Origin of the sequence: Micromonospora sp. NPDC047812 (assembly GCF_040704175.1) — a bacterium.
Taxonomy (GTDB): domain Bacteria; phylum Actinomycetota; class Actinomycetes; order Mycobacteriales; family Micromonosporaceae; genus Micromonospora.
The window spans coordinates 330396-385020 of record NZ_JBEYRY010000004.1 but is presented as its reverse complement, the minus strand read 5'-3'; the positions used below and the strand labels follow the sequence as shown (position 1 = coordinate 385020).

62 protein-coding genes (2 of these 62 only partly in view) are annotated in these 54625 nt (G+C 75.1%); 37 read left to right on the top strand and 25 right to left on the bottom strand.

Annotated elements, in window-relative coordinates; all coding sequences use genetic code 11:
- Both arsB and AB0883_RS19615 read right to left on the bottom strand, forming a co-directional pair.
- Window positions 1-468: the 5' portion of an ACR3 family arsenite efflux transporter gene (gene arsB / locus AB0883_RS19620; protein ID WP_366642590.1), read on the bottom strand. Its footprint begins 642 nt before the window's first position; only the first 468 of its 1110 coding nucleotides appear in the window; it begins with the start codon at window positions 466-468; its stop codon lies beyond the left edge, outside the window.
- A 67-nt stretch (window positions 469-535) separates the two neighbouring features.
- A complete protein-coding gene (locus tag AB0883_RS19615) occupies window positions 536-1219 on the bottom strand; it encodes a helix-turn-helix domain-containing protein (protein WP_366642589.1) in 684 nt (227 codons plus the stop codon).
- 130 nt (window positions 1220-1349) lie between these two features.
- On the opposite strand from AB0883_RS19615, the gene AB0883_RS19610 reads away from it, so the two are divergent.
- The 3 genes from AB0883_RS19610 (at window position 1350) to AB0883_RS19600 (ending at window position 3788) form a co-directional block, all read left to right on the top strand.
- Window positions 1350-1739, top strand: a complete 390-nt coding sequence (locus tag AB0883_RS19610) for a DUF2267 domain-containing protein (protein ID WP_366642588.1) — start codon at window positions 1350-1352, stop codon at window positions 1737-1739.
- A 267-nt stretch (window positions 1740-2006) separates the two neighbouring features.
- Window positions 2007-2765 (top strand): alpha/beta fold hydrolase, encoded by a 759-nt coding sequence (locus tag AB0883_RS19605; protein WP_366642587.1) that lies wholly within the window; start codon window positions 2007-2009, stop codon window positions 2763-2765.
- Between the two features lie 87 nt (window positions 2766-2852).
- Entirely contained in the window at window positions 2853-3788 is a 936-nt protein-coding gene (locus AB0883_RS19600) for a TauD/TfdA family dioxygenase (RefSeq protein ID WP_366642586.1), read from the top strand.
- 23 nt (window positions 3789-3811) lie between these two features.
- Here AB0883_RS19600 and AB0883_RS19595 read toward each other — a convergent pair whose 3' ends face one another.
- Window positions 3812-5080 (bottom strand): hypothetical protein, encoded by a 1269-nt coding sequence (locus AB0883_RS19595; protein ID WP_366642585.1) that lies wholly within the window; start codon window positions 5078-5080, stop codon window positions 3812-3814.
- Between the two features lie 393 nt (window positions 5081-5473).
- Here AB0883_RS19595 and AB0883_RS19590 point away from each other — a divergent pair, with 393 nt between their 5' ends.
- The gene (locus AB0883_RS19590) at window positions 5474-6052 is read left to right on the top strand and encodes an AAA family ATPase (protein ID WP_366642584.1); all 579 of its coding nucleotides are present in this window, start codon (window positions 5474-5476) and stop codon (window positions 6050-6052) included.
- A 214-nt stretch (window positions 6053-6266) separates the two neighbouring features.
- Here the strand turns inward: AB0883_RS19590 and AB0883_RS19585 are convergent, their stop codons facing one another.
- Entirely contained in the window at window positions 6267-7868 is a 1602-nt protein-coding gene (locus AB0883_RS19585; RefSeq protein ID WP_366642583.1) for an ADP-ribosyltransferase domain-containing protein, read from the bottom strand.
- 225 nt (window positions 7869-8093) lie between these two features.
- Here AB0883_RS19585 and AB0883_RS19580 point away from each other — a divergent pair, with 225 nt between their 5' ends.
- The gene (locus tag AB0883_RS19580) at window positions 8094-8780 is read left to right on the top strand and encodes a macro domain-containing protein (protein WP_366642582.1); all 687 of its coding nucleotides are present in this window, start codon (window positions 8094-8096) and stop codon (window positions 8778-8780) included.
- Here the strand turns inward: AB0883_RS19580 and prfH are convergent.
- The 5 genes from prfH to AB0883_RS19555 form a co-directional block, all read right to left on the bottom strand.
- Window positions 8769-9464, bottom strand: a complete 696-nt coding sequence (gene prfH, locus AB0883_RS19575) for a peptide chain release factor H (protein ID WP_366642581.1) — start codon at window positions 9462-9464, stop codon at window positions 8769-8771. The two genes, AB0883_RS19580 and prfH, sit on opposite strands and share 12 nt — an antisense overlap.
- Complete coding sequence (locus tag AB0883_RS19570) at window positions 9461-10636, bottom strand: RNA ligase RtcB family protein (RefSeq protein WP_366642580.1); 1176 nt, start codon at window positions 10634-10636, stop codon at window positions 9461-9463. Before AB0883_RS19570 ends, prfH begins: the two co-directional genes overlap by 4 nt.
- 213 nt (window positions 10637-10849) lie before the next feature.
- Window positions 10850-11803: a class D beta-lactamase gene (gene blaOXA, locus AB0883_RS19565; protein ID WP_366642579.1), complete on the bottom strand. Its 954-nt coding sequence runs from the start codon at window positions 11801-11803 to the stop codon at window positions 10850-10852.
- Between the two features lie 91 nt (window positions 11804-11894).
- Window positions 11895-12578 (bottom strand): hypothetical protein, encoded by a 684-nt coding sequence (locus AB0883_RS19560; protein WP_366642577.1) that lies wholly within the window; start codon window positions 12576-12578, stop codon window positions 11895-11897.
- Window positions 12575-13177: a DUF4291 domain-containing protein gene (locus tag AB0883_RS19555; protein ID WP_366642576.1), complete on the bottom strand. Its 603-nt coding sequence runs from the start codon at window positions 13175-13177 to the stop codon at window positions 12575-12577. The genes AB0883_RS19560 and AB0883_RS19555 overlap by 4 nt, the downstream gene beginning before the upstream one ends.
- An 88-nt stretch (window positions 13178-13265) precedes the next feature.
- Between AB0883_RS19555 and AB0883_RS19550 the strand changes: the two genes are divergently transcribed.
- Window positions 13266-13748, top strand: a complete 483-nt coding sequence (locus AB0883_RS19550; protein ID WP_366642575.1) for a type II toxin-antitoxin system PemK/MazF family toxin — start codon at window positions 13266-13268, stop codon at window positions 13746-13748.
- Between the two features lie 3 nt (window positions 13749-13751).
- Here AB0883_RS19550 and AB0883_RS19545 read toward each other — a convergent pair whose 3' ends face one another.
- Together AB0883_RS19545 and AB0883_RS19540 are read right to left on the bottom strand one after the other, a co-directional pair.
- Window positions 13752-14402: an NAD(P)H-dependent oxidoreductase gene (locus tag AB0883_RS19545; protein ID WP_366642574.1), complete on the bottom strand. Its 651-nt coding sequence runs from the start codon at window positions 14400-14402 to the stop codon at window positions 13752-13754.
- A gap of 118 nt (window positions 14403-14520) precedes the next feature.
- Window positions 14521-15171: a GGDEF domain-containing protein gene (locus AB0883_RS19540; protein WP_366642664.1), complete on the bottom strand. Its 651-nt coding sequence runs from the start codon at window positions 15169-15171 to the stop codon at window positions 14521-14523.
- 261 nt (window positions 15172-15432) lie between these two features.
- Here AB0883_RS19540 and AB0883_RS19535 point away from each other — a divergent pair, with 261 nt between their 5' ends.
- From AB0883_RS19535 to AB0883_RS19510, 6 genes are all read left to right on the top strand, one after another.
- On the top strand, window positions 15433-15672 hold the full coding sequence (locus AB0883_RS19535; RefSeq protein WP_132240226.1) for a DUF397 domain-containing protein: 240 nt from the start codon (window positions 15433-15435) through the stop codon (window positions 15670-15672).
- A gap of 161 nt (window positions 15673-15833) precedes the next feature.
- On the top strand, window positions 15834-16721 hold the full coding sequence (locus tag AB0883_RS19530) for a helix-turn-helix transcriptional regulator (RefSeq protein ID WP_366642573.1): 888 nt from the start codon (window positions 15834-15836) through the stop codon (window positions 16719-16721).
- A 107-nt stretch (window positions 16722-16828) separates the two neighbouring features.
- Window positions 16829-17677: an SAM-dependent methyltransferase gene (locus AB0883_RS19525; protein WP_366642572.1), complete on the top strand. Its 849-nt coding sequence runs from the start codon at window positions 16829-16831 to the stop codon at window positions 17675-17677.
- Between the two features lie 137 nt (window positions 17678-17814).
- Window positions 17815-18870: a LacI family DNA-binding transcriptional regulator gene (locus AB0883_RS19520; protein ID WP_366642570.1), complete on the top strand. Its 1056-nt coding sequence runs from the start codon at window positions 17815-17817 to the stop codon at window positions 18868-18870.
- Window positions 18871-18872: 2 nt separating this feature from the next.
- Window positions 18873-19076, top strand: a complete 204-nt coding sequence (locus AB0883_RS19515; RefSeq protein ID WP_121397865.1) for a hypothetical protein — start codon at window positions 18873-18875, stop codon at window positions 19074-19076.
- Window positions 19077-19178: 102 nt separating this feature from the next.
- Complete coding sequence (locus AB0883_RS19510; protein ID WP_366642569.1) at window positions 19179-20699, top strand: protein kinase; 1521 nt, start codon at window positions 19179-19181, stop codon at window positions 20697-20699.
- Between the two features lie 6 nt (window positions 20700-20705).
- Here AB0883_RS19510 and AB0883_RS19505 read toward each other — a convergent pair whose 3' ends face one another.
- A complete protein-coding gene (locus tag AB0883_RS19505; protein WP_366642567.1) occupies window positions 20706-21533 on the bottom strand; it encodes an MOSC N-terminal beta barrel domain-containing protein in 828 nt (275 codons plus the stop codon).
- Window positions 21534-21707: 174 nt separating this feature from the next.
- Here AB0883_RS19505 and AB0883_RS19500 point away from each other — a divergent pair, with 174 nt between their 5' ends.
- The 4 genes from AB0883_RS19500 to AB0883_RS19485 all read left to right on the top strand — a co-directional run bounded on the left by AB0883_RS19500 (window position 21708) and on the right by AB0883_RS19485 (window position 25790).
- On the top strand, window positions 21708-22535 hold the full coding sequence (locus AB0883_RS19500; RefSeq protein WP_366642566.1) for a DedA family protein: 828 nt from the start codon (window positions 21708-21710) through the stop codon (window positions 22533-22535).
- Between the two features lie 776 nt (window positions 22536-23311).
- Window positions 23312-23905, top strand: coding sequence for a hypothetical protein (locus tag AB0883_RS19495; protein WP_366642565.1), 594 nt, complete (start codon window positions 23312-23314; stop codon window positions 23903-23905).
- A gap of 205 nt (window positions 23906-24110) precedes the next feature.
- Window positions 24111-25082: a pirin family protein gene (locus AB0883_RS19490; RefSeq protein WP_366642563.1), complete on the top strand. Its 972-nt coding sequence runs from the start codon at window positions 24111-24113 to the stop codon at window positions 25080-25082.
- A 42-nt stretch (window positions 25083-25124) separates the two neighbouring features.
- Complete coding sequence (locus AB0883_RS19485) at window positions 25125-25790, top strand: hypothetical protein (RefSeq protein WP_366642561.1); 666 nt, start codon at window positions 25125-25127, stop codon at window positions 25788-25790.
- A gap of 258 nt (window positions 25791-26048) precedes the next feature.
- On the opposite strand, the gene AB0883_RS19480 is transcribed toward AB0883_RS19485, so the two are convergent.
- Window positions 26049-26702, bottom strand: a complete 654-nt coding sequence (locus tag AB0883_RS19480) for a DUF1345 domain-containing protein (protein ID WP_366642559.1) — start codon at window positions 26700-26702, stop codon at window positions 26049-26051.
- Window positions 26703-26794: 92 nt separating this feature from the next.
- Window positions 26795-27067 (bottom strand): DUF2795 domain-containing protein, encoded by a 273-nt coding sequence (locus AB0883_RS19475; protein WP_334609441.1) that lies wholly within the window; start codon window positions 27065-27067, stop codon window positions 26795-26797.
- 154 nt (window positions 27068-27221) lie between these two features.
- Here AB0883_RS19475 and AB0883_RS19470 point away from each other — a divergent pair, with 154 nt between their 5' ends.
- Complete coding sequence (locus AB0883_RS19470; protein WP_366642557.1) at window positions 27222-27632, top strand: DUF2267 domain-containing protein; 411 nt, start codon at window positions 27222-27224, stop codon at window positions 27630-27632.
- Between the two features lie 104 nt (window positions 27633-27736).
- Here the strand turns inward: AB0883_RS19470 and AB0883_RS19465 are convergent, their stop codons facing one another.
- The gene (locus AB0883_RS19465; RefSeq protein WP_366642556.1) at window positions 27737-28903 is read right to left on the bottom strand and encodes a CaiB/BaiF CoA-transferase family protein; all 1167 of its coding nucleotides are present in this window, start codon (window positions 28901-28903) and stop codon (window positions 27737-27739) included.
- A 74-nt stretch (window positions 28904-28977) separates the two neighbouring features.
- Here AB0883_RS19465 and AB0883_RS19460 point away from each other — a divergent pair, with 74 nt between their 5' ends.
- From AB0883_RS19460 to AB0883_RS19425, 8 genes are all read left to right on the top strand, one after another.
- A complete protein-coding gene (locus AB0883_RS19460) occupies window positions 28978-30156 on the top strand; it encodes a glycosyltransferase family 4 protein (RefSeq protein ID WP_366642554.1) in 1179 nt (392 codons plus the stop codon).
- On the top strand, window positions 30149-31138 hold the full coding sequence (locus tag AB0883_RS19455; RefSeq protein ID WP_366642553.1) for a glycosyltransferase family 9 protein: 990 nt from the start codon (window positions 30149-30151) through the stop codon (window positions 31136-31138). The genes AB0883_RS19460 and AB0883_RS19455 overlap by 8 nt, the downstream gene beginning before the upstream one ends.
- Before the next feature lie 226 nt (window positions 31139-31364).
- Window positions 31365-32384, top strand: a complete 1020-nt coding sequence (locus tag AB0883_RS19450) for a TerC/Alx family metal homeostasis membrane protein (protein ID WP_366642551.1) — start codon at window positions 31365-31367, stop codon at window positions 32382-32384.
- Window positions 32385-32464: 80 nt separating this feature from the next.
- Window positions 32465-33055 carry a sulfite oxidase-like oxidoreductase gene (locus AB0883_RS19445; protein WP_366642663.1) on the top strand — a complete coding sequence of 197 codons (591 nt, stop codon included), beginning with the start codon at window positions 32465-32467 and terminating at the stop codon, window positions 33053-33055.
- The gene (locus AB0883_RS19440) at window positions 33052-33786 is read left to right on the top strand and encodes a ferredoxin reductase (RefSeq protein ID WP_366642550.1); all 735 of its coding nucleotides are present in this window, start codon (window positions 33052-33054) and stop codon (window positions 33784-33786) included. Before AB0883_RS19445 ends, AB0883_RS19440 begins: the two co-directional genes overlap by 4 nt.
- Before the next feature lie 20 nt (window positions 33787-33806).
- Entirely contained in the window at window positions 33807-34100 is a 294-nt protein-coding gene (locus AB0883_RS19435) for a DUF6510 family protein (protein WP_366642549.1), read from the top strand.
- Entirely contained in the window at window positions 34097-34546 is a 450-nt protein-coding gene (locus AB0883_RS19430; RefSeq protein ID WP_366642547.1) for a hypothetical protein, read from the top strand. The genes AB0883_RS19435 and AB0883_RS19430 overlap by 4 nt, the downstream gene beginning before the upstream one ends.
- 62 nt (window positions 34547-34608) lie before the next feature.
- Window positions 34609-35136, top strand: coding sequence for a GNAT family protein (locus tag AB0883_RS19425; protein WP_366642546.1), 528 nt, complete (start codon window positions 34609-34611; stop codon window positions 35134-35136).
- Window positions 35137-35175: 39 nt separating this feature from the next.
- Here AB0883_RS19425 and AB0883_RS19420 read toward each other — a convergent pair whose 3' ends face one another.
- Window positions 35176-35337, bottom strand: coding sequence for a hypothetical protein (locus AB0883_RS19420; protein ID WP_158619026.1), 162 nt, complete (start codon window positions 35335-35337; stop codon window positions 35176-35178).
- A gap of 200 nt (window positions 35338-35537) precedes the next feature.
- Between AB0883_RS19420 and AB0883_RS19415 the strand changes: the two genes are divergently transcribed.
- Both AB0883_RS19415 and AB0883_RS19410 read left to right on the top strand, forming a co-directional pair.
- A complete protein-coding gene (locus AB0883_RS19415) occupies window positions 35538-37691 on the top strand; it encodes a glycogen debranching N-terminal domain-containing protein (protein WP_366642544.1) in 2154 nt (717 codons plus the stop codon).
- A gap of 51 nt (window positions 37692-37742) precedes the next feature.
- Entirely contained in the window at window positions 37743-39044 is a 1302-nt protein-coding gene (locus AB0883_RS19410; protein ID WP_366642542.1) for an NAD(P)/FAD-dependent oxidoreductase, read from the top strand.
- Between the two features lie 241 nt (window positions 39045-39285).
- Here AB0883_RS19410 and AB0883_RS19405 read toward each other — a convergent pair whose 3' ends face one another.
- Window positions 39286-40080 carry a fused MFS/spermidine synthase gene (locus AB0883_RS19405; RefSeq protein WP_366642541.1) on the bottom strand — a complete coding sequence of 265 codons (795 nt, stop codon included), beginning with the start codon at window positions 40078-40080 and terminating at the stop codon, window positions 39286-39288.
- 61 nt (window positions 40081-40141) lie between these two features.
- Window positions 40142-41122: a DUF2267 domain-containing protein gene (locus AB0883_RS19400; RefSeq protein WP_366642539.1), complete on the bottom strand. Its 981-nt coding sequence runs from the start codon at window positions 41120-41122 to the stop codon at window positions 40142-40144.
- A 213-nt stretch (window positions 41123-41335) separates the two neighbouring features.
- Between AB0883_RS19400 and AB0883_RS19395 the strand changes: the two genes are divergently transcribed.
- On the top strand, window positions 41336-41650 hold the full coding sequence (locus tag AB0883_RS19395; RefSeq protein WP_121397887.1) for a hypothetical protein: 315 nt from the start codon (window positions 41336-41338) through the stop codon (window positions 41648-41650).
- Between the two features lie 71 nt (window positions 41651-41721).
- Here AB0883_RS19395 and AB0883_RS19390 read toward each other — a convergent pair whose 3' ends face one another.
- On the bottom strand, window positions 41722-42066 hold the full coding sequence (locus AB0883_RS19390) for an STAS domain-containing protein (protein WP_366642538.1): 345 nt from the start codon (window positions 42064-42066) through the stop codon (window positions 41722-41724).
- Window positions 42067-42123: 57 nt separating this feature from the next.
- Window positions 42124-42468 (bottom strand): STAS domain-containing protein, encoded by a 345-nt coding sequence (locus AB0883_RS19385; protein ID WP_366642537.1) that lies wholly within the window; start codon window positions 42466-42468, stop codon window positions 42124-42126.
- Window positions 42469-42716: 248 nt separating this feature from the next.
- Between AB0883_RS19385 and AB0883_RS19380 the strand changes: the two genes are divergently transcribed.
- From AB0883_RS19380 to AB0883_RS19360, 5 genes are all read left to right on the top strand, one after another.
- Window positions 42717-44477, top strand: a complete 1761-nt coding sequence (locus AB0883_RS19380; RefSeq protein ID WP_366642536.1) for a PP2C family protein-serine/threonine phosphatase — start codon at window positions 42717-42719, stop codon at window positions 44475-44477.
- The gene (locus AB0883_RS19375; RefSeq protein WP_366642535.1) at window positions 44474-45526 is read left to right on the top strand and encodes a cobalamin-dependent protein; all 1053 of its coding nucleotides are present in this window, start codon (window positions 44474-44476) and stop codon (window positions 45524-45526) included. Before AB0883_RS19380 ends, AB0883_RS19375 begins: the two co-directional genes overlap by 4 nt.
- Window positions 45527-45611: 85 nt before the next feature.
- On the top strand, window positions 45612-45959 hold the full coding sequence (locus AB0883_RS19370) for an STAS domain-containing protein (RefSeq protein WP_121397892.1): 348 nt from the start codon (window positions 45612-45614) through the stop codon (window positions 45957-45959).
- A 69-nt stretch (window positions 45960-46028) separates the two neighbouring features.
- On the top strand, window positions 46029-46475 hold the full coding sequence (locus tag AB0883_RS19365; protein WP_121397893.1) for a response regulator: 447 nt from the start codon (window positions 46029-46031) through the stop codon (window positions 46473-46475).
- Between the two features lie 171 nt (window positions 46476-46646).
- Window positions 46647-47195 carry an ATPase gene (locus AB0883_RS19360; RefSeq protein ID WP_366642533.1) on the top strand — a complete coding sequence of 183 codons (549 nt, stop codon included), beginning with the start codon at window positions 46647-46649 and terminating at the stop codon, window positions 47193-47195.
- A gap of 36 nt (window positions 47196-47231) precedes the next feature.
- Here AB0883_RS19360 and AB0883_RS19355 read toward each other — a convergent pair whose 3' ends face one another.
- From AB0883_RS19355 to AB0883_RS19345, 3 genes are all read right to left on the bottom strand, one after another.
- On the bottom strand, window positions 47232-48080 hold the full coding sequence (locus AB0883_RS19355; RefSeq protein ID WP_366642532.1) for a hypothetical protein: 849 nt from the start codon (window positions 48078-48080) through the stop codon (window positions 47232-47234).
- 504 nt (window positions 48081-48584) lie between these two features.
- The gene (locus AB0883_RS19350; RefSeq protein ID WP_366642531.1) at window positions 48585-49013 is read right to left on the bottom strand and encodes an OsmC family protein; all 429 of its coding nucleotides are present in this window, start codon (window positions 49011-49013) and stop codon (window positions 48585-48587) included.
- A 135-nt stretch (window positions 49014-49148) separates the two neighbouring features.
- Window positions 49149-50096, bottom strand: coding sequence for a serine/threonine-protein kinase (locus AB0883_RS19345; protein WP_366642530.1), 948 nt, complete (start codon window positions 50094-50096; stop codon window positions 49149-49151).
- Between the two features lie 171 nt (window positions 50097-50267).
- On the opposite strand from AB0883_RS19345, the gene AB0883_RS19340 reads away from it, so the two are divergent.
- The 3 genes from AB0883_RS19340 (at window position 50268) to AB0883_RS19330 (ending at window position 52835) form a co-directional block, all read left to right on the top strand.
- Window positions 50268-50501 (top strand): hypothetical protein, encoded by a 234-nt coding sequence (locus AB0883_RS19340; RefSeq protein WP_366642529.1) that lies wholly within the window; start codon window positions 50268-50270, stop codon window positions 50499-50501.
- Between the two features lie 122 nt (window positions 50502-50623).
- Window positions 50624-51370 (top strand): response regulator transcription factor, encoded by a 747-nt coding sequence (locus AB0883_RS19335; protein ID WP_366642528.1) that lies wholly within the window; start codon window positions 50624-50626, stop codon window positions 51368-51370.
- Window positions 51371-51398: 28 nt separating this feature from the next.
- A complete protein-coding gene (locus tag AB0883_RS19330) occupies window positions 51399-52835 on the top strand; it encodes a HAMP domain-containing sensor histidine kinase (protein WP_366642662.1) in 1437 nt (478 codons plus the stop codon).
- A 14-nt stretch (window positions 52836-52849) separates the two neighbouring features.
- Here the strand turns inward: AB0883_RS19330 and AB0883_RS19325 are convergent, their stop codons facing one another.
- Window positions 52850-53704 carry an arginase family protein gene (locus AB0883_RS19325; protein ID WP_366642527.1) on the bottom strand — a complete coding sequence of 285 codons (855 nt, stop codon included), beginning with the start codon at window positions 53702-53704 and terminating at the stop codon, window positions 52850-52852.
- A 37-nt stretch (window positions 53705-53741) separates the two neighbouring features.
- Between AB0883_RS19325 and AB0883_RS19320 the strand changes: the two genes are divergently transcribed.
- A complete protein-coding gene (locus tag AB0883_RS19320; RefSeq protein WP_366642526.1) occupies window positions 53742-54428 on the top strand; it encodes a helix-turn-helix transcriptional regulator in 687 nt (228 codons plus the stop codon).
- A gap of 41 nt (window positions 54429-54469) precedes the next feature.
- On the opposite strand, the gene AB0883_RS19315 is transcribed toward AB0883_RS19320, so the two are convergent.
- A protein-coding gene (locus tag AB0883_RS19315) for a VOC family protein (RefSeq protein ID WP_366642525.1) crosses the window boundary here: on the bottom strand, window positions 54470-54625 show its end. It continues 240 nt past the right edge of the window; only the last 156 of its 396 coding nucleotides appear in the window; the start codon falls outside the window, past its right edge — the gene reads right to left on this strand; the stop codon is at window positions 54470-54472.

The window sequence follows — 54625 nt, the reverse complement described above, 5'->3', positions numbered from 1 at the left end:
CGCGACCAGCACGGCGGCGGCCTCCCGGTCGCCGCAGGCCAGGTCGTTCCAGATGACCACCATGGCGATGCAGCGGGCCAGCCCGACGATGATCAGGCCGGTGCGGTACTCCGGCTGGTCGGCCAGGAAGAACCAGGCCAGCGCGAACATCAGCGCGGGCCCGACGATCCAGTTCAGCGCCAGCGAGGAGAGCAGCAGCCGCCGGTCACCGGTGACGGTGCCGAGCCGGTCGTAGCGGACCTTGGCCAGCACCGGGTACATCATGATCAGCAGCCCGAGGGCGATGGGCAGCGAGACGCCGCCGATCCGCACCGCGTCCAGCGCGGCGTCCAGGCCCGGGACCAGCCGGCCGAGGAGGAGGCCGGCAGCCATCGCGAGGCCGATCCAGAGCGGCAGGAACCGGTCGAGGCGGGACAGGCGTCCCACCACGGCCACGTCGGCCGGATCGTCGTGGGTGGTGGTGCTCACGGGGCTCCCGTTCGGGTCGTCGGTGCGGGTGCGGGTGCGGCGGTCGGGTGGTGCGGGCGGACGGCGGTCAGCTCGGCGCCGCGGCGGTCACGGCGGGTGCGAGCCGGTCGACCCGGGCCTCGAGTTCGGCGTACGCCGCCTCGAACGCCTCGTCGGTGCCGACGCGGACGGGGTCGGGCACCGACCAGTGCAGGCGGGGCCGGGCCGCGCCGGTGAGATCCTCGTGCGCGTTGTCGCAGACGGCGACGACGAGGTCCGCGGCGCGGACGACGTCGTCGACGTGGGCGGTGCCGACCGGGTCGAGACGCAGCCCGTGGCGGCGGGCCACCGCCTCGGCGCGGGGGTGCACGCGGGGGGCGGGGCTGGTGCCCGCCGACGCGGCCGGGGCGTGCGTGCGCCGCGTCCAGAGGGCCGCGGCGAGCTGCGAGCGGGCGGAGTTGTGGGTGCAGACGAAGACGACGCGACCCACCCCGTCCAGCGGCGGCGGGGCCAGCGCCGACAGCGCCGCCGGTCGCAGCCGCAGGTAGGCGCGGCGCCGGTCGCCCTCGGAGCGCGTGCGGGTGACCAGGCCGGCTCCGGTGAGCACCTTGACGTGGTGGGCCACCAGGTTGGTGGGCAGGTCGAGGGCGTGGGCGATCTCGCCGGGGGAGGCGTCGCCGAGCAGCAGCGCGTCCACGATCGCCAGGCGCGCCGGGTCGCCGAGGGCGGCGTGGATCCGGGCACGCGCGGTCAGAGAAGCATCAGCATCCATTGACTCAATCCTCACTGAGCGACCGGGCTGATGTCAAGCGGGGTGGCGGGCCGCCTCCCCGCCCTCGGGGCGGTCGTTTGCGGGTGCCGGGGGCGGGTATCCGCGCATCCGCTGACGACAGGAGGCTGCCGTGCGGTTTCCCCTATTCGTCGATGCGGTGTCCCGCCGCGCCGGACTGCCCACCGCCCAGGCCGCCACGATCGCCCGCGCCGTGTTGCAGACCATGGTGGAGCGGATGAGCGGCGGTGCGGCCGGTCGCCTCCCCGACGAACTCGACGGCTATCTCGCGGGGACCGGTCCCGGCGACGGCCCGGGCAGCGCGCCCGGTCCGGCGGACTTCGTGCGTCGGGTGGGGGAGCGGGCCGGGACGGACGAGGCCACCGCCCGGGCGGGAACCGGTGCCGTCTTCGCCACCCTGCGGGAGGCGGTCACCGTCGACGAGTTCCGCGAGATGGTGGCCCGGCTGCCCCGGGACTTCGACGGCATGACCCAACCGATCCCCCGGCCGGACGAGGCCTGACCGGCCACCCCGTCACCGTACGCTCACCCGTCGCCGCGGGATGCCACGCGGATCCTCGCGGGGCGCGCGCATCGAGCCCTATGCTGCTTGCGACGTGACGGTATAGGCGGACCATGAGGCCCTCCTGGAACATGGCGGTCGGCCCGATCGCGGTCGGCCCGCCGATGCCTCGGAGGGCGCCGCACCTCGGTCCGGCGCGCCGGGCCGACCGTCACCCCGTTCCGGCGGCAGCGGCACCGGAGCGATCCCCTCGATGGAAGGCGCGCGGTGACCTGGTTCCTCTCCGCCGGCGGCTGGCACCCGGCGCCGGTCCAACTGTTCTGCCTGCCCTACGCGGGCGGAGGCGCGACCGTCTTCCGGCGCTGGCAGGACGGGCTCGGCCCCGACGTCGAGGTGCTGCCGGTGCAACTGCCCGGCCGCGAGAACCGGATCGGCGAGAACCCGGTGTTCGAGGTCGTCGACGTCGCGTACGCCATCGCCGAACGGATCCGTGGCCCGTACGCGATCTACGGTCACTCGATGGGCGGCCGGGTCGGCTTCGAGGTCGTCCGCGAACTGCGCCGCGCCGGACGTCCACTGCCGCTGCGGCTCTACGTCGGCGGCGCCCGCGCCCCGCACCTCCACGCGCCCAGCCACTTCGACGGGCTGTCCCGGGTGGACGACGACGAGCTGCTGCGCCGCCTGGAGGCCGGCGGCGGGATGCCGGCCGGGCTGCGGGAGTACCCGGAGCTGGTCGAGCTGCTGCTACCCCTGCTGCGCGCCGACTTCGCCCAGGTGGACGACTACCGCTACACCCCCGAGGAGCCGCTGCCGATGCCGATCGTGGCGTTCAGCGGCCGCGACGACAACACCGTCAGCCGGGAGCACAGCGACGGCTGGCGGGAGCACAGCGCCGCCGGCTTCACCCTGCACGAGATCGACGGCGGGCACTTCTTCCTCAACGAGCGGCTGCCCGATCTGCTCGCCGTGATCCGGGCGGACCTCACCGCCGCCCGCACCGACGCGGCCACCCGCCACCACGGGTGAGCCGCCCGCCCCGGCCGCCGTCGGGGCCGCCATCCCGCTGTCCCGCGACCGCCCGCGGCGACGGCGAGCGACGACAGGAGTGAGAGCATGAGTGACCGGACCGCCACGCTGCCGGTCGTCGTCGAGAACGACGGCCGCGAGCTGACCGAGCTGATCGCCGCCCGCCGCGCGGAGTTGCGGGCGAGCCTGGTGGAGCACGGCGGACTGTTGTTCCGCGGGTTCGACGTCGGCGGCGTCGAGGGCTTCGACCGGGCGGTGCGGGCGCTGTCCGGTGAGCCGCTGGTCTACACCGAGCGTTCGTCGCCCCGGCACGCCATCGCCGGCCGGGTCTACACCTCGACCGACTACCCGCCGAACGAGGAGATCTTCCTGCACAACGAGAACTCGTACCAGGCCCGCTGGCCGCTGACGTTGTTCTTCTACTGCCTCACCCCACCGCAGACGCAGGGCGCCACCCCGCTGGCCGACGTCCGCCGGGTGTACGCCGAGATCGATCCGGCGGTACGCGAGGAGTTCGTCCGCCGCCGCTGGATGCTGGTGCGCAACTTCCACGGTGACTTCGGCACCCCGTGGCAGCACGTCTTCGGCACCGACGACCGTGCCGAGGTCGAGGCGTACGCGGCGGCGAACCGGATCGAGCTGGAGTGGCGGGGCGCCGACGGGCTGCGTACCCGCGCGGTGCGCGACGTCGTGCACCACCGGCCCGGCTCGGACACCCCGCGCTGGTTCAACCACGCCACGTTCTTCCACGTGAGCACCCTCGCCAAGGACCTCCAGGAGGGGCTGCTGGCCATGTTCGGCACCGAGGGGCTGCCGGCCAACACGTACTACGGCGACGGCGGCGAGATCCCCGCCGACGTCGTGGACCACCTGCGGGCCGCGTACCGGGCGGCGAGCGTCCGCTTCGACTACCGGCGCGACGACGTGCTGGTCGTGGACAACATGACCGCCGCGCACGGGCGGGAGCCGTTCACCGGCCCCCGCAAGATCGCCGTCGCCATGGCCGAACCGCACACCCCCTGATCCGGGTCGCCTTCCGGGCCGGGCTACGCCTCGTAGCGGTCCGCGACGTCGGCCTCCGGCAGCTCCTCCGGGTCGGCGACCCAGGCGGAGAAGACCGGCACCCCGTGCCACGGGCCACCCACGCCGTCGCCGGCCCGCTCGTCGGTGGCGACCGCCACCACGGCGTACGGGTGGCCGAAGCGCAACTCCGCGATCCGGGCCACCCCCTCCGGCGGCAGGCTGAGCGTCGCGCCGAAAGCGGTGACGGCCGCCGCCTCGAAGCCGTACCGGCCGTAGCGGGCCATGGCCGCCTGGGCCGCCTCGAACTCGAGCCCCGGCGAGTCCAGCAGTTCGCCGAACGCCCGCGCGACGGCGGGGAAGCCCAGCCCGGGCGCGGCCAGCTCGTGCCGGCTGCGGGCCGACCAGCAGGGCAGCACCGCCGTCGCCCGCTCCTCCCGGCCGTTTGGCGCGTACGTCCGGGTCGGCTCCTCGCGCAGCGTCCACAGCGGGCCCTCGCCCAGCGGCACGTCGAACAGGGAACGCCGCCGTGCGGGCAGCTCACGCTCGGGCGTGTCGGCGACGGCCGTCGCCAGCTCGTGGGCCGCCGCGAGGACGTCCCCGGCCGGCACGTCGGGTGCCGCGACGACGGAGACCACCAGCAGCCCGGCCGCCCCGTCGGCGGTCCGCGCCGGCTGGGCGGGGGCGGCGTGCGCGGCGACGGTGCCGGCCCGCGCGGTGTCGGCGATCCAGCAGCGGTGGCCGTGCTCCGGGCTGCGCAGCGCCCGGCGCAGTCCACCGGCCCAGGCGCTGTCGGGCCCGAGCGCGTCGGCCGGCGCCACCTCGAACGGGGTCGCCCACGAGACCCGGGTGGCCAGGGCGCTGGCCAGCACCAGCAGCACCCGCGGCGTGACCGTCAGCGGGAAGGCCTCGATCAGGCCGAGCGTGTGCTCGCGGGCCCACGCGTCGAGCCCGGCCTGGTCCGGCAGCGGCCCGGTCCCGGTCGACGCGGGCAGTGCGGCCCGCCACCCGTCGAGCCCGGGCGTCCCGACGCCGGGCCGGTGCCAGAACGCGGTCGCCGAGGGCACCAGCGGGTGCGGCGCCGCCAGCAGGCCGTGAGCCGCCTCGGCGGCGGCCGCCACGTCGGTGCCGAGCACCTCCTCCAGCGCCGCGCGGGTCGGGCCGGTGGCGGCCGGCGCGGCGAGCGCCAGCAGCAGCCACGCGCCGAGCGGGGAGGCGACGTGGTGCCCGTCGCCGATCACGGCGTGCAGGCGGTCGGCGTAGCGGGACAGGGGGGTACGGATGTCGATCGTCACCGCTTCACTGTGCCCGCTCGGGGGCCGCCTCACCACCTGCCGGTCGGCGGCCCGCACCAGCCGCGACGCGGGCCCCGGTGGTGGTGAGCAGGATCAGGCCGGGCGTGGGCCACGGTCGAGGCGTCGAGGCACCCGGGTGGGGCAGCCGCCCGGGACGACGACCGGGTCGGTACTCGAAGTGCCACCACTCGTTGTCGACGCCGAGAGTGATCGCCGGTCGTCGCCGCCGTCACGGAGCCCGGATCCTCCTGAGCCGGCGCGTGCGGCGCGGGCCGTCCCCGGACCCGGGGCGGCCCGCGCCGCACGCGGGCTCCGGGCCGGCGGACGTACCATCGTGGGCGTCCGTACGGGCAGCGTCTCCCGGCGGCGCCGGGCCGACCGAGGAGGCGTGTCGTGACACAGGCCCAGCCGGCTGCCGCGTCGGCGCCGCGCCTGATCGTGCTCAACGGGCCACCCGGGTGCGGCAAGTCGACGCTGGCCCGCAGGTACGTCGAGGACCACCCTCTCGCGCTCGACCTCGACATCGACCGGATCCGTGACCTCATCGGGCAGTGGCGTGACCATGCCGGTCCCGCCGGCCTGCTCGCCCGCGCCGTCGCGCTGGCGGCGGCCCGGGCGCACCTGGCCGGCCGCCACGACGTGATCGTCCCGCAGTTCCTCGGCCGTCCCGAGTTCATCGAACAGGCCGAGCGCGTGGCGCACGACACCGGCGCCCGGTTCCACGAGATCGTCCTGCTCGACGGCAGGGAGAACGCGCTGCGGCGATTCGTCGAGCGCAGCCGTACCTCCACGGATCCGGCGCATCTCGACGCCCAGCGCATGCTCGACCGGCACGGCGGGACCACCGAGCTGGCGGCGATGTACGACCGCCTGCTCGCGGTCGTCGCCGCCCGGCCCGGGACCAGGGTCGTGCGCAGCGAGCACGGCAGGGTCGACGAGGCATACCGGGAACTCCTCGCCTGCCTCGGCTAGGGCGCGGATCCGGCCACGGTCCCGGCCCCCCGCGCGGGACGGTGACGCGCGGGACGCGGTCACGGGCGGACACACGGGCGGACACACGGGCGGACACACGGGCGGACACACGGGCGGACACACGGGCGGACACACGGGCGGGCGCGCGGAGCGGGCGTGGAGCCGGCGCCCCGGCGCCACGCCCGCCGGGGCGGTCCCGCCTGCCGCCGGCCGCTCACGCCACCATGCGCTCCTCGGCCAGCTCCGTCAGCCGGACGGTGCACAGGCCGTTGCGTTCCACCTTCACGTCGGTCACCGTGAGCTGCGTGCCGGGGGCCAGGATGACCTCCTCCTCGCCGGTGAAGGCGGAGAACCGCCGGATGCCCACGGCCCGTACGGGCAGCACCTCGAAGAGCGTCCGCTTGCCGCGACCGCCGAGGAACGCCTGGGCCACGCCGAGCTTCGACGTGCACGACGAGACGCCCCACCACGTCACGGTCTGCCCGAGCGGATACTGCGCGCGCAGGTCCAGCGACACCCCGCGCCACAGCGGCTCCGTACGGGCCGGGAGCCGTGACACGGCCGAGAACAACAGCCGCAGGTACGGCAGGTACGGGACGATCCGACTGCGGTCCGGGTTGCGCAGCGTGGCGTTGATCTGCCGGTAGAACGCCGACTCGCAGGTGTAGAGGTGGAGGGCCGCGACCTCGTCGGCGGAGAGGCCGTCGACCGCGCCGTCCACCTGCTTCTCGCCGAACCGGTGTGACTGCTCGACGTGCCAGTCGAGCCCGGGCAGCAGCGCGGCCACCGGGGCGACGGCCGCACGGAAGTCCATCAGCGGGGTGTCGGACACGCCGGTGATCGCGGGAAGGGCCAGTCCCTCGTCCTTGACGCTGGCGAGCCGTTCGAGGTAGAGCTTGTGCAACTCCATCGTGGAGGCGATGAACGCCCCCATGCGATCGGCCGTGTCCGTGTCGGTGCCGCCCGCGTTCCATCCTTTGCGGGGCAGCCAGTCGATCTCGTCGGCGCCCAACGTCCTGAGCGCCTCGTTGACGTCGGCGAAGTGGTTCCCGTCGCAGAAGATGTCGCCCTGCGCCGCCGGGTTGGGGTGGTCGATGTGGCGGACCTCCACGTCCGGGTACTTCTTCTCGAGCCGCTGCACCACCCGCTTGAGGCTGCGCGCGTGCGCACCCCACCACGCGAACACCACGCCCCGGTCCTCCTCGTCGGCGTGCTGCTTGGCCTTCAGGATCTCCTCGACCAGCGCCTCGACGACCGGCCGCCAGAACGCGGTGTGCCGGTCGGTGGCCAGTGTCCCGTCGCCGCTGGCGGTGAGCGCCGCGTTCAACAGCAGCACGCCCTGGGTGAGCATCGCCTGGAACCACTCCGGCGGCTGCACCGTGTCGTGCTCCCGCAACAGGGCACGGATGTCGGCGATCGGCGTCTTCTTGGCGATGCCGTGCTTCCACATCGCCGCCGCCTTGATGATGCAGCGGATGGTGACGACCCTGCCGAACTGGCTGTCGTCCCAGTTGTGGAAGGTGTTGTCGAACATGGCGATGCCGGTGGCGCTCTCGCTGCGCGGGTACGGGTTCTGCCCGAAGACGACGACCTTCCACTTGTGCGGCGGGTTGGGCTTGAGCGCCTGGAAGGTCAGTTCCCGCACGGGCACGACCATCGGGCTGCGACCCGGGCCGATGAACGTGGCGGCGTCCGGCTGCGCCTCGATGACCGGCTTGACCAGCGGCAGCCAAGGCTCGCCGCCGCCGGTGAACAGGTCGGCGAGGGCCAGCGGGTCGTTCGGGTCGGGCGGGGTGGGGGCGGTGGTGTCGCTCATCGCGGGCTCCCGGAGTGGCGGGCCGTGCCGGTCGGACGGCGCGGGTGGTCGAGGTGGGAGGCATTCTGTCGCCCGCGGGCGACAGTTACGGCGCCGGCGACGACACGCTCGGGCGCCCGCGGTCCCGGGGCCGCGCACCGTGCGTGGCGCGACGCGAAAGGTTGTCGGTGGGCGGCGATAGCGTGCTCCAAGTCGGAGAGAACCCTTCCCCCACCGGAGTGAGCCATGACCGTCGACCGCGAGAAGCCGCTGCTCAGGGTGGTGCTGACAGACGTCAACGCGAAGGTGGTGCAGGCGTGGCGCGCGGCGTTCGCCGACACCCCCGAGGTCGAGATCCACCGGGGGTCGATCCTCACCCGGCAGGCCGACGCCTGGGTCAGCCCGACCAACTCCCGGGGGCGGATGGACGGCGGCGTCGACGCGGTCGTCAAGCGGCACCTGGGGGCGGGGATCCAGCTGCGCGTCCAGCGGGCGATCCGCGACCGGTTCGGCGCAGCGATGCCGGTGGGCAGCGCCGTCTGCGTGCCGTCGGGGGCCACCAACCCCAGGTTCCTGATCTCCACGCCGACCATGGAGCAGTCGGCGCAGGACGTGAGCGAGACGCTGAACGTGGCGCTGGCGTGCGCCGCCGCGTTCCAGGCCGTCCACGCGCAGAACGAGCAGGAGCCGGGCAGCATCGCGTCGGTGGCGCTGGTCGGCATGGGCGCGGCGACCGGCCGGGTGCCGGCGCGGGTCTGCGCCAACCTGATGTGGACCGGCTACACGCTGTTCAACGACTACCACTTCCGCGACTACGACGAGCTGCGCAGGACCATCTGCGAGCAGCTCGACGACATCGGCAGCCGCCCGGAGGAGGAGCGGGTGCGGGTGACGGTGCCGGCGGCGTCCGGCTCCCGCCGGTCACGAGGCTGACGCGTCCCGGCGGCGGGGGGAGCGCCCCCGGTCTCGGCGCGTCCGCCGCGGCGGGCCCGCCTCCTGCCTCGGCGGTTCCGGGCGTTCGACGCGGGTGGGGTCGCCGCGGACGAGTTCGTCGTGGATGCGCCAGCGGGCGGTGACGACGGCGCGTTCAGCGGCCTCGTCGTCGTGTGCGATCCGCTGCCGCAGCAACTGGATGGCGAGGCGGCGGTTGAGGCTGAACTGCCGTTCGGTGTCGACCACGACGACGATGCCCGACGGGCGGTGGGTCGCCCGCACCGCCGTGCTGGCCTTGTCCCGGTGCTGGCCGCCGGGGCCGCCGGTGCGGCAGGCCACGATGTCGACGTCCGCCTCCGCGAACGCCGTCGTCGGGCTGTCGAGCTGGCATGGTCGGGCGACGACGTACCAGTTCTTCCGGCCGGTGCTCGCCCGGTAGGGGCTGGGGGCCTGCCAACACAGGGTGCCGGTCCACGCGGCGGCGAACGCCTCGGCGCCGCCGCCGCAGATCCGGATCAGGGCCGACCGATGGGTGTCGGGCCGCTCGCCGGGCACGGTCCGGACCCGGTGGGTCGTCAGGCCCTGCCGGGCGGCCTCGGCTTCCAGGCGGTGCAGCAGCCGGGCCAGCGCCCAGGCGCACTCCTGCGGGCCACGCCCGGCGGACATGAGCAGGTGCGGGCTCATGCCCGACCCCGCCTGGAGCGGTCGCTGCGGCGGTCGGATCGGGTGGTGGACCCGGCGTCGGGCGTCTTGTAGGTGACCAGGGGGACCGTGGTGGCCACGGGCGTGGCCAGGCCGTGGTCGACGAGATCCGCGATCACACGTTCGATGCGCTTGTAGGCCGTGGGCGCCTCCTCGAAGAGCAGTTGGCGGTCGCCGCACACCACCAGCGACCCCACCGGGGTGCGCCGCAGTTCCTCGACGGTGTGCTTGGCCCGGCTGCGCCGCAGGGCGTCGGCGCGGGACATCTTGCGGCCCGCGCCGTGCGCCACCGAGTGGTTGGCGGCCGGACCGGCGTGGGCGGCCACGAGGTAGGAGGCGGTACCCCGGGTGCCGGCGACGAGCACGTCGCGGCCGTCGCCCGGCGCCGCGCCCTTGCGGTGCAGGTAGGCCCCGTCGCGGACCTCCACCAGGTTGTGGCACTGGTCGACGACGGGCGCGGTGGGCTCGGCCCCCAGGGCGTGGGCGACCCGGGCGGCCAGCAGCCGCCGGTTGAGCGAGCCCCACCGTACGGCGTCGTCGTGCGCCGTCAGGTAGGCGGCGGGATCCGGGGCGGGACCCGCGCCGTGGGCCTCGGTGTGCGCCCGCAGGATGCGCTCGCCCAAACCTCGGGAACCCGTGTGGACGACGAGCACGAGATCGCCGGCGTCGAGCCCGAGACGACTCGCGTGACCCGGCTCGAAGACCGTGTCGACGCGCGCCAGCTCGACGAAGTGGTTGCCCCGACCGACCGTCCCGAGTCCGTCGACGTGACCGGCGGGAATGTCGCCCGCCACGACGGCCCAGGCGGGGTCGTCGGCGTCCCGCTCGGGGTCGAGCGGGCGGTCGAGGTCGGGGAACCGGGCAGCGAGCCGCTCCGGCACGGCACGCTTGAGCCTGATGGGGAACACGGCGATGCCGCAGCCGATGTCGGAGCCGACCAGGAACGGGTACAGCACGGTCGACGCCATGGCGGCGCCGATGGGGGCGCCCTTGCCCGGGTGCAGGTCCGGCATGGCGGCGACGTGGATCATGCCGGGCAGGGCGGCCACCTGCCGGCACTGCGTCAGGGCCTCGGACTCGATCCAGCTCGTGGGGGAGGCGAAGACGGTGACGGTGGCCGGGGTGGACCGCGAAAGGGACTGGTGCTCAGACAAGGACGCTCGCTTCTCGCGCAAACGGGAATGGACGGACGGCACCACGACACCGGTCGGTGCCGCGCGCCTCGGCGATGGGGATGCTGCCCGTCAGAACGTCATGGACGACACCATTCCGGAGCCGGCCGCCCGCGGCAACCGACTTTCCGCCGCGCCGGCGACCTGTGCGACGCCCGGCTGGGCGCCCCTGGTGGGCGCGGCGGTGCGCGGGGGTCAGGGGGCGGGCAGGGCGCCGAGGCGGTGCAGCAGCTGTCGGCCCAGGGGCAGGCGCTTGTCGGCGTCGCCGTCCGCGCGGACGTCCACGTTCAGCGCGAAGCAGTACAGCCGGTCGCCGCGCTCGACCCAGCCGACCCACCATCCCGTGCCCGGGTCGGTGGCGTCCGTCCAGCCGGTCTTGCCGTACAGGGCGTACCCGGCGGCACGCTCCAGGCGCAGGATGTCCCGGACGGTGGCCTGGTGCCCCCGGTCGGCCGGCAGCTCGCCCCGGGCCAGCCGGGCCAGCCACCGCGCCTGCTCGTCGGCCGAGATCTCCAGCGGCCCGCTCAACCAGAACCGGTCCACGGCCGGCCCGACCTCGCCGTTGCCGTAGCCGAGCCGGTGCAGCCACTCCCGCTCCCGGTCCGGCCCGATGCGGCGGGCCAGCTCCTGGAACACCGGCACGTTGGAGACCCGGACCGCGTCGCGCAGCCCCATGTCCCGCTCCCAGGCGGCGACGCGCTGCGGCCCGCCGCCGTAGGGGACCTTCTCCCGCTCGTCACGCACCACGCCGGTCTCCAGCGCGATCAGGCTGTGCGCGATCTTGAAGGTCGAGGCGGGGACGAAGCGCCGCTCGGCCCGCTCCCGGTCGACCATGACGACGCGACCGGCCGGCACGTCGTACATCACGAAGGTGCCCCGCAGGCCGGCCTGCCGGAACAGGCCCGCCAGGTCGTCGCGGACCTCGACCGTCGGCGCGCTCGGCGTGGGGGACGGGCCCGTGGCGGCGGTGGCGGACGCGGTGGCGGTCGGCGGCGGCTGCGGACGCCCGCTGCCGGTGCAACCGGTCGGCCCGGCCAGCAGGAGCAGGGCCACGGCCGTGGCGCCCGCGATCCGCCGCCGGGGGTGGGCGCCCGGGCCGACCGCCGTCGGCGGCGCGGCCAGGCTCCGCGTCCGTGTCCCGGAATCCATCCGTCACCCGCCCCCGTCCGTGCCGGCACCCCCAGTGAAACACGTGCCAGGGGGCGCGTCGTCGCCCGACCACCCCGCGCCGCCGGGCGGCTCACGGCCCCGACGGGGCGTTTGGTTCCGACACCCGCAGGTGCCGGTCCAGGTTCGCGACCAGCTCCTCCGCGCCGGCGGGAACGACGTCGTCGGCCCAGCTCCGCAGCGCCCGCAGGAAGCCGGCCAGGTCCGCTCGGACGTCGTCGACGAGTCCCGTCAGCTCGTCGACGTGGGCGTCCACCCAGGAACTGCGCTCCTCGTCCGCCCAGACCCGGACCGTGCCGTCGGGGCGCCGCTCCACCCAGGGGTCGGGGTCGTGGCCCAGGTCCGGTGTGCGGCCCGCCGGGATCTCGTACCACTCGCGCCAGTCGTTGAGGTCACTGCAACAGCCCGGGTCGACCCGTGCTCCCGTCGTCGGATCGGTGAGGCGCAGGCCGCCGGGCACCAGCAGGGCGCCGGGCTCCGGGCCGGCCGCCACCAGCGGCAGCACGGCGGTCAGCGGGTCGTCGCCCCCGGGCCACACCGTGCGGTCGTCGAGGTGGTTGTACGCAGCGATCCGGGCCACGGCGGCACCTACCTCGGCGGCGGTCAGGGCGTCGGAGAGCGCCAGCCACGGCCCGACGTCGGCCACCGGCCAGAGCGGGAAGTCGTCGAGGCGATCCACCTCGAGCACCGGCTGGAGCCGTGGCGCGTGGCGGGTCGAGGCGGGCCGGCGCCCGCCGGAGGCGCGGGGTCCGGTCACGGCGCGGACGCGCCGATCACGGCGGCCACGTCGGGCGGCAGTGGGTACGGGCGCTCCGGGGGCAGCAGCGCCCCGGCGGCGGCGTCGTCGCCGGCGTCGAGCGCCGCGCGCACCGCGTGGGCGGTCGGGGTCACGTCGCGGAGACCGACCAGCCACTCGTCGACGTACCGGCGCACCGCCTCGCCGGAGAGCCCCACCTGGAGGGACCGGTGCGGCAGCGGGGCCAGGCGCAGCGACCGTTCCGGGTCCCACTGCACCCGCACCGGGCTGGCCCGCAGCCGTCGCGACCAGTCCTCCCGGTCCGGGTGGTGGTCGCGGTCGAAGCCGCTCAGGCACGAGTTGGCCAGCGCCCACTCGAAGCCGGCGCGGGTGATCTCGACGGCCAGGACCCGCTCCTGCCCGGGCTTCGCGCCCCAGCCGCAGCGGTACATCATCCAGCGGAACGACGGCTTGATCCACGTCATCCGTTCCCGCCTGAACGGCGGGACGAAGCGGCCGGCGGCCAGCGCCGGGCGGGCGATCTCCGGCGGGTACGCCTGGTACACGGTCACGGTGTCGGCGGTGAAGCGGGCGCGAACCTGGTGGGCGGGGACCGGCATGGCGCCGATCCTGACCGATCGTCCGGGCCCGGTCCACCGGATTGTCCCGCCCGGGCCGGCGCCCCCGGCGGGGGATAGGCTGCCGGTCGTGGCAGGTCTTCTCAGGAGTGTGGCGGCCCGTATCGGCGGGGTGATCCCGTCGCCGCGCCGGCCCCGGCCGGGCCCGGCGCAGGTCGCCCGCCCCCGCCAGGTCGCCGCGTTGCAGCGCCGGCAACTGGCGTACGCCCCGGAGCCCGACGGGCACGCCGATCCGGGCGAGATCGTCTGGACCTGGGTGCCGTACGAGGACGATCCGCGTCAGGGCAAGGACCGCCCCGTGCTGGTGGTGGGCCGGCACAGCCGGACGCTGTTCGGGCTGATGCTGTCCAGCCAGGCCGACCGCGACGGGCAGCGGCACTGGCTCGCGCTCGGTCCGGGCGAGTGGGACCGGGACAACCGGCCGAGTTGGGTGCGGCTGGACCGGGTGCTGACCATGCGCGAGGACGGCATCCGCCGGGAGGGCGCGGTGTTGGACCGGGCCCGTTTCGACCGGGTCGGGCGGGCCCTGCGCGCCGGCTACGGCTGGCGCTGACCGTCAGGCCGGCTCGCGGCTCGGGCCGATCCCGGCGGCGTGGGCGTCCGGCGGCGGGTACGGCTGCTCGGCCAACAGCCGGGCCAGGTGCGCGCTGTTGAGCGCCAGCGCCTTCGTGGTGCGTCCCGTCGTGTCGGGCTTGGGCCGGGCGTCGATGTAGTCGACCTTGTGCAGCGCCTCGCCGACCCAGTAGGTGGCGCCTGCCGCGGGACAGGTGAAACCGACCTCGTTGAGGGCCTGCTGGACCTCGCCGATGGTGTGGTGCGCGCCGTCCTCGTTGCCGACGACCGCGACCCCGGCCACCTTGCCGTAGGTGAGCAACCGGCCCTCGGCGTCGGTCTCGGAGAGCTCGGCGTCGAGCCGTTCGAGGACCATCTTGCACACGGCGGACGGCTGACCGAGCCAGATCGGCGTGGCGATGACGAGGATCTGCGCGGCCATCAGCCGGGACCGGATGACCGGCCAGCCGTCGCCGTCGCCCTCGTCGGTCGAGACGCCGAAGCGCACGTCGTGGTCGACGACCCGGATCAGGTCGCCCGTCACGCCCTGTTCGGCGAGGGCGTCGAGCACCTCGCGCCCGAGCACCTCGGCGCTCGACGGGGCGGGGGAGCGCTTGAGGGTGCAGTTCAGGACCAGGGCCCGGATGCTCGCCACGGTGATTTCTCCCTCGGCCGGTGCGGCGCTGACCCTGCCGGCATACCCGGCAACCGGCGCGAGACACGTCCAAACGCCTCGTGCCCCGACCGATGGTCCGGCGGCGCGGATTGCGCGCTCAGCACTCCGCCAGGTGGGCGGTGTCGACGAGTTGCCGGGGCGGGCGGGCCACTGTGAGGCTCTTGGCCCGGTACATCGCGGCGTCGGCGCGGTCGAGCGCCTCGGTGAGCTGCCCCGGCCCGGTGACGGGGGCGAGCCCGACGGAGGCGGTCACCCGGACGCTGAGCCCGCCCAGCGGGATCGGCGCGGCGAGGCTCTCGCAGAGCCGCCGGGTGGCGTGCTCGATCCACCGCCGGTCGATCGTCGGGCTGGCCAGCAGCCCGGCGAACTCGTCGCCGCCGAGCCGGGCGACCAGGTTGTCCCCGGCGAAGGCGGCGAGCCGTTGGGCGACGCTGACCAGCACCTGGTCGCCGGCGGCGTGGCCGTAGCGGTCGTTGATCTGCTTGAAGTCGTCGAGATCGAGCACCACGGCGATCAGCGGCTGCCCGGCCGCGTCGGTGAGCAGCGTGGCGGCCAGGCGGTAGAACGCGCGGCGGTTGGGCAGGCCGGTCAGGGGATCGTGGCTGGCGGCGTGCCGCTCGGCGGCGAGCTCGGCCTGGAGGTGCCTGATCTCGACCTCGGCCTGGATCGCGCGGCGGCGCAGCTGCCAGGAGGTGACGAGGGCCCCGGCGGCACAGATGCCGGACGCGATGGTCAACGGATCCGGCACGAGACCTCCCATCAGCACGATGCCGCCGGCCCGCGCGCGCGGCGGTCCGCGCCCGCGCATCGGGCCCCGTCCTTCCTGGTGGCAGCCCAGGTCAGGTGACTCAGAGTGAACAGATGGGCACTGTTCACGTGCGTTATCATGCTCGCTGTCCGATGCAGATGCAATAGCAGATGCACGTGCAGGAAGCCCTTCGTCGATATCGTGCCCCCTCACCAGGCACCGCTGCCCGGCGTCGCGGGGGCGCGCGAGAGAAAGACGTCCATGCAACAGCCTCCGAACGGCGTTCCCACCACCCAGCTGCCCCCGCTCGCCTGGCAGAAGAGCCGCCGGAGCAATCCCAGCGGCAACTGCGTCGAGCTGGCCGAACTGCCCGGCGGCGCCGGCATCGCCCTGCGCAACTCCCGGCACCCGGAGGGGCCGGCGTTGATCTACACGGTGGACGAGATCGCCGCCTTCGTGCTCGGCGCCCGCGACGGGGACTTCGACAACCTGATCGCCTGACACCCGCCTGCCGGCGGCGAGCGCGTCGCCGAGCGCGTCCCGATGACCGGGACGGATTGTCCGCACCGAGGAAGTTCACCTCACTCACGGTTCATGGCATGCTTACACGTCGGCCGTGGGAGGGCACCTGGTCGGCACGAACCGGCATGTGGAGGTCGGCTGTGACGATGGGTCCCGCCGAGGGCGGTCCGGGGACCGGCCCGACCGTGCTGCGCATGTTGCTCGGCGCCCAGTTGCGCCGGCTGCGCGAGTCCAGTGGCGTGACCCGGGAGGGCGCCGGCTGGGAGATCCGCGCCTCCGAGTCGAAGATCAGCCGGATGGAGCTGGGCCGGGTCGGCTTCAAGGAGCGCGACGTCGCGGACCTGCTCACCCTCTACGGCGTCACCGCGCCCGAGGAGCGGGAGGCGCTGCTCAAGCTCGCCCGCGACGCCAACAGCCCGGGGTGGTGGCACCGCTACGGTGACGTGCTGCCGAACTGGTTCCAGTCGTACCTCGGGCTGGAGGCGGCCGCCGCGCTCATCCGCAGCTACGAGGTCCAGTTCGTCCCCGGCCTGCTCCAGACCCGGGAGTACGCCCGGGCGGTGGTGCTGCTCGGGCACGGCCGGGCCGCCCCGGCGGAGATCGAGCGTCGGGTCGCGTTGCGCATGCAGCGCCAGCGGTTGCTGCACCGCGAGAAGCCGCCACAGCTCTGGGCGGTGGTGGACGAGGCCGCGCTGCGCCGGCCGATCGGCGGCCCACGGGTGATGCGTGAGCAGGTGGCGGCGTTGATCGAGGCCACCAAGTCGCCGAACATCCGGCTCCAGGTCATCCCGTTCGCCGCCGGTGGGCACGCCGCCGCGGGCGGGGCCTTCACCATCCTGCGCTTCGGTGACCGGGAGCTGCCCGACATCGTCTACATCGAACAGCTCACCAGCGCGCTCTACCTCGACAAACGCGACGACCTCGACTACTACGCGGTGGCGATGGAACGCCTCTGTGTGGAGGCCGAGCCGCCGGAGCGTACGCCGGAGATCCTCGGCGCGATCCTGGACGACCTCTACCCGGGGTGACCACGGCGGGGCCTCGCCCGGGTGGCGGTGCGGCTACCATGGTCGCCGACCGGCGACAGTGGACGGACGCCCCCGGTCGCGGGTGGCGCAGAGTCGTGGAGGCTGCCTTGACCACCGATGCCCCGGGTACGACGACCGGCCACGCCCACCCGAGCGACCGCATCGACACCTCGGTGGCCCACCCCGCGCGCCGGTACAACTACTGGCTCGGCGGCAAGGACAACTTCCAGGCCGACCGCGACTCCGGCGACATCGTGGCGGCGTCCTTCCCGACCATCCGCACCGCCGCCCTGGAGAACCGCCGTTTCCTCCAGCGGGCCGTGCGTCACCTCGCCCGGGAGGCGGGCATCCGCCAGTTCCTCGACATCGGCACCGGCATCCCGACCGCCGACAACACCCACGAGGTCGCGCAGGCGATCGCCCCCGAGTCGCGGGTGGTCTACGTCGACAACGACCCGATCGTGCTCGCGCACGCCCGGGCGCTGCTGACCAGCTCGCCCGAGGGCGCCACCGCCTACATCGACGCCGACCTGCGCGACCCGGAGCGGATCCTGCGCCACCCCGACCTGCTGCGCACCATCGACCTGTCCCGGCCGGTCGGCCTGATGCTGGTCGCGATCCTGCACTTCGTCGGCGACGAGGACGACCCGTACGCCGTGGTCACGCGGCTGCTCGACGCGCTGCCGCCAGGCAGCTACCTGGCGGCCTCGCACGCCACCCACGACTACCTGCCCCCGCACGTGGCGCAGGAGGCGAAGGCGGCGGCCCGGGGCGGCAGCCCGCACGGCCTGATCAACCTGCGCACCCGGGCCGAGTTCACCCGGTTCTTCGACGGGCTGGAGCTGGTGGAGCCCGGCGTCACGTCGGTCGCCGAGTGGCGTGCCGAGGACGCGCCGCAGCCCCGCCCGGCGGCGGCCGAGGTCAGCATGTACGGCGGGGTGGCCCGCAAGGGCTGACCGTCCACCCCCGACCACCCCGTCCGGCTGACCGGGCGGGGTGGATTCGTTGCGCCCACCGTACGGCGTTGACGGGGGCGGCCCGCTCCGCCTAGTCTCTGTATCGATCCAGTCTGAATCGATACAGAGGGAGCGCGGTGAAGCCGACCCTGCAAGCCGTCGCCGACGCCGTCGGCGTGTCCCGCAGCACCGTCTCCAACGCCTACAGTCGACCCGACCAGCTCTCCGCCGCCCTGCGCCAGCGGATCCTGGACGCCGCACGGCAGCTCGGCTACCCCGGCCCCAACCCCACCGCCCGGTCGCTGCGGCGCGGGTACGTGGGCGCCATCGGAGTGCTCTTCGAGTCGCGGCTGTCGTACGCCTTCACCGACCCCTTCGCGGTCCGCTTCCTGGCCGGCGTCGCCGAGGCGGCCGAGCGGCACGGCACCAGCCTGCTGCTCGTGCCGCTGCCGGCCGACGAGCCCGCCGCGCGGCGGGCGGTGGAGAACGCCGCCGTCGACGGCTTCTGCGTCTACTGCGTCGGCGACGAGGGCTGGGTCGTCGACGTGCTCCGCGAGCGCGGTCTGCCCGTCGTCACGACCGCCCCCCGCGACGACGCCGGCCCCGACGACCGCTACGTCGGCATCGACGAGCGGGCCGCCGCCCGGGCCGTCGCCGCCCACGTGGCGGGGCTCGGGCACCGGCGGGTCGCCCTGCTCGGCGACGCCGTGCGCCCCGGCGCGGCCCCGGGCGAACTGCGCCTCGCCGACGTGGCCGATGTCGCCCACCCGACGACCCGGGCGCGGCTGGCCGGGTTCGCCGACGCCTTCGCCGAGGTCGGCGTCGCCTGGTCCGGGCTGACCGTGCTCGCCGCCACCGACAACAGCCGGTCGGCGGGCGCCACGGCCGTCGCCGCCGCCCTCGCCGCCCCCGAACCGCCCACGGCGGTACTGGCCTGCGCGGACGTGCTCGCCCTCGGCGTCCTCGACGCGCTCGTCGAGGCCGGCCGGCCGCCAGTGTCGGTCACCGGCTTCGACGACATCGCCGAGGCCGCCACCGCCGGCCTCACCACCGTGCGGCAACCAGCCGAGGAGAAGGGGCGCATCGCCGCCCGACTCCTGCTCGACCCGCCCGCCGACCCGGCGGCCGGCCACGTCCTGCTGCCCACCGCACTCGTCGTCCGGTCCTCCACCGGACCCGTCCCAGGGAGCTGACCATGGAACAGCCCACCGGCTTCGTCCTCGCCGTCGACGCGGTGACCCGACACGTCAACTCCGCCCGACCGGACGCCCCCGTCCGCCCGGAGCGGCCCCGCGTCGCGCGACTCGCCCCCACCCGGCTGGCCGCCGCCGGCGTCCTGCGCCGGCTCGCCGACCGCATCCAGCCGCCGCCGGTCGCCGCCGCGCCACGCTGCTCCTGACCGTCGGTGCGGGCCGGTCGTCGCCGCCCGAACCGCGACGACCGGCCCGCGACCGGGCACCGCGCTGGCCGCCGCCCCGCCGGCAGGGCAGACTGAACGGCTATGTCGCCGTTCACGCCCACCCTGCGGTTGCACGACCGTTACGTCCTGCGCGAGCGCATCGGCCTCGGCGGGATGTCCGAGGTGTGGCGCGCCGACGACGAGGTGCTGCACCGGCCCGTCGCCGTCAAGGCCCTCACCCGGGAGTTCGCCACCGACCCGCAGCTGCGGGCCACCATCCAGCGCGAGGCCCGCGCCGCCGCGCGGCTGACCCACCCGCACGTCACCCAGGTGTACGACTACGGCGAGGCGGCCCTGGACGGCGGCATCGTCGTCCCGTACCTGGTGATGGAGCTGGTGCAGGGGCGCAACCTCGCCGACCGGCTCGCCGCCGGGCCGCTGCCCTGGCCGGAGGCGGTCCGGATGGCCGGCCAGATCGCCGCGGCGCTCGCCGCCGCCCACCGCATCGGCGTGGTGCACCGCGACGTCAAGCCCGGCAACGTCATGCTCACCGAGACCGGTGCCAAGGTGCTCGACTTCGGCATCGCCGCGCTCGCCGGGCCGCACCACCCGCGGGCTGGGCAGACCGGCGAACTGCTGATGGGCACGCCCGCGTACTTCGCCCCGGAGCGGATGCGGCCCGGGCCGCCGAACCCGGCCAGCGACGTCTACGCCCTCGGCGCGCTGCTCTACCGCACCCTCACCGGCCGGGCCCCACTGCCCGTGCAGACCTGGGAGGACGCGCTGGAGGTGCACGCCGGGCACCCGCCGGTGCCGCCCCCGCGGGTCCCCGGGTTGCCGCCCGACATCGCCGAGCTGACCCTGGCCTGCCTCGCCACCGATCCGGCGCGGCGGCCGAGCGCGGCCCAGCTCGCCGCCCGCTTCGGCCCGCAGGCGCCGGCCCACCCGACCACGGCCGTCCTGCCGACCGTGCCCGCCGACGCCGCGCACCCGCCGACCCTGATCGACCGCGCACCGCCGTCCCCGAAGCCCGCCGGCACCGGCCGCGCGGGGGTGGCGTACCCGAACCCGCCGGGTGGGCGCGTGGTCGCCCGCACCGGCCGTCCCGCCCCGGCCGGCGGCGCGGGGGCGGCGCGCAACAGGCCCGTCACCGCGCTCGTCGCCGTCGGCGTCGCGCTGCTCGTCGGGCTCGTCGGGGCGCTCGTCCTCGGCGACGGCGGAAGCCCGCCACCGGCGGCGGCCCCCGCCACCGGCACGCCGGCCGCCAAACCGACCTCGGCCAGGCCGACGCCGCCGCCGACCAGGACCTCCGCCCCGCCGCCGGTGACCGCGCGGCCCGACCCGGTCGGCCTGCCGCAGTTCGTCGCCGAGTTCGCCGCGGTGCTCGCCTGGGCGCAGGCCCGCGGCGAGATCGACCGCAAGACGGTCGAGGGGCTACGGGACAAGCTCGCGGACCTGAGCCGGGGCAAGCAGAAGGACCGGGCCAAGCGCGTCGAGCAGCTGCGGGAGCGCCTCGCCGAGGCGGCCGAGGAGGGGCAGATCCCGCCCGACACGGCGGCCCGACTCGACGCCCTGCTCGACCGGGTCGCCACGCCGTCGCAGGACGACGACGAGGACGACTGAACCGGCTCAGCCGACCTCGACCACGGACCCCTGTTCCACCCGACCCTCTCGCACCACCTGCGCGTACGCGCCCACGCACGGCTGCGGTCCGAGCTGCGGCAGCGGCGCGACCCGGTTGAGGCGGGCCGGGACGCGCAACGCCTCGGTCTGCCGGGGGAGCGACCCGTGCGCCAGGGTCGGCACCGCGCACCGCGGGGTCGGGGCGATCACCCGCAGCACCAGCTCGGGGCCGATCCGCAGCTCGCGGCCGACCCAGTCGTTCTCGGCGAAGCCGTCCACGTCGACGTCGAGCACGAGGTTGGGCCGGTAGCGCACCGCCTCGACGGCGCCGCCCGGAAGCTCGGCGGCCACCCGGGCCAGGGTGGCCGCCGTGACCAGGTGCACCGGGGCGAAGTCGAAGAAGGTGCCCGGTGCCGCCGCCCCGAGCGGGTTGGCGTCGACCGGCACCTCGGCGGCGAGACCGGCCGCCAGCACCGCGTCCGGATCGGCCCGGTCCAGCACCGCCCCGGCGGGCGGCCGGTCGATCAGCGTCACCGGGACGTCGAGCACCCGGGACAGCACGCCGTCGACGTCGGCGTCCACGCTGGACAGCGACCGCCCGTCGGGCAGCGTGATCCGTACCGGGTCGGGTGCGGCGCCGGCCGCGCGGAGCGTGAGCAGGTCGCGCCAGAGCCGGGGATGCTTCGCGCTGGCCACCCGGCCGGTGTCCCGGTGCCGCAGGGCCAGCCGCCGGTCACCGGCCACGCCCGCCGGGCCGACGTCGGCGGCGGGCAGCCGCTCACCCAGCATCGACTTCACCGGGTACCGCCACAACTGCGCCAGTCGGCCGGTCATCGTGCCGCGGTCCCGGTGCGGGGCGCCGCGACCCGGATCGGGGCCGCGTCGGCGGTCGTGGTGCGCGTCGTCACGGGGCCACCCTAGTGTGAACCCCGCCGCTGTGGACCGTCCGCCGGATGCAAGGGCCGGCCCGTTGGCGGGCTCCCAGGATCGGTTCGTAGCGTGTGGGCCATGATTCGTACCGCCGCGCACGCCCTGCTCGCCTCCGGCTCCACCACCGGGGAGGCCGCGCCGCCCGAGGACGGACTGGTCGGCTTCGTCATCGGCCTGGTCGAGCGGCTCGGCGGCCCCGGCGCGGGTCTGGCCGTGGCCCTGGAGAACCTCTTCCCGCCGATCCCCAGCGAGGTGATCCTGCCGCTGGCCGGCTTCGTCGCCGGCCAGGGCCGGATGAGCGTGGTCAGCGCGATCTTCTGGACCACCCTCGGCTCGCTGATCGGCGCCCTCGCCCTGTACTGGATCGGTGCCGCGCTGGGCCGGGAACGGATCCGCGCGATCGCGCAGCGGCTGCCGCTGGTCAAGCTCAGCGACGTGGACCGCACCGAGGAGTGGTTCCTGCGGCACGGGGTGAAGGCCGTCTTCTTCGGCCGGATGATCCCCATCTTCCGTAGCCTGATCTCCATCCCGGCCGGGGTGGAGCGGATGCCGGTGCTGACCTTCGCGGTCTACACGACGCTCGGCAGCCTGATCTGGAACACCACCTTCGTGATGGCCGGTTACCTGCTCGGCGACAACTGGCACCTGGTCGAGGGGTACGCCGGCGTGCTCCAGAAGGTGGTCATCGTCGCCTGCGTGGCGGCCGCCGGCTGGTTCGTGGTCTCCCGGATCATCCGGGCGCGGCGCGGCACTGCGGCGGCCGTCGACCCCGCCCGGCCTGTCGACCCCGCCCCGCCCGTCGACCCCGCCCCGCTGCCGTACGCGCCGGACCCGAGGGGGCGGGGCACGATCTACCGCAGCGCGTACTCGGACGGGCAGGCGCCCGACCGCGACCTGTCCCACTGAGCCGGTGGCACGCCATTCGTCGAGCACGGCACCACCAACGTCGACGTCAACAACCCGCCTGCGCACCACCCTCGTCCTCGCCCGCCGCCCCCACCGACCCTGATGCCACCGACCGTCCGGGTCGATCATGCAGTTGCGGTGGGGCGTCCTGCCCTGGATTGCGCCTTATGTGAGGCGCCACAACTGCATGATCGACGCCCACCTGCCTGGGTAGGCGGGAGATCTTGGTAGGTAATGGCCCTCTGAGGGGCCGTTACCTACCAAGATCTCGGAGGTGTAGTCGGTGCCGGTGCGCCGATTGTCCGGTTTCGGGACTGTCGTCCGGGGGGTGTCGGTGGTTGATCACCCTTGTGCGCGTGTGATGAGGCGTGTGTCCGGTTCGGGGGTGTGATCGGGGGCATCGGGGGGGCGGAATCGTGGCCGGGCCGGGGTCGTTACACCCTGCGTACGACCGAGCAAGGCAAGGCCGCGCCGCCCGACAGGATGGCGTGCCGGGGCCTCGGAATGATGGCGGGCCGGTGGTCGTTACACATGGTCCGGCCGACGTGAGGGCATCCCCCCGCCCCCGCGAAACAGCCCGGCCCTTTCCGGCCAGCACAGGTCGGACATCCGGCCGGTACGGCCGATCTGATCTTTCCTCCGGGTGATTCGCCGGAGATCCCCTCCAGTTCCTGCTGGAGTTCCCCCTTGAGTTCCTTGGGCGCCGGACGGTGCTTGCACCTGCGTGAGCCGATCCCCCTCGGCGTGGGTGCCAACCCCCGAATGGAGCATCTGCGATGAACACGATTCTGCGTAAGAGCGTTCTTGGTGTTGCTGGTCTGGCGTTTGCCGGTGGTGTGTTCGCCGGTCCCGTGACTGCTCAGGCGGCCCCGTCGGTGCCGTCGGCGGCTCCGGTCACCGCTGTGGCGGTGCAGGCGGACAAGCCGGACATGGGTGTGCTGGTGCCGCATGGTGTGCAGGGTGCGCAGTCGCGTATCGACCTGTCCGACGAGCAGGTCGCCAACGTCAAGGCGATCATCGCCGCGACGAAGAAGGCCGGTATGGACGAGCGGGCCGCCGTGGTCTCCATCGCGACGGCGTTGCAGGAGTCGAAGCTGGAGAACCTGGGTCATCTGGGTGACCGCAACGACCACGACTCGCAGGGCCTGTTCCAGCAGCGCCCGTCCAGTGGGTGGGGCACGGTGGAGCAGATCACCGACCCGGAGTACTCGACGACGGCGTTCCTCAAGGGCCTCAAGCAGGTCGACGGGTGGCAGGACATGCCCCTGACGAAGGCCGCGCAGACGGTGCAGGTGTCGGCGTACCCGGACCACTACGCTCAGTGGGAGCAGCAGGCCGCCGACCTCGTCGCCGAGCACTGGAACAGCTGACAACAAGACTGGAACAGCTGACAACACTGAATGAACGCCGCTGGCCGGCACCCCCACCCGGGGTGTCGGCCAGCCGCATGTCCGGATTCGTCAGACGCGGGAAGCCGGCGGCCCGCGCCGCCTGACGGTCGGAGCCGGCGCCGCAGTCGGCTGAGCGGTGGGACGACCGACGGGTTCGGATCCTGGCCGGGCGTACAGTCGGGCGGTGGAGCGTACCGAGAAGATGCCCGCGGAGACCCGACCACCCGGCGTGGCCACCGCCGATCCCGGCAGCGTCCTGCTGCCGGGCCACGACGTGCCGCTGGGTCGCTACACGACCGTTCGTCGGCTGCTCCCGCAGCGGCAGCGGCGGATGGTCGGCGCGTGGTGCTTCGTGGACCACTTCGGTCCGGACGACGTGGCCGAGCGGCCCGGCATGGAGGTGCCACCGCATCCGCACACCGGCCTGCAGACCGTGACCTGGCTGCTCGACGGGGAGATCCTGCACCGGGACAGCCTGGGCAACGTCCAGCCGATCCGCCCGGGCCAGCTCAACGTGATGACCTCGGGGCACGGGATCGCGCACTCCGAGCGGTCGCCCGAGCGGCATCCGCCGCTGATGCACGGCGTGCAGCTCTGGGTCGCGCTGCCGGACCCGGCCCGCGCCGGGGCCGCCGACTTCGCCCACCACGCCGACCTGCCGCGCTGGCGCGACGGCGAACTGGACGTCACCCTGCTGGTCGGCGAGCTCGCGGGCGAGCGGTCCCCGGCCCTGACGTACACCCCGCTGCTCGGCGCGCAGGTGGAGCTGCGCGGGTCCGGGCCGGCCACGCTGCCGCTGCGGCCCGACTTCGAGTACGGGCTGCTGGCCATGTCCGGCGCCGCCGAGGTCGACGGGGTGCGCTTCGCCCCCGGGGCGCTGCTCTACCTCGGCACAGGCCGGGAGCGGCTCACCCTGACGGGCACGCCGGGGAGCCGGCTGCTGCTGCTCGGCGGGGCCCCGTTCGAGGAGCCGCTGGTGATGTGGTGGAACTTCGTCGGCCGCTCGCACGAGGAGGTGGCCGCCGCCCGGGAGGACTGGATGGCCGGGCGGCGTTTCGGCGTCGTCGCCGACGATCCCGCCCCGCCGTTGCCCGCCCCGGCACTGCCGACCACCCGACTCAAGGCGCGCGACCGCAGCGGCGGGCTGCACGGCTGAGGCAGGCAGGCGTGGCCTGGCCCGGCGCGGGTAGTCGCCGGCATGCCGACCACAGCCACATCCCGCGTCGAGGACAGGAAACGCCTGGTACGCCGGCTCGCCGGCAGTGGGCGCGGCTTCGCCGAGCAGTACGGCTTCCGGGTCGTCAACAACCCGTCGAGCCTGTTCCAGGTGCTCTGCCTCGCCGTGCTGCTGGCCCGCCGGGGTGACTTCCGGCGGGCCGTGGACAGCGCGCACGCCCTGCCCGCCGCGGGCTGGGACAGCGCGGCCCGGCTGGCCCGGTCGCTGCACGGCGACCGGGTACGCGTGCTGCGCGACAGCGGCCAACGCGGCGATGTCGACGCGCTCGCCGACACGCTCGGCGACCTTGCCCGTGCCGTGGTGGAGCGCTACCGGGGCGACCTGCGCCGGCTGCGCGCGGTGGCCCACCACGACCCGGCCCGGGAGCGGGAACTGCTCACCGAGCTGCCCGGGGTCGACGCCACGGTGGTCGACCTGTTCCTGCGCGAGGCCCAGGCGCTGTGGCGGGAGGTGGCGCCGGTGGCCGACCGGAGGGCGCTCGTCGCGGCCCGCCGGCTGGGGCTGGGCCGCTCCGCCGACGATCTGGCGGGCCTGGCCGGCAGCGGGGAGTCCGAGCGCCTGGCCTGGCTGGTCGGGGCGCTGGCCCGGGTCGACCTGGAGAAGCGGTACGCGGAGTTGACCGCCTGACGCCGTGACGTGGTGGGCTGGCCCACACTTGCTTCGTAATCGTCCGAACGGGTGATGTTCCATCGTATGATGGTCGCGGCACTGATGCCCGCCCGGTTCGGGCGTACATCGACAGCCTGGTGGTCGCGGCCCGGTTCGGGCCCGACCGGCCACCGGACAGGTTCTGCGTGGCGCCCCGGTCGCGGTTCGCGACGGGGGCGCCCGCCTGTCCGGCACTCCGCCGGGCGCCGGCCCACCTCACCTCACCCGGGCCCGACGTCATCTCGCCAGGCCGGCCAGCAGGTTCACCGTGACCGCGATGATGAACGCCCCGAACAGGTACGACACCATCGAGTGCCGCAGTGCCGTCCGGCGCATCTCGTTGCTGGTCAGCGACGTGTCGGAGACCTGGAAGGTCGTCCCGACGGTGAACGCCACGTAGGCGAAGTCCGAGTAGCGGGGCGGCTCCGACTGGTTGAAGTCGATCCCACCGTCCGGCCCGGTGTAGTAGATCCGCGCGTACCGGGCGGCGAACACGGTGTGCACCACCAGCCAGGACAGCAGCACGCTCAGCACGCCCAGCCCGCCGTAGACGTTGCGGGCGGCCGTGACGGGCGCCCCGTGCGCGCTGGTCACCACGACGCCGACGGCCAGCAGGCTGGCCAGGCAGGCGGCGAGCAGCAGCGCGTCACGCGCCGCCCGGTTCGGGTCCTCGTACACCGCCAGTCGGGCGGTGCGCCGCGCGTCCATCGGCCACAGCTTGTACCAGACCAGCACCAGCCAGCTCAGCGCCGCGGCGTCCCAGCCGGCCAGCGGCGCCAGCGCCGGGGTGGCGGCCAGCGCGGTGAGCCCGCCGACCACCAGGCCGATCGCGCCCATCACGGTGAGCTGGACCGCGGCCGGGGTGTGCCCGACCGGCCGGCGCGTCGTCACCCGTCACCGGCGCGGGCCCGCCCGGCGCGGACGCCACGCTCCGGCCCGGGCGCGCCCGGGCCGGGCACGCTGCTGGCCCGCGACGGCAAGGCTCAGATGCCGCGCAGGTGCTGCGACACGCGCTGGTGCCGCTTGTCCCGGGCCTGCGCCGCCCGCTGCGCGGGGCCGACCTCCGGGGCCGCCTCGATGCCCGCGGAGCGGGCCACCTCGTTGCCGTTGGCGTAGTCGACCGGCGGCAGGGCCCGCAACGCCCGCAGTACGTCCGGCGGGGCGCCCTCCCGTTCGGCCTCGCGTACCACGTCGTCCTTCTCGGCCGGGTAGTCCAGGCTCGACAGGTACTGCAGCACGTCGGCGTAACTCGCCATGGTGTCGGCTCCTCCGGGGCATCGATCCGGTCACGACCGGCGGCGGTTACCCGCCCGGCGGGCCGTCACGCGCCGTCGCGCGCGGAAATACCCGTCGTTTCCCGGCCGCGTCGGCGGGTACGCGCAGGGCCCGACGCAGCCCCAAGGAGCCCGGATGAACTACGACACCTTCGTCGACCAGGTGGCCCAGCGCACCCGTACCTCCTCGGAGCAGGCGGTGGCGCTGACCCGGGCGACGCTGGAGACCCTCGCCGAGCGGCTGACCGGTGGGGAGGTGCTGGACCTGGCCGCGCAGTTGCCCAGGCCGTTGCAGCTCGCGCTGAAGCCGAGCCCGCGTACCGAGTCGGCGGAGCGGTTCGGCGCGGCCGAGTTCGTCGCCCGCGTCGCCGTGCGGGCCGGCGTGACCGAGCCCACGGCGCGCGACGCCGCCCGGGCGGTCTTCGTCACCCTGCGCGAGGCGATCAGCGGCGGCGAGTTCGACGACGTGGTGGTTCAGCTCCCGCGCGACTTCCGGGACATGGTCGAGCCCGCGATGGCGCCGGGCGCCACCCTGCGCCGCTCCTGACCGCGCCGCCCGCCGGCGGCGCGGGCCGTGACGACCAGGCCCCGGTGGGTACCCGGACGGTAGCGGCACCGCCCGCGCGGCGCCGGCCGTCGTGGTACGCCGCCTCAGGCGACGGCGCCGGCGGCGCGCAGGGCGGCGACCCGCTCCGGGGCGAAACCCGCCCCGGCCAGCAGCTCGTCGGTGTGCTCGCCCGGCTGGGGCGGGGGGCGGCGCAGCGCGGTGGGGGTGCCCGAGAAACGGGGCGCCGGTGCCGGCTGGGTGACCCCGTCCCGCTCCACGAAGGTGCCCCGCGCGGCCAGGTGCGGGTGCTCCGGCGCCTCCCGCCAGTCCAGCACCGGCGCGACGCAGGCGTCGGAGGAGCCCAGCAGCGCCGTCCACTCGTCCCTGGTACGGGTGCGGAACAGCCGTGCCCACGACCGGCGCAGCGTCGGCCAGTTCGCCGGGTCGGTGCGGTCCGGCGCCTCGTCCGGGGCCAGCGGGAAGCCGGTGCGCCGGACGAGTTCGTCGTAGAACCGCGGCTCCAGCGCGCCGACCGCCAGATACCGGCCGTCGGCACACTCGTAGGTGTCGTAGAAGGGAGCGCCACCGTCGAGCAGGTTCACCCCTCGCGGGTCCTGCCACATGCCGAGCCGGCGCAGCGCGTGGATCTGGGTGCTGAGCACCGCCACGCCGTCGACGATGGCCGCGTCGACCACCTGCCCCCGCGCGCCGCCGCGCACCGCGTACAGGGCGGAGACCAGGCCGAGGGCGAGCATCATGCCGCCGCCGCCGAAGTCGCCGAGCAGGTTCATCGGCGGCACCGGGCGCTCGCCGGCCCGGCCGATGCCGTGCAGCGCGCCCGTCAACGCCAGGTAGTCGATGTCGTGCCCCGCATGCGGCGCCGCCGGCCCGTCCTGCCCCCAGCCGGTCATCCGCCCGTACACCAGCCGGGGATTCACCGCGAGGCAGTCCGCCGGGCCGACGCCGAGCCGCTCGGCGACCCCCGGGCGGAACCCCTCGATCAGCGCGTCGGCGCCGGCGACCAGGGCCAGCACCACCTCCCGGCCGCCGGGGGACTTCAGGTCGACCCCGATCGAGCGGCGTCCCCGGTTGAGCAGGTCCGGGTGCGCGGTGCCGAAGGCGTCCGGGTCGACGTCCGTGGCCCGGTCCACCCGGACCACGTCCGCGCCCAGGTCGGCCAGCATCATCGCGGCGAACGGGCCGGGACCGATGCCGGCCAGCTCGATCACCCGTACGCCGGCCAGCGGGCCGGCCGGGACGTCCTCGGTCATCGGCACACCATAGGCGAGGCGCGTTTGCGTCGTAAGGGGTCGGGAACCCGCCCGCCGAGAAGCGGGGAGGTGGCGTGGTCGACGACCGGATCAGGGTGGCGATGCTGCACGGTCCCGGTCGGCCCGACGCCGACGGCGTCAGCGACTACGTGACGCACCTGGTCGAGGCGCTCGACGGCGTCGGTGTCGAGGTGACCCCGGTGCCGGTGCGCCCCGACGCCGACCGGGGGCGCTGGCGGGCCGCCACCGCCCGGGCCGCCCGCCGGGTCCGCGAGCTGGCCCCCGACGTGGTGCACGTGCAGTTCGCCCCGTCGGCGTACCGGTTCTCGGGGCAGCCCGGACTGCTGCCGTGGCGGCTGCCCCGGCGGCTGCCGCTGGTCACCACCCTGCACGAGTACGGCTGGTGGGCCTGCCCCGGCTGGCTGCCGGGGCGGCTCTGGTCGGCGGTGGAGCGGGCCCGCTGCTGGGACCGGGAGTCCGGCCGGCTGGTGCCGGCCAGCGCGGCCGTGATCGTCACGAACCCCGGCCACGGCGACGTGGTCCACGAACGTACCGGCCGGCGGGCCACGCACATCCCGATCGCCCCGAACGTCGTCGACCACCTCGGCGCGTCCACCGCGGGGCTGCGCCTGCGGGCGGAGCTGGGCCTGCCGGAGGGCGCGCCGCTGCTGGCCTTCTTCGGCTTCGTGCATCCGGTGAAGGGACTGCGGTACCTCATCGAGGCGCTGCCCGAGCTGCGGCGCGACCACCCGGACCTGCGGCTGCTGGTGGTCGGCGGGTTCACCTCCCAGGCGCTGCCCGAGCACGAGGCGCGGGCGTTCCGCGCCGAGCTGACCGGGCTGGCCGACCGCTGCGGGGTGGCCGACGCGGTGACGTTCACCGGGCACCTGCCCGCCGACCGGGTCTCCGCCGCGCTGCACGCCGCCGACGTGGCGGTGCTGCCGTTCACCACGGGGGTGGGCACGAAGAGCGGGGCCCTGCTCGCCGCGCTCGCGCACGGCGTGCCGACCGCGGTGACGCAGTCCGACGCCGGCGACGACGGGTTGCGGCGCAGCGGCGCGGTCGCGGTGATCGGCGCCCGCCGGGACAGCGCGGCGGTCGCGCGTACCGTCGGCAGGCTGCTCGCCGACCCGGTGCTGCGCCGCCGGCTCGCCGAGCGCGGGCGGGCCTTCGCCGCCGCGTACTCCTGGCCGAGGGTGGCCGCCGCGCACCGTGACCTCTACGCCCGGACCCTGGGGCGCGCGGATGCCTGACCGGTACGCGGACATCCTGGTGGTCGACCTGCTCGGCGGGATCGGCGACCTGCTGATGCTGCTGCCGGCGGTGCACGGCCTGGCCCGCCGCAACCCCGGCGCGCGCCTGCGGGTGCTCACCCACGATCCCGGGGCGGAGCTGGTGCGGGCCGACCCGGCGGTCGCCGAGGTGCGCACCCCCCGGCACGGCCGGCCGGGCGCCGAGCGGGACGCGGTCGTCGAGGCGCTCGCGGCCTCCCGGCCGGACCTGGCGGTCACCACCACCCGCTACGACGGCATCCCCGAGCTGCTCGAGGCCGGTGCCGGGCGGGCCGTGACGAACCTGTGGCGCGGCCCGCCGCCGGAGCAGCCGGTCGGCGACCGCTACCTGGAGATCCTCTGCGCCGAAGGACTGCTCGGCGCGGCCGACCGGGCCGCCCGGCCCCGGGTGCACCTGGGCGACGAGGCCCGGCGCGCGGGGGAGCGGGCGGTGGCCCGGCTGGTGGGGGAGCCCCTCGCGCCGCCGGTGGTGCTCGTCACCGACGCCGGGATGGCGGTCAAGCGCTGGCCGGACCGGCACTGGCGGGAGCTGGCCCGCGCCCTGACCCGGCGCGGACACCCGGTGCTCACGGTCGGCCCGGTCGACCCGGCCGCGCCGCTCGGGGTGCCGCTGCCCCGGGCCGACCTGCCCACACTCGCGGGGCAGTTCGCGGCGGTGGGCCGGCGCGGCGGGGTGGTGGTCGGGCCGGACACCGGGCCGGTGCGCCTCGCCGCCGCGACCGGCGCCACGACGGTGGCGCTGTTCGGCCCCACCGACGCCCGGCGGTACGGGATGGGCGGCACCGACCTCCAGGGCCTGCCCGGCTGCGGGTACCGGCGTCCCACCGCGATCACCGAGCAGCCCTGCTGGTGGGAGGCGCGCTGCCCGCTCGACGCGGCCGGCCCGGCGTGCACGGCCGACCTCGACGTGGCGGCGGTGCTCGCCGCCGTCACCGCCCGCTGAGCTGGGACGAAAGCCCCTCGACGGCGCGCACCACACCGTGCGCGCGTGATCTGGCGTGCCCCGTTTGCCGAGCCCACAGGCCTGCCCTAACCTTGTCGCGACGAGGGGAGTACTTCCCACGAGCCATCCCGGTCAGTACGGCGTGCCCGGAGCGCGCCTCGGGTGGCTGCCCACGAAAAGTGGGTGAAGGAGACCTCGAACATGACAGGGTGTTCGAGGAGGCTCCATGTCCGATTTGCCATATCTTGCTGCCACCGGTCTCCAGTCGGTCGGCACCCCCACGCTGTGGGGCGTCACCATCGCCGCCGTGATCGCCCTGCTGGTGCTGGACTTCCTGGTCACCCGCAAGCCGCACGAGGTGTCGATGCGGGAGGCGCTGGGCTGGTCCGCCTTCTACATCGCCCTGCCGCTGGCCTTCGGCGTCTGGGTCTGGTCCCGCTTCGGCTCGAAGCAGGGCGTGGAGTACCTCACCGGTTACCTGGTCGAGAAGTCCCTCTCGGTCGACAACCTGTTCGTCTTCATGCTGCTGCTGGCCGCGTTCGCGGTGCCGGCCGAGCTGGCCCAGCGGGCCCTGCTCTACGGCATCACCGGCGCGCTCCTGCTGCGGGCGGTGTTCATCGCCATCGGCGCGGCGGCCCTGCAGACCCTGGACTTCGCCTTCCTGATCTTCGCGATCATCCTGCTGGTCACGGCGGCGAAGCTGCTGCGCGACGCCGTCACCGGGCACGAGCAGGAAGTCGACATCAGCAAGATGCGCTCGGTGAAGCTGCTGCGCAGGTTCATGCCGGTCACCGAGGAGTACCACGGCCCGAAGATGGTCGTCCGCATCGCCGGCCGGCGGACGCTCACCCCGTTCGCCCTCGTGGTGACCGCGCTGCTCGCCACGGACATCGTCTTCGCCGTCGACTCCGTGCCCGCCGTCTACGGCATCACCGAGGACCCGTACCTGGTCTTCGCCACCAACGCGTTCGCCCTGCTGGGGCTGCGGGCGCTCTACTTCGTGCTGCACGCCGCGCTCAGTCGGCTCGTGCACCTCAGCTACGGCCTGGCGATCATCCTGGCGTTCATCGGCCTCAAGCTCGGCCTGCACTGGGCGCACGGCATCTGGAAGGGCGTGCCGGAGATCCCGACCCTCGCCTCCCTGGGCGTCATCATCGGCGTACTGGTGATCGTCACCCTCACCAGCCTGCGGGCCACCAGCAAGGCCGGCGGGAAGGAGAAGGAGATCGTGGTCGAGCGGAACTGAGGCGTCACCCGTCACGGTGCGGTCCGGCCGACCGCGCCCCGCCGCCGCAGCCCCGGTGGTACGACTGACGGGTGGGAATCGTGTCACCGGGCTTCCAGGGCCGGCCCCGCTCCGCGGAGCCGGCCCTGCCGCCAGGGCAGTACCTGACGCAGGACTTCCCGGTGCTCTCCGCCGGCCCGACGCCGCGGGTGCCGCTGGAGACCTGGGAGTTCGTCGTCTCCACCGAGTCCGGCACCGAGTTCCGCTGGAGCTGGGACGAGCTGATGGCGCTGCCCCAGGAGACCCCGGCCGTGGACATCCACTGCGTCACCCGCTGGTCGAAGCGGAACACCGACTGGCAGGGGGTCTCCCTGGACACGCTGCTGGAGGGCATCGACACCGGCGCCCGGTACGCGCAGGCGCACTCGTACGGCGGCTACACCACGAACCTGCCGCTGGCCGACCTGCGCGGCGGGCGGGCCTGGATCGCGCACCGGTACGACGGCTCGCCGCTGCCGGCCGAACACGGCGGCCCGGCCCGGCTGCTCGTGCCACACCTCTACTTCTGGAAGTCCGCCAAGTGGGTGCGCGGCATCCGGCTCACCACGGAGGACCAGCCCGGGTTCTGGGAGACCGCCGGCTACCACGACTACGGTGACCCGTGGCGTGAGCAGCGGTACCAGGGCGATTGACCGCCCCGCTGCGCTGGCGGGTGGCCCGGCTGTGCGAGCGCCGGGTGGAGACGCCGACCGCGCACACCCTGGTGCTGGAGGCGCCCGGCTGGCCGGGGCACCTGCCCGGGCAGCACGTCGACGTGCGGCTGACCGCCCCCGACGGCTACCAGGCGGCCCGGTCGTACTCGCTGGCCGGCCCGGCCGAGGGCGACCGGATCGCGCTGACCGTGCAGCGGGTGCCCGACGGCGAGGTGTCGCCGTACCTGATGGACGTCTACGCCGAGGGCGACCCGGTGGAGGTGCGCGGCCCGGTCGGCGGCTGGTTCGTCTGGCGTCCGGAGGAGACCGCCCCGGTGCTGCTGGTGGCCGGCGGGTCGGGCGTCGTGCCGCTGACGGCCATGGTCCGCGCCCGCCGCGCCGCCGGCAGCCGGGTGCCGTTCCGGCTGATCTACTCGGTGCGTACCCCGGCCGACGTGATCTACGCCGACGAGCTGCGCCGCCGGGTCCGCGACGACCCGGGCCTGGACGTCGCGTACGTGTACACCCGCGAGGCGCCGCAGGGCTGGCGGGGCGAGCCGCACCGGATCGGGCTGGCCGACGTCAACAGCCACGGCTGGCCGCCCGAGCTGGAGCCGCTCTGCTACGTCTGCGGCCCGACCGGCTTCGTGGAGACGGTGGCGGACCTGCTGGTCGGGCTCGGCCACCAGAGCCGGCGGGTGAAGACCGAACGGTTCGGCCCCACCGGCTGAGCGTCGAGGAGGAGCGCCCGATGACCGACACGTCGTACCTGGACGGCAACATGCTCGACGGCCCGCTGCGGGAGCTGTTCGCCGTCGACCTGAGCACCGCCGCCGGGCGGTGCGAGCACTGCCGCATGCTCGGCCCGCTGGCCGGCCTGCGGGTCTACCCGCACGCGCCCGGCCTCGTCGGCCGCTGCCCGAACTGCGCCGAGGTGATGCTGCGGCTGGTCCGCTCGCCCGGGCACGCCTGGCTGGACCTGCGCGGGGCCACCTTCCTGCGGGTGCCGATGCCGCCGCAGCAGCCGTACCCGGGCCCGCTGTGAGGGCGGGGGAGGGGGATCCGACACCGGCGGCCCGGTCGGACGGGGGTCGGCTGCTGGACGAGGCCCTGCGGGCGCGGTCGGCGCGGGAGGTGTTCGACGACCACCTGCGGCTGGCCGCCGAGCACCGGTTCGCGGAGGACCTGGCGCGCAACGTCTCGCCGTCGTGCGTGGTCCTGGAACGGCGCGGCGTGTTCCGCGGGCACGCGGGCGTCGGGGAGCTGGCTCGCCTGCTGGAGGAGGAACTGCCCAGCGCCCGCTACGTGTACACGAACCGGCTGGTCGAGGGCCGGGTGGCGTTCCTGGAGTGGACGGCGCGGATCGAGGGCGTACAGGTCCGCGACGGGGCGGACTCGTTCCTCATCGAGCAGGGCTGGATCGTCGCCCAGACCATCCACTACACCCTGGAGCGGGTCGCCGGCGGGGCGGACCCTCCCGCGGGTCCGTGAGGGCCGGGGCGCGCCCGGGAGCGACTGGACAACGGCGCGGACCACGGCGACAGTGGTTCGCCGTGAGATATCTGCGTACGGCGGGACCGGCCGCCATCCGTCGCCCCCGGCCGGACGACGAGGCCGAGTTCGTCGCGGCGGCCCGGCGCAGCCGCGACCTGCACCATCCCTGGCTCGCCGCGCCCGACGACCCGGCGCGGTACGCCGCGTACCTGCGCAAGATCCGCCGTCGGGACCACGCCGGCTACCTGATCTGCGACCGGGACTCCGGGGCGATCGCCGGCTACGTGAACATCAGCGGGATCCTCATGGGCGCGCTGCGCGGCGGCTACCTCGGCTACGCCGCCTTCCTGCCGTACAGCGGCACCGGCCACGCCTCCGCCGGCATCGGCCTGGTGGTGCGGCACGCCTTCGAGGCGCTCGGCCTGCACCGGCTGGAGGCGAACATCCAGCCGGGCAACGAGCCGTCCCGCCGGGTGGCCCGCAAGCTCGGCTTCCGGCTGGAGGGCTACTCGCCGGACTACCTGTTCATCGACGGGGCGTGGCGCGACCACGAACGGTGGGCGATCACGGCGCCCGCCGGTACGTAGGCCGGTGGCGGCCCGTCACGACCGCCACCGGCCGCCGGGTCAACGCCCGGGCCGGCGTGCCTCGGGCCGCTGGCCGTCGAGGCGCACGAACCGCCCCTGCTTGTGCTCGACGCGCCGACGCTGCCGGGGCGTGAGCCGCGTGCGACCGCTCTGCCGCAGGTAGATCGGTTGCCGCCGGTCGTTCGACATCGGTGTGCTCATGGCGCTGTCCTCCCGTCGCTCGGGTGGCGGTGGAGCACCACCGTGCCGCCCGGGCGGGTGAGGTGAACCCACCCGCCCCGGGTGATCCGGCCCGTCGGTCGACGGCCGCGGTCGTACGCGTCCTTCGCCCGCGCACGGTCCGCGCCGCTTCACCCGGAGCGGGTGATGACGCACGGCGACGGTCTTCCTACGGTGGACTTATGGCAGTCGTCCGTCCGACCCCCGCCGACCCCACACCCGGCCTGCGGGCCGCCGCCGGGGAGAGCGGCGACCAGCGGGCCATGCCGCCCGAGCTGGGCCCGGACTCGATCGCCGTGCTCAGCGGCCCGACCTTCATGTACTCCGACCCCTGCGGGGACGTGCCGCCGGGCAGCATCGGCGGCCTGGTGCACCTGGACACCCGGCTGATCAGCGGCTGGGTGCTCACCGTCAACGGCGAGCAACTGCTGGTGCTGCGCGCCGAGACCATCGACCACTATTCGGCCCAGTACGTGCTGACCAACCCGGCCCAGCCGGACCTGCCGCCGGACACTTTGGGCATCCGGCGGCTCCGCTACGTCGGCGAAGGCTTCCACGAGCGGGTGGAGATGGTGTCCTTCCGGCCGGAGCCGGTCCGGTTCGAGCTGCGGCTGGCCGTGGGCGCCGACTTCGCGGACCTGTTCGAGGTCAAGTCCGGGGTCCGGGACCGCTCCGCGGAGATCGAGCGCAGCCACGCGCCGGACGGCTCGGAGCTGTGCTTCTCCTACGCGCGGGGAGACTTCGCCGCCGAGACCCGGGTTCGCTGTTCCCGCCCGGCCGACCGGGTCGAGGGCGACGAGCTGGTCTGGGACGTCACCCTTTCCAGGGGGGAGGAGTGGCAGCTCGACCTGCACGTGCCGCTGCCGCCGGGAATGGGGGTGGTGGAGGCGGTCCGGGGCGACATCGCCGACGTGTTCCACCGGCGGGCCGACGACCCGGTGCGCCGCTGGACCCTCGGGCGGGCGGTGCTGCGCAGCGACAACCAGGCCCTGGAGCGGACGATCCGGCAGTCCCGCGACGATCTGGCGGCCCTGCGGTTGGACCTGGAGGTCAAGGGGCAGCGCATCATGCTCCCCGGCGCCGGCCTGCCCTGGTTCCTCTCCGTCTTCGGCCGCGACACGCTGATCACCGCCTACCAGACGCTGGTCGCCGGCCCGACCCTGGCCAAGGGCGCGCTGCTCGCGCTGGCCCGGTTGCAGGGGGACACGTGCGACGACTTCACCGACGAGGAGCCCGGCAAGATCCTGCACGAGGTACGCAGCGGCGAGCTGACCCGGACGGGGCTGAAGCCTTACGGGCCGTACTACGGCTCGGCGGACGCCACCCAGCTCTGGCTGATCCTGCTCTCGGAATACTGGCGGTGGACCGGCGACGACGAGACCGTCCGCCTCCTGCGTGACAACGCGCTCGCCGCGCTGCACTGGATCGACCGGTACGGCGACCGGGACGACGACGGCTACGTCGAGTACGCGACGCGCTCCCCGGAGGGGCTCGGCAACCAGTGCTGGCGCGACTCCCCGGACGGGGTCTGCTTCGCCGACGGCCGCATCCCCGTGCTGCCGATCGCCACGAGCGACCTGCAGGGCTACACCTACGACGCGAAGCTGCGGCTGGCCGAGCTGGCCGACGGGCCGCTCGCCGACCCCGGCCTCGCCCGCCGGCTGCGCGCCGACGCCGCCGCACTGTACGAGCGGTTCAACCGCGACTTCTGGCTCGACGAGCGGGGCGGCTTCTACGCGGTCGGGCTGGACGGCGACAAGAACCCGATCGACTCGAAGACCTCCAACATGGGGCACCTGCTGTGGAGCGGGATCGTGCCGGCGGAGCGGGCCGGGACGGTCGTACGGCAGTTGATGGCCGACGACATGTTCACCGGCTGGGGGATCCGCACCCTCTCCAGGGACGACCGGCTCTACAACGCCCTCGGCTACCACCTGGGCACCGTCTGGCCGCACGACAACTCGCTCGCGGCGCTCGGCATGGCCCGCTACGGCTACCGGGCGGAGGCGAACCGGATCAGCCTGGCCCTGCTGGAGGCGGCGGAGCAGTTCGACCACCGCCTGCCGGAGGCGATCAGCGGGTTCCCCCGGGAACGGCTGCTGTTCGCCGTGCCGTACCCGACCGCGTGCAGCCCGCAGGCATGGGCGACCGGCACCCCGCTGGCGCTGGTCCGGGCGATGCTCGACATCAACCCGGTGGACGGCCGGCTGGTCCTCGATCCCGACATCCCGCCCGAGATCGGGCGGATCGCCGCCGACCGGGTGCGGGCCTTCGGGCGCTGCTGGGAGGTGGAGGCGGTCGGGCGGACCGGGCATGTCCGGCTGGCCGAGTGCTGATCCGTCCGACCCGCCACGTTTGTCCGGCCCCGGGGTGGGAACGGGGCCGCAATGACGAAACCTCGTGTGGTGATCGTGGGGGCCGGGTTCGCCGGTTACCACGCGGCGAAGACGTTGAACCGGCTGGCCCGGGGCCGGGCCGAGATCGTGGTGCTGAACTCCACCGACTACTTCCTCTACCTGCCGCTGCTGCCCGAGGTGGCCGCCGGCGTGGTCGAGCCCCGGCGGATCTCCGTGCCGCTGACCGGGACGCTCGACGGCGTGCGGGTGCTGATCGGCGAGGCCGACCACGTCGACCTGCAGAACCGCTGGGTCGGCTTCATCCAGCCGGAGGGGGACCGCAACCGGATCGCGTACGACCGGCTGGTGCTGGCCGTCGGCAGCGTCAACAAGCTGCTGCCGATCCCCGGCGTGACCGAGTACGCCCACGGCTTCCGCGGCCTGCCGGAGGCCCTCTACCTGCACGACCACGTGATCCGGCAGATCGAGCTGGCCGAGCAGACCGAGGACCCGGCCGAGCAGCAGGCGCGTGCCACCTTCGTGGTCGTCGGTGCCGGCTACACCGGAACCGAGGTGGCCGCGCACGGCCAGCTCTTCACCGACGAGCTGGTCTCCCAGCGCCCCCGACTCAAGATCCGACCGAAGTGGATGCTGCTCGACGTCGCGCCCCGGGTACTGCCGGAGCTGGACCAGCGGATGTCGGACACCGCCGACCGGGTGCTGCGCCGCCGGGGCGTGGACGTGCGGATGGGCACCTCGGTGGCCGTGGCGACCGCCGACGGGGTGACGCTCACCGACGGCGACTACGTGCCCACCTGCACCCTGGTCTGGTGCGTCGGCGTGCGTCCCGACCCGTTCGTCGCCGAGCTGGGACTGCGCACCGAGCGGGGCCGCCTGGTCGTCGACGAGTTCCTCAGCGTCCCCGGCTTCCCCGAGGTGTACGCCTGCGGCGACGCGGCCGCCGTGCCGGACCTGACCCGGCCTGGGCAGATCTGCACCATGACGGCGCAGCACGCGCAGCGGCAGGGCAAGCTGGCCGCGCACAACATCGCCGCCTCCTACGGGCAGGGGAAGCGCAGGCCGTACAAGCACCACGACCTGGGCTGGGTGGTCGACCTGGGGGGCAAGGACGCGGCGGCGAACCCGCTGAAGGTGTCGCTGTCCGGGCTGCCCGCCAAGGCGGTCACCCGCGGCTACCACCTGCTGGCGATGCCGGGCAACCGGATCCGGGTGGGCGCCGACTGGATGCTCGACGCCGCGCTGCCACGCCCGGCCGTGCAGCTCGGCCTGGTCCCGGCCAACGCCGTGCCGCTGGAGAGCTCCTCGCCGGAGGTGGCCGTCCGGGTGCGCTGACCCGCCCGCGGGCGCGGACGCCGCGCTGCGGCACGCGGTGGGCGCGGGCATCCCGATCGCGCACCCCGGCCACGCGGGGCCGGACCGCGCCGAGGCGTGTGCGAACGGAAGGCTCGCGGTGGTGCTGGGGCACGGCTGGGACGAGTCGCGTACCGGGCCGGACCGGTCGCCCCGGTGCCCCTGCCCAGGGGCGCGGCCGTCCGGGCCGAGGGCCCCGGCGCGGTTCCCGGGGCGGGCCGGCTCAGCGCGCGGCGAGGGCGGCGTCGGTGGCGGGACGGGCACCGGCGACGAACGCGTCCAGGGCCGCCCCGTGCAGCACCCCGCCGGGCACCGGATCCCGCGCGACGCGGGCGGACAACCGGGCCACCGGCAGCCGCCCGGGGCGCGGCGCGGCGGCGAACACCACGTTGCCGTACCGCCGCCCGCGCAGCATCCGGCGGTCGGCGACCAGGCAGACGTCGGCGAGGACCGCCCGCAGGGTGGCCGCCTGGACCCGGGCGAAGACCAGCGGCGGCAGGTCTGTCACGTTGACCAGGAGTACGCCGTCGGGGCGCAGCGTCCGGGCCACCTCGGTGACGAACTCGACGCTGCGCACGTGGGCGGGCATCCGCGCCGCCCGGTAGATGTCGGCGAGCACCAGGTCGTAGCCGGCCGAGGGCGCCCGGGCCACCGCGTCCCGGGCGTCGGCCACCCGCACGTCGACGCCAGCGGGCAGCGCGGGCAGTTGCCGCGCCACCAGGTCCACCACGGCGGGATCGCGTTCCACGACCAGCTGCGGCGATCCGGGCCGGGTGGCGGCCACGTAGCGGGGCAGGGTCAGCGCGCCGCCGCCCAGGTGCAGCACGTCCAGCGGGCGGCCGGGCGGCGCCGTCAGGTCGGCCACGGCGGCCATCCGCCGCACGTACTCGAAGTGCAGGTAACGGGGGTCCGCCACGTCCACGTAGGACTGCTCGACCCCGGCGGCGAGGAGCGTACGCCCGGTGGGGCGGGCCGGGTCGACGACCAGCTCCAGCCGGGGCACGTCGGAGGGGTCCACCCCGGCAGGCTAGCCGAGCCGGGCGGGCCGGCGGGTCGGCGCCCGCCGGCCCGTGCGCCGGTCAGCCGGCCGCCATCCCGGCGCCCGCCTCGTCGATCGCGTCGTCGACGGCGTGGGCGAGGTCCACGTCCATCGCGGTCACCGCGCCGGCCTGCCGGGACCGTACGGTAAGCACGGCGGTGGTCGGGTCGGGGCGGCCGATGCGCGGGCCGCGACCGGTCTCCTGCCGCAGCCGGTCGATCCGGTCCAGCACCCGGTCCAGGTTGTCCGCCGGCAGCTCCAGCGTGCGGGACAGCGCCTTGCCGTCGCCGGACCAGTACGGCAGCTCGCCGAGCGCCTCCCGCAGGTCCGTGTCGCGCAGCGGGGGTGTCGCGCTGACCGCGCCGACCACCCCGCCGCCGACGGACGGCGGCTCCAGCAGGTCACGCAGGCCGTCCGGCACGTGCAGCGACTCGATCAGGTCGCCGTCGTGGTCGGCCAGCGCCGCCACGGTCGCCTCCGCCTGGTAGCGGGCCTGCTCCGGGGTACGGCCACTGATCCGGCCCACCTCGGCCAGGAAGCCGGGCAGGTCCGGGCGTCGCCTGACGCCGTCCACCGGGAGAACGTCGTGCAGCTTAGTCGGCACCGCCGCCAGCAGCCGCCGGCGTTCCGCCTCGCCGAGGGCGAAGGCCAGCACCAGCACGGTCGACTCGACGCCCACCTTGGCGGTCCGGAAGTCGGCCCCGGTACGGCGGACGACGTCGTCGACCAGCGCGTGGTAGCCCAGCGGAGTCCCCTCCGGCGCGCCCGCGCCCTGGTCGGGCAGGGGGCGGGGGGACTCCGCGACGCCCGCCGGTGGCGGTGCCGGCCCGCCCCGGGTGCTGTCCGGCTTGTGGCGGCTGCCGGCCGGCGGCGGACCGGCGCGCTTGCCCTGCTCCAGGTGGGTGAGCTGCTTGGAGGCGCTCAGGCTGGCGCCCGTCTCGCTGGCCTGCATGCCGCGCTCGCGGGCCTGGCGGGCCAGCGCGCGGCGACGCTGGTTGTCGCCCTCCATCTGCTTGCGCATGGTGACACCTCGCTTCCGCTGGTGTTCCCTCGCTTCCGCCGGTCGCCTTCCCGTCGTCGCCGGCACCGAAACGGACGCCGGCAACCGGGCCGGCGACGCCCGGGCGGGCGGCGGGACAGCTTCATCCGGCGGGGGTGAGGGGCGGTCACCCGGCGGGAGCCGACGATCGCAGCGGACCGGAGAACTTCCGAGAACGCGGAAGGACAGGTCGTGATGAAGAGGATCGTCGAGATCGTTCCCGCCCGGCCCGGCTGGTACGCCCGCTGGCGCCTCTCTGCCGAGGACACCCGCTGCTACCCGGTGAGCCTGTGGGCGCTGCTGGAGGAGGGCGACGGCTCGGGTCGCGAGGTGGTCGGGGTGGACTGCATCGGGCAGTGGCCCGGAGCGGACGACAACGAGGCGGGTGGGGTGTTCGTCCGTTATCTCTTCCAGACTCCCGATTCCGGGCCGCCGGAGGACGCCGAGCCACCGTCGACGGGGCAGCGGCGGACCACCGGACCCCGGCTGCAACCGCTCACCGCGCCCTGATCCTCACTCCGGCCCCCGGCCTCTGGTCCCAGGGTCGGGGGCCACCCCTCACCCGTGCGGAGCGGGCCGGCTCAGCCCGCCCGGCGGGCGGTGCCGTCGGCGGCGCCTTCCACCGCGAGCAGCTCGGCCAGGCCGGTGCGGTCGAGCAGCTGCTGGAGCTGGGGATTGACCCCGGCCAGGCGGACCGCGCCCGTGCCGCCGTGATAGGCGGTCAGGAACGCGCTGAGCCCGGACGAGTCGCACAGGCTGACCGCGCTCAGGTCGAACAGGAGCTCCTGGCAGCCGTCCCGGCGCAGCTCGGCGGCGGCGGCGACGAGCTGCGGGGCGGTGTCGAAGTCCAGCTCACCGGACAGCCGGAGCCGGGCGCGCCCGGCGTCGAGCCGGGTCACCTCGATGGTCAACAGCTGAGCGGCCATGCGCCCATGTTCCCAGTCGCGGGGCCGGGTGCAAAGCGGGGGGCCGGGCGGAGTGCGTCAGCCCGTCCCGGCGGCACCCTCCGCCGCCGCCAGGCCCTCGCCGAGCGGCCGGGCGAGCAGGCCCGTGACGCCGGTCATGTCGAGGATCGTCTCCAGGAACCGGGGCACGGCGCGCAGGCGGAGGACGGTGCCGCACTGCTGCCCCTCGCGCCACGCGTGCACGATCACCCCCAGGCCGGTGCTGTCGATGAAGAGCAGGCCGGAGAAGTCGAGGACGAGGGTCGCCGGAGCGTCCGCGAGCATCCGGTCGACCTCGGCGCGCAGCGGCCCGGCGGTGGTGTAGGCGAGGTCGCCGCCCACCCGGATGAGCGGTGCGGCCGGATCCGACCGGTCGACTTCCATGCTCAGCGGAGTCGACTCGGGTTGGCTCCGGTGGGACAGCACGCTCACGCCTTTCCGCAGGCCGCCGAGGGGCGGGGTGAGGGGATCGTAACAATCCCCGGCAGGTCCCGCCCGGCACGCGACAGCCGACCGCACGACGGGCGTCGGGTGGCGTTCGCGGCGCACGGGCGTAGGGTGGGTGCCAGAGATCTGACCACATGTGCCGCCTCGCGGTGGTACGGGCGTCGACAAGGAGTGGGGCTCAGCTGGTGATTGCTGCGGACGTCCGGGACTGGGATCCCGGCGACGGGCGGATCTCCACACCGAGGGCCGCACGGGCCACGGCGTGGTCGTCCGACGCCGCGGCGCGCCCGGCACCCGCGCTCCCCGCCCTCGCGGCCGACCGGGAGCACGCGACGCCCGACTGGTCCGAGGTCGTCGAGCACTTCCGCGAGGGCCTCGTCGTCTGCGACGCGGAAGGCGTCGTCCGGCACGTCAGCCCGGTGGCCGAGCGGCTGCTGCCCGAGGTCGTCCCGGGCGGGATGCTCGCGGCGGCCGGTGTCGCGGGGCTGAGCGCCGACGGCGAGTTCACCCACCACGGCCGTCGGCTGCGGGCGCGCCGGGTGCCGCTGTCGGCCGCCCGCTGCTGCTGGTACGTCGAGGACGTCACCGAGAGCGTCACCCGCGCCGACGCCCTGCTCGCCGAGCGGGCCCGCTCGGCGTTCCTGGCGGTCGTCGGCGAGAAGCTGGGCAATCCCCTGCACCCGGACCGGGCCGCCGCGGCGGTGGTCCGCCTCGCCGTGCCGACGCTGGCCGAGGTGGCGGTGCTGGTGCTGGCACCCCGTTCCGGTCGGGCCCGCTGGTGGCGGGCCGCCCGCAGCGACGACGACGCCCCGGTGGTCGACAGCGGCGTCCTGCCTGCCGTCGACCTGCCCGCGGCGATCACCGAGGGGCTGGACGGCGTGGAACCGCACACCGTCGACTGGCTGGCGGAGCAGGCCGTGGAGGCCGGCTGGCTGCCCGGGCTGACCGCGGCGGAGGCCTGCGCACGGGTGCTGCCGCTGCCCGGTCGCGACGCCCCGGCCGGCGTGCTGCTGGTCGCGCGGCGCGTCGACCGCTGGTACGACGAGGCCGACGTGGACCTGGCCCGTGCCTTCGCGGCCCGGGCGGGGGCGGCGCTGACCACGGCGCTGCTCTACCGCGACCAGGCCGAGGTCGCCGACACGCTCCAGGCGAGCCTGGTGCCGGTGGAGCCGGCCGAGGCGACCGGGGTGCAGTGGGGCACCGCGTACCGACCGGCCCAGGCCGGGTTGCGCATCGGTGGCGACTTCTACGGCTCGCACCGGCTGGCCGACGGCGGCTCCGTGTTCTTCCTGGGCGACGTCTCCGGCAAGGGTGTCGAGGCCGCGGTCTTCACCGGTCAGCTGCGTCAGTGCCTCCAGGCGCTGCACCGGGTCGAGTCGCAGCCGGGGCGCCTGCTGAAGCTGCTCAACGACGCGCTGCTGGAGACCAGCCAGGCGCAGGGGCAGGGACGGTTCGCGACCATGGTGCTGGGAGTGGTCCGCGCGCACCGCGAGGGTGGCCTCACCCTGACCCTGGCCGGCGGCGGTCACCTGCCGCCGCTGGTGCTGCGCGGCTCCGGCGAGGTCGAGCCGGTCCCGCTGTCGGGCATGCTGGTCGGCGTGGTCCCCGATCCCCGGATCGGGGAGGTGACCGTCCGGCTGGAGCCGGGCGAGACCTGCCTGCTCTACAGCGACGGGGTCACCGAGGCGCGCGGGGGCCGCCGCGGCAACGAGCAGTTCGGCACGGAGCGGCTGGTGCACGCGGTCACCGGCTGCCAGCGGATGCCCGCGCCCGCCCTGGCCGAGCGCGTCGAGCAGGTGACCTGCGACTGGCTGGGCCACGGCGACCACGACGACATCGCCGTGCTCGCGCTGCGCGCGACCGGTCCGGGCGGGCGTACGCCCCGGCACCTGCACGCGGTGCCCGACGCGAGCGGCGCCGCCGAGGTGAGGGAGACCCGACCGTGACCGCCGCCCCGACCGCCCGGGCCACCCCGGCCGACGCCTGGACCGGATACCTGGACTGCCTCCACGAGGCGGACGAGTACGCCGCCATCGAGGTGGCCACCGGCCTGCTCGAGGCCGGCGTGCCCGCCGAGCGCGTCCTGCTCGACCTGGTCGCCCCGGCACAGGCCGAGGTCGGGGAGCGGTGGGCGCGCAACGAGTGGAGCGTCGCCCAGGAGCACGCCGCGACACACATCAGCGAGCGGGTGGTGGCGGCGGTGGCGGCGTACGCGAACCCGCGTCCGACGCGGGGCCGGGTCGTGGTGGCCTGCATGGACGGCGAGTGGCACGCTTTGCCGCCCCGGCTGGTCGCCGAGGTGCTGCGGCTGCGGGGCTGGCAGGTCACGTTCCTCGGCGCGAGCGTCCCCGCCCCGCACCTGGTGTCGTACCTGCACCGGCACGACGCCCACGCGGTGGCGCTCGCCTGTGCGCTGCCGATGCGCCTGCCGCACGCGCACCGCATGATCGAGGCGTGCCGGCGCGTGGACGTCCCCGTGGTGGTGGGGGGCCGGGGGTTCGGCGCGGACGGGCGCTGGGCCCGGCGGCTCGGCGTCGCCTGGGCGCCCGACGCCCCGACCGCCGCGAGCCTGGTCGCGGACGAGCGCGCGCTGCGCCGCGTCCCGCCGGCGGAGTTGAGTCACCTGGCCGACGACGAGTACACCAGCCTGGTCAAGCGGCGCGGCGAGCTGATCGACGGCGCGCTGGCGGAGCTGCGGGAACGCGACCCCGGGACGCGGGACTACACGCCCAGCCAGCTGGACTCCACCGTCAGCGACCTCGGCTACATCGTGGACTTCCTGGCCGCCGCGCTCTACGTCGACGACGGCTCGCTGTTCACCGAGTTCGTCGACTGGCAGGTCGAGATCCTCACCAGCCGGGGTGTGCCGGCCGCCACGCTGCGGTCGACTCTGGAACACTACGGTCGGGTCCTGCGCGACTTCCCCCGGGCCGCGCGGTTCCTCGGGGCGGCGCGGGCGTCCGTGGCCAGGGTGGGCGGCGCCGGGTCGCGCTGAGCGCCGGTGCGACCGCGTCGGGCACCCCTGCTTATACTTGCCGTACTGCAAGCATCCGCCTGCGGTGGAGCGAGGGGGACCAGGGGTGACGTTCACCGTCACGTACGCCGACCGCGAGGGCGGGGCGACGCGCCTGCGGCTGACCGGCGAACTCGACCTGAGCACCGCGCCCGAACTCAACGCCGCCATCGACCGGCTGGTCGACGCCGGCGAGCGCCGCCTGCTGGTCGACCTGACGGAGCTGACCTTCTGCGACTCCACCGGGATCGCCGCCTTCGTGCGGGGCGACAACCGGGTCGCCGCCGACGGCGGGTGGCTGCGGGTGACCGGCGCCACCGGCCGGGTCGACCGCGTGCTCCAGGTGACGGGGCTGGCCGAGGTGCTGCGACACGAGTCCGGCAGGGCCGACCCGACAGCGCGGTCCGCCGGCTGATGGGCTAGATTTCCCCGCCGGCACAGAGCGCTCGCGATTCTCCGTTCCACCGACCCGAAGCAGGTAGTGATGGGTGCAGACAGCCCGAGTCCGGTACGCATCCTGGTGGTGGACGACGACCCGGGTGACGTGTTGATGATCGAGGAGGCCCTCGCGGACTCCGACGTCGACAAGGTCATCGACGTCGTCAGCGACGGCCAGGAGGCGATGGAGTTCCTGCGCCGCGAGGGGCGGCACACCGACGCCCGGCGGCCGGACGTCATCCTGCTCGACCTGAACATGCCCCGGATGGACGGGCGGCAGGTGCTCGGCGAGGTCAAGAGCGACGAGGACCTGCGTACCATCCCGATCGTCGTGCTGACCACCTCCAACGCCGACACGGACATCGTGGGCAGCTACACCCTCCAGGCCAACGCCTACGTCACCAAGCCGATCGACCTGGACGACTTCAACGACGTGGTGCGCCGGATCGACGAGTTCTTCGGCCGGGTGGTCGTGCTCCCGAAGCGCTCCTGAGGCGCCCCCGGGCGGGTCGTCCACGCCGGGCCGCGCGCCGGCACCCGCGATGCGCCTGGTTCCGGGCGCGTCCGCATGGTGAACAATTTTCCCGAAGCCCCTCCGCTGCCGCCCCCAGCGTCGAGGATCCAGGGTGGGGAAGGAAACACCAGCTGCCTGGGGGGCGACAGTATGAGGTTCTGCGTCGTGGAGACCGGCTACGACCAGCGGCAGGTCGATTCCTGCCTGGACCAGATCGGCGTCCGGTTGGCCCGGCTCGCCGCCCGGGCGGAGGGCGCCGTGAGGGCCGGTCGCGAGTGGGACGAGATCCGTGACGAGGCGACGGCGCTCCGCGGCCTGCTCGAACGGCTTGACCTCGGCGACGCGGACCGGGCCCCGCGCGGCGCGGACGACGCCGACCGCGAGGCGGTCGACCTGCTGACCCGGGCGCGGCTCGAGCTCGACGCGGCCCGGGAGGAGGCCCGCCAGGTGCGCGAGCGCGTCTACGCCGAGGCCGTGCAGGCCCGCCGGGACTTCGAGGAGGCGCTGTACGCCCGGCGCAGGCGCGAGGCCCGGGTGGACCGGATCCTCGACGGGTTGACCGTCGAGCCGGTCCCGGCGGACACCCCGACCGCCGCGGCCGGGGTGCCCGGCAACGGGGTGCCGGCGACCCGGATCGCCGCCGGTGGCGGCGCGGACGCCTCCAGCGAGCCGCCGGGCGGCCGCGCCGGGATCCGCTGACCCCGCCGGCACCGGGGCCCGCCCCCGGGGGCGCGGTCAGGTCAGCGCGGCGACGACCGTGGTGGCCAGCTCCTCGTGCTGGGCGTACGCGTCGGGGAAGGCCGAGACCTGCACGGCCTGGGCGGCGCCGGCCACGCTCATCTGCTGCCAGCCCGGGACGTCCCGCAGCGCCAGGTAGAAGGCCCGCGCGGCGTACGACGGGCGCATCAGCTCGCGTACGGTGCCCCAGCCGCTGCTCGGGCGCTGCTGGAACAGGCCCACGGAGTCGTGGTCGGAGCCGCTGCCCTGGTGCGGGTACCGGCTGGACTCCGGAAGCACGTCGCTGGCGAGGTTGTAGAGCCGGCTCTCCTGCATCGCGGTCGCCACGGCGACCACCATGGCGCGGCGGGGCATCTTCAGCTCGGCGCCCACGTCGACGATGACCTTGGCGTTGTCCATCTGCGCCTGGGTGAGGCCGGCGACCGGGCGTGGGCGCGGCGGCGGGGCCGGCTTGCGCGGGGCCTTGCGGGTGGCCGAGGGGGTCGGCTTCGGCGTCGGACTGGGGCTGAGCGAGGGCGAGGGCGAGGGGGAGACGGCCCGGTCCAGGGACCGTGAGGCGCGGTCGTCGTCGACGGCCCGCTCGGCCAGCGCCTCGGCCACGGGTTCGCGCGCGGCGTCGGCGTCCTCGCGCGTGCCGGCGAACGCGGCCACGCCGAGGCAGCAGGTCACACCGGTGGCGAGCGCGACCCGGACGGGGGTCGAGGCGAGCAGGGCCCGGCCGCCGCGACGCCGCCGCTGCGCAGCGCGATGACGGCCGATCGTCCGTTCGGTCGAGGCGGGATCGTCCGGGCGGGTGGCCGGCCGATCCTGGGTCAGCTTCTGGTCGAGGGGATCGTCGGGGTGCACCCGCCGAGGCTAGAAAGGCGAGAGCGTCTTGCCATCGGCCTGGTTGGTGGCGTGCGCCACAATTTGTGCCGATCTGCGGGTCGATTACGCCCGGCAGGCCATCAATACCGCGATCTCATCTTGTCTATTCTTTCGCATATATCCGATAAGGAGCGGACAACCGGGCGGAGAGCCGATCTTGCGCCGGCGCGTGCGGGCCGTGCGTGGCCTCCACCGAACGGTGGAGGCCACTCCGGACCGCCCGGACGACAGCCCGTCGGCCCGGAGGCGAACGCGCAGGTCCGTGCCGGCCGCGGCGGTGACGGAGTCCCGTCCCGTCACCGGGCCCGCCACGGAGGGGCGGTCGGTGCCGGGCCCACACGCAGTTGATCAGTGCCGGACCCGCCCCCGCGGGCGGTCGGTGCCGGTCCAACCCGGCGGCCGGGTCGGTGCCGGGCCCGTCCGCAGTTGATCAGTGCCGGACCCACCCGGCGGCCGGTCGGTGCCGGACCGCGCGGCGGGCGGTCAGTGCCGGCCGTTCTCCGCCGGGGTGACGGTGAGCCGGTGCCGGCTGCCGTCGCCGCTGGAGAAGGGCCACAGCCGGTCCGCGTGTTCGACCAGCTCGGCCAGCTGTTGCCGGCTCAGTCCCGCCGACGAGATGGAGGCGTGCACGTCAGCCCGGTACCGGCCGTCGTCGTCGCGCCCGAGCTTCGCCTCCGCGCGGACCTGCACGGTGTGCGCCTCGTCGGTGATCTCGCCCGCCGCCTCCACCGCCGCGTGGTGCAGGCAGGACGCGAAGGCGGCGGCGAGCAGCTGCTCCGGGGTCAGTCCCGAGCAGTGCGGTGCCAGTGGGGACGCCAGGGGCGTGGACAGGCCCCCGTCGTCGGTGCGTACGTGGCCGCCCTCGGCGGTCGCGGTGGCCGTCTCGTTCAGCCAGGAGCTCGATTCCGGCATCGCGTTCCTCCCGTCGCTCACCCGCCCGGCTACCCGGCCCCCGGGCGGTGAAACCGCGCGCGACCGGTGGGAGGGCCCGGGGACGCCGGACGGCAGCGTCCCACGACACCGGCGTGCCGGGGCGCGGGAGGAGGCTCAGCCGGCCTGGGTCGACCAGTCGGGAAGGGGGGCCGCCTCGGTCACCTCGGCCGCCGCCCGCTCGGTCCACGGCGACATCGGCCCGACGCGCTGCCGCGGCGCCGTGGGCTGCCGCAGCGGCACGTACACCCGGGCATCCACCGCCTCGGCCAGCAGCAGAGCCGCCATCAGGCTGGACGGTCGGTCGGCCGGGTCGTCGGCGAGGCAGCTCGCGCACAGGTCGGCCACCTCCGGCGGCAGCCCCTCGATCTCCGGCAGCGGCAGCGGCGGTTGCCGCCGGCGCGCGCCGAGCAGCTGGGTCGTGGTGCCCGCCTGGTACGGCAGCCGCCCGGTGAGGCAGTAGTAGAGCAGGACGCCGAGGGCGTACATGTCGGCGGCCGGGGTGGCGGGCGCCCGCTCCAGCTGCTCCGGCGCCAGGTAGGCCGGCGTGCCGACCACCATCCCCTCCGGTGACCGGTCCGGGGTGCCGGACGGGGTGGCGATGCCGAAGTCGAGCACCTTCACGCCGGCCGGAGTCAGGATCACGTTCGCCGGCTTGACGTCGCGGTGCACGATGCCGTGCGCGTGGGCCGCGGCCAGCGCGGCGCTCACCTCGGCGCAGACCCGTACGGCGATGCGCCAGTCCAGCGGTCCGGCCCGCAGGTGCGCGGCCAGCGTCTCGCCCTCGGCCAACTCCATGACGATGTAGGGCACCTGCCCCTCGGGGCCCGTCCCGCAGGTGCCGAAGTCGTGCACGAAGGCCACGTTCGGGTGCACCAGCCTTGCGGCGGAGCGGGCCTCCGCGCGGATGCGATCCACCGAGGTGTCCTGACCCTCCTGCCCGGGGGACATCACCTTCACCGCGACCGGCCGGTCCAGCACCGCGTCGTGGGCCCGCCAGACCTCCGACATGCCGCCGATGCCGATGCGCTGTTCGAGCCGGTATCGCCCGTCCAGCGTTCTCATCGACCGCTCCCTGCGCCCTTTGGCCCGTCCCTCGACGGGCCCCCGGTGCTGCGGTACCCGGGCTCCGATCAGGGCAAACCGCTGCCGGATCCGGGCGGGGCCGCACACTGCTGCGGTAGCTTGCGAGCCGGGGCCGCTGCGGGGCGGCACGGCAGGAAGGCGGGCGCGCGGATGAGCGAGGTGACCGTACGCTTCGTCGGCGGCCCGGCCCACGACCTGGTCCGGGCGGTGCCCGCCGAGCCGGACGGCTCCCCGCCGGCGCACTGGATCCTGCGCCACCCCGACGGCGCCGGACCGGCCACCGGCGGCGGGCCGGACCACCTCTACCGGCGCGAGCGTCCCACCGGCGGCGGCACCTGGACGATGCGCTTCGTGCACACCTACCCGGTGGGCATGACCGAGTGAGACCGCCCCTCGCACGTCGGTCGGGGCGGTCGGTCGCCCGGCGGTGGACGGGGCGGCCGACGCACAGCGGGGGCACAGGTGGCGCACAAGCCGGGCACAGCGGCCGGGCGCACGATGGGACCATGGTGACGGACGGGCGGACCGGGGCGGGCCGGATCGAGCTGCGCCGCCCCGACGGGGAGCCGGTGCGGGTGCTGGTGGTCGACGACGAGCCGACCCTGGCCGACCTGCTGTCGATGGCGTTGCGCTACGAGGGCTGGCAGGTGCGCACGGCGGGCGACGGCACGTCGGCGCTGAGCGCGGCGCGGCAGTTCCGGCCGGACGCCGTGGTGCTCGACGTGATGCTGCCCGACCTGGACGGCTTCCAGGTGCTGCGCCGGCTGCGTGAGCAGGCCCCGACGGTGCCGGTGCTCTTCCTGACCGCCCGCGACGCGGTGGAGGAGCGGATCGCCGGGCTGACCGTCGGCGGCGACGACTACGTCACCAAGCCGTTCAGCCTGGAGGAGGTGATCGCCCGGCTGCGGGCGCTGCTGCGCCGCTCGGGCTTCGCCGTCGCCGCCCGCCCCGACGCGGTGCTCACCGTCGGCGACCTCAGCCTCGACGAGGACAGCCACGAGGTGCGTCGCGACGGCTGCCCCATCACCCTCACCGCCACCGAGTTCGAGCTGCTGCGCTACCTCATGCGCAACCCGCGCCGGGTGCTCAGCAAGGCGCAGATCCTCGACCGGGTCTGGAACTACGACTTCGGCGGCCAGGCCAACGTGGTGGAGCTGTACATCTCGTACCTGCGGAAGAAGATCGACGCGGGCCGGAAGCCGATGATCCACACGCTGCGCGGCGCGGGGTATGTCCTCCGGCCGGCGGAGTGAGGGGGCCGCCGGCCGGCTCCGTCGCCGGCTGGCCGGGGTGTCGCTGCGGACCCGCCTGGTGGTCATCCTGGTCGCCCTGCTGGCCCTGGTCAGCGTCGCCATCGGCGGGATCACCACGGTCGCGCTGCGGCAGTTCCTGATCGACCGGGTCGACGACCAGCTGACGCCGATGCGGGCCGGTCCCGGTCGGGGGGCGCCGTCGCCCTTCGAGGTGCCGCCCGGCGGGCCGAACGCGCGCATCCCCCGGGGCCTCCCGCCGGGGACCGTCGCCGCCGAGGTGGCCGACGGCCGGGTGGTCCGGGCCTGGACCCTGGCCGACCGGCAGGAACGCGCCGTCCCCGCCGAGGACCTGGCCGGACTCGCCGACCTGCCCACCGACGGCCGACCCCGCACCCGCGAGCTGGGGGAGCGCGGCGACTACCGGGTGGTGGCGCGCCAGCTTCCGGGCGGGACCGTGCGGGTGCTCGGCCTGCCGCTGTCGGGCGTGTCGGAGACCGTCTGGTGGATGGTCGCCGCGCAGGCCGGCGTGGCGACCGCGGGGCTGCTCGTCGCCGGTGGGGCCGGTGCCCTGATCGTGCGCGCGACCCTGCGCCCGCTGCGCCGGGTCGCCACCACCGCCGGCCGGGTCAGCGAGCTGCCCCTGGACCGCGGGGAGGTCGCGCTGTCCGTGCGGGTCCCGGCCGCCGACACCGACCCGCGCACCGAGGTCGGGCAGGTGGGCGCGGCGCTGAACCGGATGCTGGGGCACGTCGGCGCCGCGCTCGCCGCCCGCCAGGCCAGCGAGACGCGGGTACGCCAGTTCGTCGCCGACGCCAGCCACGAGCTGCGTACGCCGCTGGCGGCCATCCGGGGCTACGCCGAGGTCGCCCGGCGCGGCCGGGACGAGGTGCCGCCCGACGTGGCCCACGCGTTGCGCCGGGTCGAGTCCGAGAGCGCCCGGATGACCAGCCTCGTCGACGATCTGCTGCTGCTCGCCCGGCTCGACTCGGGCCGACCGCTCGTGGTCGAGCCGGTGGACCTGTCCGCCCTGGTGGTGGACGCGGTCGGCGACGCGCACGTCGCGGGGCCGGGGCACCGGTGGCGGCTCGACCTGCCGCCGACCGTGGTCCGGGTCCCCGGCGACCCGGCCCGACTGCACCAGGTGCTGGCGAACCTGCTGGCCAACGCCCGGGTGCACACCCCGCCCGGCACCACGGTCACCACCACCCTGGGGATCGACGGCGACGTCGCCGTGCTCGGCGTCGCCGACGACGGGCCCGGCGTGCCGCCGGCGCTGCGGGCCGAGGTGTTCGAACGCTTCTCCCGGGGCGACAGCTCCCGGTCCCGGGCCCACGGCAGCACCGGCCTGGGCCTGGCGATCGTGGCCGCCGTGGTGGAGGCCCACCACGGCACCGTCGAGCTGGCCAGCCGGCCCGGCCGGACCGTGTTCACCGTCCGGCTGCCGGGCGCCACCACCGACGCCTGAGCGCGCGACGCCGGTCAGTCGGCCAGCAGCTCGGCGAGCGCCTGCCCGATCCGCTCCGCGTGCCGCCCGTCCGGATCCTCGTCGGCGTTGAAGTCGGTGACGCTCATCCCGATCAGCCGACCCGAGCACACCAGTGGTCGGGCCAGCGCCACGAGGTCGGCCCAGTCCAGCCCGTCCGGCTCGGGGTAGCTGACCGCCGGGAGCACGAGCGGGTCGAGCACGTCGAGGTCGAGGTGCAGCCAGGCCGGCGTCGTACCGACGGCGAGTTCCCGGCCCACCGCCGCCGCGTCGGCGCCCCGCAGCCGGGTGGCCGGCACCAGGTGGACGGCGGGATCGACCCGGGAGGCCTCCTTCCCGTCCGTCGCGGCCCGGTCGAGCGGCCGGTGACCGAGCACGTGCACCTGGTCGGGGTCGACCAGCGGCCCCTCCCGGTCGAGGACCCCCGCCGGGCCGTGGTCGGTGACGATCGACAGGTCCATGTCCGCCCCCTCGCCGGTGGGCGAGGTGCGGCCGTCCTCGAAGTCGAGGTGGGCGTCGAGGAACCACAGGTCGAAGCCGGAGGGCAGCCCCTGCAGGATGCCGGGCAGGATCGCGCAGTCGCCCCCGAGCACCAGCGGGTGTCGTCCCGCGCCGATCAGCGTCGTGGTGCGGGCGGCGATCGCCCGGCCGGCGCGGCGCACCTGGTCGACGCCGATCACCCCGGTTTCCGGGTCCCGTACCGGGTCGGTGATCAGGGCGTCGACCGCCCCGGCGTCGGCCGCGCCCACCCGGCCCAGCAGCCCGGCGGCCCGCAGCGCCGCGGGCGCCCGGTGCTCGCCCCGGCCGCGTCCGGAGGAGTCGAGGGGAGCGTCCAGCACCGACCATCGCACACCCGGAGGCTAGCCCGATCGTGGCAGGCTGGGCGGCATGTACCGGGAACGTCCGGCCGGGTTCGCCGGCGCGGTGCTCTGGACCAGCGCCACGACGGCGGGCGCCGCGCCGACCAGGGTGCTCCCCGACGGCTGCCTCGACCTGCTCTGGTCGAGCCGCTCGGGGCTGACGGTGGCCGGTCCGGACCGCACCGCGCACCTCAGCGGCGGCGGGCCGGCGGAGCGCTGGGTGGGGCTGCGGCTGCCGCCGGGGACCGGCCCGGCGGTGCTCGGCGTACCGGCCGTCGAGCTGCGCGACCGGCGGGTTCCCCTGGCCGAGCTGTGGGGCGACCGGGACGTCGCCCAGCTCGCCGAGCGGGCGGAGGCGGCCCCGGCCGAGGTGCTCACGGAGATCGTCGTGCGGCGGCTGCGGGCGGTCGGCGGGCCCGATCCGATCGGGGCCCGGGTCGCCGCCGCGCTGGCCGCCGGTGCCAGCGTGACCGAGACCGCCGCCGGGACCGGCCTCGACCCGCGCGCGCTGCACCGTCGGTGTCGGCACCTGTTCGGGTACGGCCCGAAGACCCTGGCCCGGATCCTGCGGATGCGGCGCGCGCTGGCGATGGCCCGCGCGGGCACCCCGCTGGCCGAGGTGGCGGCCCGCTGCGGTTACGCCGACCAGGCCCACCTGACCCGCGACGTGCGGGACCTGGCCGGGGTGCCGCCCACCGTCCTGCTGCCCCGCTGAGCCGGCCGCTCGCGGCCGGCCGCGCGGGGCGGGGTCCCGGCTCAGGCCCCAGGGAGTGGGGCGAAGAGGTCCACGGCGTTGCCGTCCGGGTCGCGCACCACCGCGTACCGCTGGCCCCAGAAGGCGTCCCACGGGGGCAGGTGGCCCGGGTGCCCCTCGGCCACTAGCTCCGCGTAGAGCCGGTCGACCTCCGCCGG

Bases quoted from the DNA above. Each gene is read 5' to 3' on its own strand.
- AB0883_RS19615 (WP_366642589.1), bottom strand. From the start codon at position 1,219: ATGGATGCTGATGCTTCTCTGACCGCGCGTGCCCGGATCCACGCCGCC.
- AB0883_RS19600 (WP_366642586.1), top strand. From the start codon at position 2,853: ATGAGTGACCGGACCGCCACGCTGCCGGTCGTCGTCGAGAACGACGGC.
- AB0883_RS19585 (WP_366642583.1), bottom strand. From the start codon at position 7,868: ATGAGCGACACCACCGCCCCCACCCCGCCCGACCCGAACGACCCGCTG.
- AB0883_RS19580 (WP_366642582.1), top strand. From the start codon at position 8,094: ATGACCGTCGACCGCGAGAAGCCGCTGCTCAGGGTGGTGCTGACAGAC.
- prfH (WP_366642581.1), bottom strand. From the start codon at position 9,464: ATGAGCCCGCACCTGCTCATGTCCGCCGGGCGTGGCCCGCAGGAGTGC.
- blaOXA (WP_366642579.1), bottom strand. From the start codon at position 11,803: ATGGATTCCGGGACACGGACGCGGAGCCTGGCCGCGCCGCCGACGGCG.
- AB0883_RS19555 (WP_366642576.1), bottom strand. From the start codon at position 13,177: ATGCCGGTCCCCGCCCACCAGGTTCGCGCCCGCTTCACCGCCGACACC.
- AB0883_RS19535 (WP_132240226.1), top strand. From the start codon at position 15,433: ATGCAACAGCCTCCGAACGGCGTTCCCACCACCCAGCTGCCCCCGCTC.
- AB0883_RS19515 (WP_121397865.1), top strand. From the start codon at position 18,873: ATGGAACAGCCCACCGGCTTCGTCCTCGCCGTCGACGCGGTGACCCGA.
- AB0883_RS19510 (WP_366642569.1), top strand. From the start codon at position 19,179: ATGTCGCCGTTCACGCCCACCCTGCGGTTGCACGACCGTTACGTCCTG.
- AB0883_RS19505 (WP_366642567.1), bottom strand. From the start codon at position 21,533: ATGACCGGCCGACTGGCGCAGTTGTGGCGGTACCCGGTGAAGTCGATG.
- AB0883_RS19500 (WP_366642566.1), top strand. From the start codon at position 21,708: ATGATTCGTACCGCCGCGCACGCCCTGCTCGCCTCCGGCTCCACCACC.
- AB0883_RS19495 (WP_366642565.1), top strand. From the start codon at position 23,312: ATGAACACGATTCTGCGTAAGAGCGTTCTTGGTGTTGCTGGTCTGGCG.
- AB0883_RS19485 (WP_366642561.1), top strand. From the start codon at position 25,125: ATGCCGACCACAGCCACATCCCGCGTCGAGGACAGGAAACGCCTGGTA.
- AB0883_RS19475 (WP_334609441.1), bottom strand. From the start codon at position 27,067: ATGGCGAGTTACGCCGACGTGCTGCAGTACCTGTCGAGCCTGGACTAC.
- AB0883_RS19470 (WP_366642557.1), top strand. From the start codon at position 27,222: ATGAACTACGACACCTTCGTCGACCAGGTGGCCCAGCGCACCCGTACC.
- AB0883_RS19465 (WP_366642556.1), bottom strand. From the start codon at position 28,903: ATGACCGAGGACGTCCCGGCCGGCCCGCTGGCCGGCGTACGGGTGATC.
- AB0883_RS19455 (WP_366642553.1), top strand. From the start codon at position 30,149: ATGCCTGACCGGTACGCGGACATCCTGGTGGTCGACCTGCTCGGCGGG.
- AB0883_RS19450 (WP_366642551.1), top strand. From the start codon at position 31,365: ATGTCCGATTTGCCATATCTTGCTGCCACCGGTCTCCAGTCGGTCGGC.
- AB0883_RS19435 (WP_366642549.1), top strand. From the start codon at position 33,807: ATGACCGACACGTCGTACCTGGACGGCAACATGCTCGACGGCCCGCTG.
- AB0883_RS19420 (WP_158619026.1), bottom strand. From the start codon at position 35,337: ATGAGCACACCGATGTCGAACGACCGGCGGCAACCGATCTACCTGCGG.
- AB0883_RS19415 (WP_366642544.1), top strand. From the start codon at position 35,538: ATGGCAGTCGTCCGTCCGACCCCCGCCGACCCCACACCCGGCCTGCGG.
- AB0883_RS19410 (WP_366642542.1), top strand. From the start codon at position 37,743: ATGACGAAACCTCGTGTGGTGATCGTGGGGGCCGGGTTCGCCGGTTAC.
- AB0883_RS19400 (WP_366642539.1), bottom strand. From the start codon at position 41,122: ATGCGCAAGCAGATGGAGGGCGACAACCAGCGTCGCCGCGCGCTGGCC.
- AB0883_RS19395 (WP_121397887.1), top strand. From the start codon at position 41,336: ATGAAGAGGATCGTCGAGATCGTTCCCGCCCGGCCCGGCTGGTACGCC.
- AB0883_RS19390 (WP_366642538.1), bottom strand. From the start codon at position 42,066: ATGGCCGCTCAGCTGTTGACCATCGAGGTGACCCGGCTCGACGCCGGG.
- AB0883_RS19385 (WP_366642537.1), bottom strand. From the start codon at position 42,468: ATGGAAGTCGACCGGTCGGATCCGGCCGCACCGCTCATCCGGGTGGGC.
- AB0883_RS19365 (WP_121397893.1), top strand. From the start codon at position 46,029: ATGGGTGCAGACAGCCCGAGTCCGGTACGCATCCTGGTGGTGGACGAC.
- AB0883_RS19360 (WP_366642533.1), top strand. From the start codon at position 46,647: ATGAGGTTCTGCGTCGTGGAGACCGGCTACGACCAGCGGCAGGTCGAT.
- AB0883_RS19350 (WP_366642531.1), bottom strand. From the start codon at position 49,013: ATGCCGGAATCGAGCTCCTGGCTGAACGAGACGGCCACCGCGACCGCC.
- AB0883_RS19345 (WP_366642530.1), bottom strand. From the start codon at position 50,096: ATGAGAACGCTGGACGGGCGATACCGGCTCGAACAGCGCATCGGCATC.
- AB0883_RS19340 (WP_366642529.1), top strand. From the start codon at position 50,268: ATGAGCGAGGTGACCGTACGCTTCGTCGGCGGCCCGGCCCACGACCTG.
- AB0883_RS19335 (WP_366642528.1), top strand. From the start codon at position 50,624: ATGGTGACGGACGGGCGGACCGGGGCGGGCCGGATCGAGCTGCGCCGC.
- AB0883_RS19320 (WP_366642526.1), top strand. From the start codon at position 53,742: ATGTACCGGGAACGTCCGGCCGGGTTCGCCGGCGCGGTGCTCTGGACC.